This is a genomic window from Streptomyces sp. NPDC037288, from assembly GCF_055603265.1.
In genome coordinates, this window is sequence record NZ_JBVJVY010000027.1 from 1 (window position 1) to 47,114 (window position 47,114).

Sequence of the window (47,114 nt, forward strand, 5' to 3'; positions counted from 1 at the left end):
AAGGACCCAGCGCCACCTACAACATGCCCATGGCCATCCGGCTGACCGGAGACCTCGACCACACCGCCCTGCAAGCAGCCCTCCTCGACGTCATCGAACGCCACGAGACCCTGCGGACCAGGTTCTCCGACGGAGCGGAGGGCCCGCGCCAGCACGTACTCGACGTGTCCGAGGCCACGTCGGAGCTCTTCGTCGTCGACACGACCGAGGAAGAGCTCCCGACGCGGCTGGCCGAGGCCGCGCGGTACGGATTCGACCTCGCCACAGAGACTCCGCTGCGCGTGACACTGTTCGCTCTGTCGCCGACCGAGCACGTCCTCCTGCTGGTGTTGCACCACATCGCCGGCGACGGCTGGTCCATGGGCCCCCTGTCTCGGGACGTCGGTGAGGCGTACGCGGCACGGGTGGAAGGCCGGACGCCCGGCTGGACCGAGCTTCCGGTGCAGTACGTGGACTACACGCTGTGGCAGCACGGCCTGCTCGGCGACGAGAAGGACCCCGACAGCCTCGCGGGCCGGCAGGTGCAGTTCTGGACGAACGCGTTGGAGGGCGTTCCGGAGCAGTTGGAGCTTCCGGTGGACCGTCCGCGTCCGGCGGTGGCCAGTTACGCGGGAGACGCGGTCCCCCTGACCATCAGCCCGGAGCTGCACGACCGGGTCGTGGCACTGGCCCGGGAGTGCGGGGCGAGTGTGTTCATGGTCCTGCAGGCCGGTCTCGCGGTCCTGCTCAAGCGCCTGGGCGCCGGCTCCGACATCCCCCTCGGCTCCCCCATCGCCGGCCGAATGGACGAGGCACTCGACGACCTGGTCGGATTCTTCGTCAACACACTCGTCCTGCGCACCGACGTCTCCGGCGACCCGACGTTCCGCGAGCTGCTGGCCCGGGTCCGTGAAACGGACCTGGCCGCCTACGCCCACCAGGACGTCCCCTTCGAACACCTGGTGGAGGTCCTCAACCCCACCCGCTCGCTCTCCCACCACCCCCTCTTCCAGGTCATGCTGGCCTTCCAGAGCGCCAAGACGGGCGAGCTGTCCCTGCCCGGCGTCACAGCACACAGCACACCGGTCGGCACGGGCACCTCTCGCTTCGACCTGCTGTTCAACATCGACGAACGGCTCTCCGGCACCGGCACCCCCTCCGGGCTCGAAGGCTTCGTGGAATACAGCACCGACCTCTTCGACCGCAGCACCGTGGAATCCCTGGTCGAACGCCTGGTACAGACCCTCGAACAGGTCGTGACCGAACCCGACAAGCGCGTCGCAGCGGTGGATCTGCTGTCGGCGGACGAGCGTGACCGGCTCGTGAACCAGTGGAACGACACCGACCAGGACGTGGCGGTGCCCGGTGTGCTGTCGGAGGCGTTCGAGGCGCAGGTGCGCGCCAGGCCCGACGCACCGGCACTGGTCTTCGACGCCACCGAGCTGTCGTACGCCGAGCTGAACGAGCGGGCCAACCGTCTGGCACGCCTGCTGATCGCCCGGGGCGCGGGGCCAGAGCAGCTGGTGGCGCTGGCCGTGCCCCGCTCGGCCGAACTGATCGTCGCCGTGCTGGCGGTCCTCAAGACCGGCGCCGCCTACCTGCCCCTCGATCTCGACTACCCCGCCGAACGCCTGGCGTTCATGATGCGGGACGCGAGCCCGGTGCTGATGGTGAGCACCGGGGAGGTCGCTTCCGGGCTCCCGGACGGCGTGACACGGGTGCTGCTCGACGATCCGGCGGTGACCGGCGAGCTCACGGCACTGCCGACGGGTGACGTGACCGCGAGTGAGCGTCACGGCGTCGTCCTGCCGCAGTCCCCGGCCTATGTCATCTACACCTCCGGCTCCACCGGCACCCCCAAGGGCGTCGTGATGACCGTGGGCGCGCTGGCGAACCTGATCGCCTGGCACATCACAACCATCGGCGGCGAACCGGGCGCGTCCGTGGCGCAGTTCACCGCGATCAGCTTCGACGTCTCGGCACAGGAGATCCTGGAGTCACTGGGGTCCGGGAAGCGGCTGGTGGTCCCCGACGCCGAGGTGCGACGCGACGCGGCCCGCTTCGTACACTGGCTCGAAGAACACCGGATCCAGGAACTGTACGCGCCCACCGTGATGGTCGAAGCGGTGTGCCAGGCGGCACTGGAACAGGGCCGCACACTCCCCGACCTCCGTCACATCGGCCAGGGAGGCGAAGCCCTGCGTCTGACTCCGGCCGTGCGGGACTTCGTCACGGCTCAGCCCGGCCGACGGCTGCACAACCACTACGGCCCCTCGGAAACCCACCTGGTCACCGCCCACACCGTCCCTGAGGACGTGACACAGTGGGGGGCGACGGCGCCGATCGGCGGGCCCGTCTGGAACACGCAGACGTACGTCCTGGACGCCGGACTGACCCCGGTGCCCACCGGAGTGACCGGCGAACTGTACCTGGCCGGCGCGGCCCTGGCCCGCGGCTACCGGGACCGCCCCGGACTGACCGCGGAACGCTTCGTCGCCAACCCCTTCGGCACCCCCGGCGAACGGATGTACCGCACCGGCGACCTCGTCCGCTGGAACGCCGCGGGCCAACTGGAGTACGTCGGCCGAGCCGACTCCCAGGTCAAGGTCCGGGGTATGCGCGTGGAACTGGGCGAGATCGAGACGGTCCTGGCCGGGCACCCGGACGTCTCCCAGGCGGCGGTGGCGCTGCGGACCGACGGCCCGGGCGAGGGGCGCCTCGTCGGCTATGTCGTGCCCGTCCCCGGACGCGAGGTGGACGTCCCGGCGCTCCGCACCTACCTGGCGGGCATCACCTACCTCGCCGGTGCGCTGCCGGAGCACATGGTGCCGTCCGCGGTCGTCGTGCTGGAGGCGCTGCCGCTGACGCCCAGCGGCAAGGTGGACCGGCGGGCCCTGCCCGCGCCGGTGCTGGACATCGCATCCTCCGGGCGGGGCCCGCGCACCCCCCAGGAAGAGATCCTGTGCGGCGTCTTCGCCGAGGTCCTGGGCCTGCCCCGGGTCGACATCGACAGCAACTTCTTCGACCTGGGCGGCCACTCCCTGCTGGCGACGCGGCTGATCAACCGGGTGCACGACCTGCTGGGCGTGGAGCTGTCGATCCGCAGCGTGTTCGAGGCGCCGACCGTGGCCGGCCTGGCCGCACGGCTGGGCGTGGACACCAGCGAGGGCGCCCTGGACGTCCTGCTGCCGCTGCGGGTCAACGGCACCCGGCCCCCGCTCTTCTGCATCCACCCGGGAGGCGGCCTGAGCTGGTGCTACGCCGGGCTGCTCCAGCACCTCGAGCCGGACCGCCCGATCTACGGCCTGCAGGCCCGGGGGCTCGCCGAGGCGACGCGGTTGCCGGCGACCGTCGAGGAGATGGCCGACGACTACCTGGAGCAGATCAGGTCGGTGCAGCCGGAGGGCCCGTACCACCTGCTGGGCTGGTCCTTCGGCGGCATGGTGGCGCACGTGATCGCGACCCGGCTGCAGGAGAAGGGCGAGACGGTCGGCTTGCTGGCGATGCTCGACGCCTACCCGATCGTTCCGGAACAGGACCACGGCGGGGAAGGGGGCCTGGAGCGGGAACTCCTCGCCGACCTCCTGCACTTCGTCGGGATCGATCCCGGTGCGGACGCGGAGAACGGACTGGACCGGGCGGCCACGCTGGACATCCTCCGGCGGGAAGGCAGCGCCCTCGCCAGTCTCGACGAGCGGAGCACCGCCGCGCTCATGGACATCTTCATCAACAACAACAAGCTGCTCAGGGGATTCGACCCCGTCCGCTTCCGGGGGGACCTCCTCCACTTCACCGCCATGTCGGGCCGGGACGACAAGGCACCGACGGCGCGGAGTTGGCGACCGCACATCGAGGGCCGCATCGAGGACCACCCGATCGCCTGCGAGCACCGGAACATGGTGCAGCCGGGGCCGCTTGCCGAGATCGCGAAGGTGGTCGCGGACAAGCTCGGCACGGCGGACTGACTCCCCCGGACGCATCACCCTTCCCGCCGCCGTGCGGAGGTATCCGACGCATGCGGCGCGACATGCCCTGCCCGGGCGCAGACAAGGAAACGACAGAGAGGTACACGACCGTGTCCAACCCCTTCGAGAACAACGACGGCGAATACCTGGCGCTGGTGAACGACGAGGGTCAGTACTCGCTCTGGCCCGCGTACATCGACGTGCCCGCCGGCTGGCACATCGCGCACGAGAAGGCCGGCCGCCAGGAGTGCCTGGACCACATCGAGGCGCAGTGGACCGACATGCGGCCCCGCAGCGTCGTCAGCGCGATCCAGCAGGCCACGGCGGAGGCCTCCACGGCATGACCTCGCGACCGCAGTCCGCTCCCGCGCGTCCGTCGCGGGAGCACCCCCACTACGTGGGCAGCCTCCTCGACGCCCTGCGCGAGGAGCCGGAGCGCATCGTCGTACGGTGGTCCGACGGCGTCCGCACCGCACGCGAACTCCACGGGGCGGTCGTCACCGCGGCGGCCGGCCTCGCGGCCCACGGGGTGGGGCCGGACACGATCCTGGGCGTCCTCACCGCGCCCAACAGCCCGGACATGCTGGTGGTCCGGTACGCGGCGCACCTGCTCGGTGCGGGCGTGGTGCACGTCGGTTCCACCAACGCGGCGTCCTCGGGTGCCGTCCTGCCCGCGGCCGTTCAGGCCGCCGCCCTGGCGGAGACCGGGGCCGCGCTGCTGGTCACCGACGCGGCCCGGGTGGACCAGGCGCGGGCGGTCCGGGCCCACGTGCCCGGACCCCTCACCCTCGCGTGCCTCCAGGGCCCGGCCGCCGGCTTCCTCGACCTCACCGCGGAGGCCGGGGACGAGGAGGCCCTCACCGACCCCGTCGCGCTGGCGTCGCTCGTCCCCCGGGTGCCCGCCGTCACCACGTACACGAGTGGTTCCACCGGGCGGCCCAAGGGTGTGCGCCGCTCGCTGGCCGCCTGGAACCACATGGTGGCCACCACCGTGGACTCCGGCAGCCGGCCGCGGATGCTGGTCACCACCCCGCTCAGCCACACGATCGGGCCCATGGTGGACGCCGCGCTCACCTCGGGCGGTACGGTCGTGCTGCACGAGGAGTTCGAGGCGGGAGCGGTCCTGGAGGCGGTGTCCGCGCACCGTGTGACCCGTACCTTCCTGGCCGTCCCGCACATCTACGCACTCCTCGACCACCCCGGGTTCGGCTCGGCCGATCTGAGCAGCCTCCAGCAGCTGATCTACGGCGGCTGCCCGGCGTCCCCGGCCCGCCTGGAGCAGGCCGTTCGGGCCTTCGGACCCGTCCTCATCCAGACCTACGGGACGACGGAGAGCTGGGGCATCAGCGTGCTGACGCCCCCCGACCACTTCCGGGCGGACCTCCTCGCCGGTGCCGGACGCCCGATTCCGGGTGTCGAGGTGGTCGTCCGGGACCCGGAGACCGGACGGGACCTGCCGCCGGGGAATACCGGCGAGGTGTGCGTCCGCTCGCCGGTCATGATGGACGGGTACGGCGACGACGACCGGTCCCGGAGCGTCCTGCGCGACGGCTGGCTCCACACCGGAGACCTCGGCCGTCTGGACCACGAGGGCCATCTGTTTCTCATCGGCCGGCTCGGCGACGTCATCAAGAGCAAGGGCGAGAAGGTCCATCCCAGCGCCGTCGAGAGCGCGTTGCTGTCCCATCCGCAGGTCGCCCAGGCGGCGGTCTACGGCGTCCGGGACGGTGACGAGGTCGAGCACGTGCACGCCGCGGTGGTCCTGCGCCACGGGCAGGACGGGCGCGGCGGCCCCGGCCGGGAGCCGGAGGCCTGGGTGGCGGAGCTGCGCGCCCACGTCTCGACCGCCCTGTCGCCGTTCCACGCACCCGCCGTCATCACCCTGCGGGAACGTCTGCCTCTCACTGCTTCGGGCAAGCCCGACAAACAGCTCCTGCGCGCCGGGGCAGCGGCTCCGTCGTCCGGTTCTCCCGGTTCTTCGGATTCTTCCTGATACGTCACATACCTTTACTTTCGGACTGGTACCACATGGAGAGCGAGTCAGCGCAATGAACCAGCACCTGGAGTTCTTCTCCCGCGAGATGGCGGAATTCGGCGCTCAGTGGCGGGAATTCCTGGAGGTCGGCCGGCGTGCGGGGAAGTTCCCCAGCGCCGTCGCGCGTCGGTCGTTCGAGGACACCGACCGGGACATCGATGTGTGGTGCAGCAACGACTATCTCGGTATGGGGCAGCATCCCGCCGTTCTCGAAGCCGTGAAGGACGCCGTCGACGCGTTCGGCGCCGGCGCGGGCGGTTCCCGGAACATCAGCGGGACCAACCATCTCCACGTGCTGCTGGAAAAGGAGGTCGCGGCGCTGCACGGCAAGGAGGCCGCCGTCATCTTCCCCTCCGGGTACACGGCCAACGACGGATCGCTGTCCGTCATCGCCGGACGCGCCCCGAACACGCTGGTCTTCTCCGACGAGTTGAACCACGCGTCCATCATCGACGGCCTGCGGCACAGCGGCGCGGAGAAGCGCATCTTCCGCCACAACGACGTGGCCCACCTCGAGGAGCTGCTGGCCGCCGCCGACCCGGATCGCCCCAAGCTCATCGTCCTGGAGTCGGTGTACTCCATGTCCGGTGACATCGCGCCGCTCAGCGAGATAGCCGCACTGGCCAAGCGGTTCGGCGCCACCACGTACCTCGACGAGGTGCACGCGGTCGGGATGTACGGGCCCGAGGGCGCGGGCATCGCGGCCCGCGAGGGAATCGCCGACGAGTTCACGGTCGTCATGGGCACTCTGGCCAAGGGCTTCGGTACGGCCGGTGGTTACATCGCCGGTCCGGCGGCGCTGGTCGAGTCCGTCCGCGGCTTCTCCCGGTCCTTCATCTTCACCACCTCGCTGCCGCCGGCCACCGTCGCCGGCGCGCTCGCCGCGATCCGGCACCTGCGGTCGTCCGAGCAGGAGCGCCAACGGCTCGCGGAGAACGCCCGGTTGCTCCACCGGCTGCTCACCGAGCGCGGTATCCCCTTCCTGTCCTCCGAGACGCACATCGTCTCCGTCTTCGTCGGCGACGACGAACGGTGCCGCAAGGCGTGCGCCCTGCTCCTGGAGCGGTACGGGGTCTACGTGCAGTCCATCAACGCGCCGAGCGTCCGGGTCGGGGAGGAGATCCTGCGGGCCACCCCCTCCGCCGCCCACACACCCGCCGACGTCAAGAAGTTCGCCGAAGCCCTCGAGGACGTCTGGCAGGAACTGCAGCTGCCCCGCGGCGGCGAAGCCCGTAACGCCTGACCTGCCGGGGCGCGGGTCCCCGACGGGGCGCACCGCGTGCGGGGCACGGGGCGCCGGCGGCCGGAGGGTTCGCCCGCCGTCCGTCGGCGCCCGGTGGCCGCCGCCGGCCCCTGGCCTGGAAACCGATCGATGTGTGGAGCCTCTATGTCCCTGTCCCTGGCAGCCGTACTCGCCGAGTCCGCGGCCGGCCGCCCGGACCACCCGGCCGTCATCTGCGAGTCGCAGGAGATCACCTATCGCAGTCTGTGGGAGCAGGCACGGCAGTACGCGTCGGTGCTGAAGAACCACGGGATCGGCCCGGGCGACAGGGTCGCGATGCTGCTGACGAACACGCCGCACTTCCCCAAGGTGTACTTCGGCGCCCTGGCGCTCGGCGCGACCGTGGTGCCGTTGCACGCGCTACTCAAGGCCGAGGAGATCGGCTACGCGCTGCGGGACTGCGGCGCCGCCACGCTGGTCTGTGCCGCGCCGTTGCTCGGTGAGGGCCACCCGGGCGCTGAGCAGGCCGGCGTACCGGTGCTCACGGTGCTGGCGGACGACGACGCGGCGGGCCCCCGGCTGGATGTGCTCGCCGAACAGGCCGTCCCCGTCGACACCTACCGCCCGTGCGAGCCGGACGACATCGCGTTGGTCCTCTACACCTCCGGCACCACCGGCCGGCCCAAGGGGGCGATGCTCACCCACCTCAACGTCACCATGAACATCACCGTCTCGATGCTGTCCCCCTTCGGCTTCCAGGCCGATGACGTGCTGCTCGGGGTGCTGCCGCTCTTCCACACGTTCGGGCAGATCTGCGGCATGGGCGTCTGCTTCCGGGCCGGCGGGACCATGGTGCTGATGCCCGCCTTCGACGCGCCGCGCGCCCTCGAGCTGATGGTGACCCACCGGTGCACGGTCTTCATGGGCGTGCCGACGATGTACATCGCGCTGCTCGACGCCGTCGACCGGGCCGGCCACCGGCCGCGCCTCGACCGGGCGTTCTCCGGAGGATCGGCGCTGCCGGTCACGGTCCTGGAGGACTTCGAGGCGGTGTTCGGCTGCCCGATCTACGAGGGGTACGGCCTGACGGAGACCTCCCCGGTGGTTGCCTACAACCAGCGGGCGTGGCCGCGCCGCCCGGGAACGGTCGGCCGGCCGGTGTGGGGGATCGACGTCGCGATCGCCCGGCCCGACGTGGAGGACCGTATCGAGCTGCTCCCGCCGAACGAGATCGGCGAGGTCGTCATCCGCGGCCACAACGTGATGGCCGGCTATCTCGGCCGGCCCGAGGCCACGGCCGAGGTGATGGTGGACGGCTGGTTCCGCTCCGGCGACCTCGGTGTGAAGGACGAGGAGGGCTACCTCTCCCTCGTGGACCGCAAGAAGGACATGGTGCTGCGCAACGGCTACAACGTGTACCCGCGCGAGGTCGAGGAGGTCCTCATGCGGCACCCGGCCGTGGCACAGGTCGCCGTCGTCGGCGTTCCGGACACCACCCACGGCGAGGAGGTGTGCGCGGTGGTGATCGCGGCGTCCGGGGCGACACCCGGCCCCGAACTCGGAGCGCGGCTCGTGGCCTGGAGCAGGCAGCGGATGGCGGCGTACAAGTATCCGCGGCGTGTGGAGTTCGTCGACGCGCTCCCGGTCGGCGCGAGCGGGAAGGTCCTCAAGCGGGACCTGGTGGCCTGGCTGGGCGCCTGAGCACCGCCCCACGGCATCCGGCCGCGGGGCGGTGCCGCCGTGTTCCGGTCAGGCACTGCCCGGGGGTGGCACACCCGCTGCCGGTCACTCGTGGACGCCGGCCGAGGACGGTGCTTTCGGGCGCTGGGAACCGCCCTGCGCCGGCTGCCCCTGGATGGTGCGCTCGGCACGGCGGAGGGCCCGCCCCACGACGAGACCACCGATGAAGAGAAGGACGGCACCGGTGATCTGGCTGGTGGACAAGCCCGCGACGAAAGCGTCCTTCGCGTCCTTGGCGAGCGCCGCGGAACCGGGCAGGGCCGCCGCCTTGGCCAGCGCGGCCGGCAGGGACTGGTTTCCCTCGTTGTGCAGAACGTTCGGCAGCGAGGACGCGAATCGCGCGGAGAGTACGGCACCCAGCACCGCCACGCCCAGACTCGCGCCGAGCTCCTGAAGGGTGCCGTTGACCCCGGCGCCGGTGCCCGCGCGTTTCCGCGAGATCGCCGTCATGATCGCGTTCGCCACCGCGGGCATGGCGAGCCCGACTCCGGAACCGACCAGGACCAGCCCCACGACGATTCCCGGGTAGCCGTCCCGGACGAAGATCCCGGACGTCGCCAGTCCCGCGGCGATCAGCGGGATCCCGACCATGACGGCACGGCCGGAGCCGATCCGCCGCAGCACCCGGGCACCGGTCCCCGTCAGGTTGAACACGACCACGGTCGCCGCCATCGGGGCGGTGGCGAAGCCGGCCTTGATCGGGCTGAAGCCCTCCAGGAACTGCAAGTACTGGGTGAGCACGAACAGGGCACCGCTCATGCCGAACGCGACAAGAATGCCGCCGGTCGCGGCGAAACTGAACATGCGGTCCTGGAAAAGCGACATACTGAGCATGGGATGAGGAATGCGGCGCTCCCAGAGAATGAAGAGCCCCATGGCCAGTAGCCCGGCCACACCCGGGACCAGGGTCTCGCCCGACCCCCACCCTTTCGACGGGCTGACGATGACGGCATAAACGATGCCGACCATTCCTGCGACGGAGAGTGCAGCCCCCACGAGGTCCGGTCGGCCTCCCGTTGGATTCTTCGACTCCGGCACCATGAAGATGACCGCGACAAGGCTGACGGCCGCCACGGGAAGGTTGATCAGGAAGATCGAACCCCACCACGCATGGTCGAGCATGAATCCGCCGACCACGGGCCCCGCGGTGAATCCGAGAGCACTGACCCCGGCCCATACGCCGATGGCCTTGGGGCGCTCGGAGTCGGGGAAGATCTGCATGACCAACGCCAGCGTGGTGGTCATGAGGAAGGAGCCGCCGATCCCCATGAAGGCGCGGGTGAGAATCAGCTGGACCGGCGTGGCGGAGAAGGCCGCGCCAAGAGATCCAAGACCGAAGACGCCGAGACCCAGGAGCAGCGCGCGCTTGCGACCGTATCGGTCCGCCACATTCCCGGCGGTCAACAACAGACCTGCCTGGGCGAGCGAATAGGAATTGACGATCCACTGGGTTTCGGCGGTGCTCGCGCCTAAGTCCTTCACCAGTGACGGCAGGGCGACATTGAGAACCGTGTTGTCAAGCACGACGGTCAACAGGGAAAGACTTAAGACGCCCAGGATCCACCAGCGCCGGCGATGAGGGGCCGGGTCACTCACACTAACCTCCTCTACAATGTATAGGAACGCACTCTAGCATCGGCTTCATGCGCTCCGCAATCAATAGAGGAAGGGGCTGCCTGAAATCGCTGTGAACGGCCGCCACCTTCGCGATCACAGCCGGGCCGGCCGACGCATCCGACGCTGTCGGCGATTGCCCGCATCGGGTACCCACGCCCCGGGGCCGGCGCCACCGAAGGTGTGACGTTCACCGCTCCCCCGTCCAGGGGTGTGCAGCTACGTTACTCATAAGTAGCATGGGGACTGAGCGCGCGCTCAGCGCAGCGCGGCAGTGCCATCCCGCATCTGGAGGAGAGCCATCGTGCCTCGTACCGTCAGGGACGTCGTCTTCGTCGACGGCGTCCGCACCCCGTTCGGCAAGGCGGGCCCGAAGGGCATCTACCACGAGACCCGCGCCGACGACCTCGTCGTGAAGGCGATCCGGGAGCTGCTGCGCCGCAACCCCGGTCTGGACCCGAAGAAGATCGACGAGGTCGCCATCGCCGCGACCACGCAGATCGGCGACCAGGGGCTCACGCTCGGCCGCACCGCCGGGATCCTCGCCGGCCTGCCGCAGTCCGTGCCCGGCTACTCGATCGACCGCATGTGCGCCGGCGCCCTGACCGCCGTGACGACGACCGCCGGTTCGATCGCCTTCGGCGCCTACGACGCCGTCATCGCCGGTGGCGTCGAGCACATGGGCCGCCACCCGATGGGCGAGGGCGTGGACCCGAACCCGCGGTTCGTCTCCGAGAAGCTGGTCGACGAGTCCGCCCTCTTCATGGGCATGACCGCGGAGAACCTGCACGACCGGTACCCGCAGATCACCAAGCTGCGCGCCGACGAGTACGCGGTGCGCTCGCAGGAGAAGGCCGCCAAGGCCTACGCCAACGGCAAGATCCAGCAGGACCTGGTGCCGATCTCGGTGCGCCGCACCAACCCGGAGGCCGGCGAGACCGGCTGGGGCCTGGTCACCGCCGACGAGCCGATGCGCCCGGGCACCACCCTGGAGAACCTCTCCGGCCTGAAGACGCCGTTCCGTGTGCACGGCCGGGTCACCGCCGGTAACGCGGCCGGTCTCAACGACGGCGCCACCGCGTCGATCATCGCGAGCGAGGACTTCGCCCGCGAGAACGGCCTGCCGGTGAAGATGCGGCTCGTGTCGTACGCCTTCGCGGGCGTCGAGCCGGAGGTCATGGGCTACGGCCCGATCCCGGCCACGGAGAAGGCCCTCGCCAAGGCGGGCCTGTCGATCTCCGACATCGGCCTGTTCGAGATCAACGAGGCCTTCGCCGTCCAGGTCCTGGCCCTCCTCGACCACTACGGCATCGCGGACGACGACGAGCGCGTCAACCAGTACGGCGGCGCCATCGCCTTCGGTCACCCGCTCGCCTCCTCCGGCGTCCGGCTGATGACGCAGCTGGCCCGCCAGTTCGAGGAGCAGCCCGAGGTCCGCTACGGCCTGACCACCATGTGCGTCGGCTTCGGCATGGGCGCGACGGTCATCTGGGAGAACCCGTACTTCGAGGGGGACAAGTGAGCACCACCGCCGAGCTTCTGAAGCAGGCTTCCGAACTCTTCCCCGACGAGGTCGTCACCAGTGCGCACGTACGCCACCTGGACCTGCCGTCCGGGGCCGGCCGCTTCGCGCTGATCACGCTTGACAACGGCTTCGACCACACCAAGCCGACCACCTTCGGCCCGGGATCGCTGGCGAACCTGAACGCCGCGATCGACCAGGTCGAGAAGGAGGCGGCGGACGGCGGGATCGTCGGCGTCGGTATCACCGGCAAGCCGTTCATCTTCGCGGTCGGCGCCGACCTCAAGGGCGTGGAGATCCTCAAGGAGCACGAGCACGCGCTGGCCATCGGCAAGGGCGGCCACGACGTCTTCAAGCGCCTGTCGAAGCTGGCCGTGCCGACCTTCGCCTACTACAACGGCGCGGCGATGGGCGGCGGCGTCGAGGTCGGTCTGCACTGCAGCTACCGGACCGTCTCCAAGGCGATCCCGGCGTTCTCGCTGCCCGAGGTCTTCCTCGGCCTGGTCCCCGGCTGGGGCGGCTGCACCCTGCTGCCGAACCTGATCGGCGCCGACAAGGCCGTCTCGGTCATCATCGAGAACTCCCTGAACCAGAACAAGCAGCTCAAGGGCAAGCAGGTCTTCGAGCTCGGCATCGCCGACGCGATCTTCGAGGGCGCCGACTTCCTGGAGCAGTCGCTGATCTGGACCGCGCAGGTCCTCAAGGGCGACATCGAGGTCGAGCGCCCGGTGATCGACCGCGGTGAGGCGTGGGACCAGGCCGTCGCCAAGGGCCGCTTCATCGCGGACTCCAAGGTGCACGGCGCCGCTCCGGCCGCCTACCGCGCCCTCGACATCATCGCCGCCGCCAGGAACGGTGACCTGCAGCAGGGCTACGACGCCGAGGACAAGGCCCTCGCCGACCTGATCATGGGCGGCGAACTGCGCGCCGGGATCTACGCGTTCAACCTCGTCCAGAAGCGCGGCAAGCGTCCCGCCGGCGCCCCGGACAAGAACCTGGCCCGCCCGGTCACCAAGGTCGGCGTGGTCGGCGCCGGTCTGATGGCCTCGCAGCTGGCCCTGCTGTTCCTGCGCCGCCTGGAGGTGCCGGTCGTGCTGACCGACATCGACCAGGAGCGCGTCGACAAGGGTGTGGGCTACGTCCACGCCGAGATCGACAAGCTGCTCGGCAAGGGCCGGATCAACCAGGACAAGGCCAACCGTCTCAAGGCCCTGGTCACCGGTGTCCTGGACAAGGCCGAGGGCTTCTCCGACGCGGACTTCGTCATCGAGGCCGTCTTCGAGGAGATCGGTGTCAAGCAGCAGGTCTTCGCGGAGGTCGAGGCGGTCGCCCCGGCGCACGCGATCCTCGCGACCAACACCTCCTCGCTGTCGGTCACGGAGATGGCGTCGAAGCTCAAGCACCCCGAGCGGGTCGTGGGCTTCCACTTCTTCAACCCCGTCGCGATCCTCCCCCTGCTGGAGATCGTCCGCGGCGAGAAGACCGACGACGCCTCGCTGGCCACGGCCTTCGCCGTCGCCAAGAAGCTGAAGAAGACGGCGGTTCTGGTGAAGGACGCCCCGGCGTTCGTCGTCAACCGCATCCTGACCCGCTTCATGGGCGAGATCCAGAACGTCATCGACGAGGGCACCCCGGTCGAGGTCGCCGAGAAGGCCGTCGAGCCGCTCGGCCTGCCGATGTCCCCGCTGGTGCTCCTGGAGCTGGTCGGTCCCGCGATCGGCCTGCACGTCTCGGAGACCCTCAACCGGGCCTTCCCGGACCGCTTCACGGTCTCCCCGAACCTCGCGGCCGTCGTCAAGGCGGGCAAGCGCGGCTTCTACGTCTACGACAGCGGCAAGCCGGAGCTGGACCCGGAGGTCGCCGCGCTGCTCAAGCAGGGTGACACCGTCCTGACCGAGGAGCAGGTCCGGGCGCGGGTGCTCGACGCGGTGGCGCAGGAGATCGGGCTCATGCTCGACGAGGGCGTCGTCGCCGAGGCCCAGGACATCGACCTCTGCCTGATCACGGGCGCCGGCTGGCCCTTCCACCTGGGCGGCATCACGCCGTACCTGGACCGCGAGGGCGTCTCGGAGCGCGTGAACGGCAAGAAGTTCCTGGCCCCGGGCGTGGCGAGCGTCCCGGCGTAACGCTCCGCCGGTGAACGCCGGGTGCGCGTACCCCTGCGGGGTGCGGGCACCCGGCGTTTTGCGTGTGCCGGTTCAGACCTGCCGCCACGCCTCCAGCGCCATGCCCGGTTCGTCCTTGCGGCGGGTCAGCAGGAGTTGGCCCGTGGACGGGGACAGGGTTGCCGCCGTCACCCGGCCGTCGGCATCCGTGGTCAGGGACACCGTCGCGTCCACGGGCAGTCGCGGGCCCGACTCGGTCCACCAGGCGCCCGCCGACTCCAGTTCGGTCGGGTAGGCGGCGAAGGCGACACGGCCGCTCGCCGAGCGCTGGGCGAGCAGGGTGCAGCCGTGGCCGTCGAGTTCGCAGCGGACCGCCGCGACCGGGCCGGGGCCCGCCGCGGGCAGGAGGACCGCCGGCTTGCCGCCGGGGCGCCAGGCGCACAGGTCCCCCGAGGTGTCCGTGAAGAACACCGTCGTGCTCTCGGGTGAGGTCGCCAGGGCGCGCAGGGTGCCGGGGCGGACCGGGGCCTTCAGCGGCTCCTGCATGACCGGCCGGGCGCCCGGCTCCTCCTGGCGCCAGTGCAGGATGCCGTCGGGAACGGCCGCGTACACCTCGACCCTGCCGGACTCCCCGGTCACCGCCGCCAGGCCGTCCTGGACCTTGCTGCCCCGCAGGTCCCGCCAAGGCTCCCAGCCGCCCTTCTCCATCTGGACGACGTGGTGCACCCCCGCACCGTTGTTGCGGACGAAGACATGGGCGCGGCCCTGGGCGTCGACGGTGACGGCGGGTGTGCCCGTGCGGTCGCCCTTCTTCTTCGGGTGGCCGATCGAGTTCCAGTCCAGGGGCGCGAGCAGCGGGCGGAAGTGCGTGGAGTGCACCAGGCCCGACTCGCCCTCGACCGTGGGCCGCCAGGCCACCAGGTGGGCATAGCCGTCCGCGCCCTGTCCGACACCGACCGAGGGGTGCAGCCGCTGATCGCCGCCCACGCGCCGCGGGTCGGTCCAGGGGCCGCCGGGCTCGCGCTCCGCCCGCACCAGGACGGTGTCGCCCGACAGCTGGTAGACACTGAGCCGGCCGTCGCGGCCGCGCAGGAGCCAGTCGCCGTTCACCGGTTCACTCTAAGCCGTGGGCCCGGCAGTACCCCCGCCCGCCCGCTCACAGCCGCTTCGCGGTGCGGAACAGCTTGGCGTAGAAGCCGTTGCCGTCGAGGCGCGAGACACCGCCCTGGTCGCCGATGGTCGGTCCGTTCTGCTCCTTGCGGCTGGAGATGAAGACCTTGTGGCCCTCGGTGTCCGGCCCGAGGTAGATCGCGGAGTGGTCCATGTGGTTGGCGGTGCGGTGGTCCATCTTGAAGAACAGCAGGTCGCCGGGCTGCAGGACGTCGATGTTCTGGGGCCGCACGTACCAGGGGCTCGGCCCCTGGAGCTTGATGATGTCGACGCCCTCCTTGCCGCGGGCCATGCCGTCGGCGGTGCGCGGCAGCCCGTCGCCGTGCGTGTTGTCCGACATCAGCGGGTAGCGGGCCCGGTAGCCGTAGACCAGCCGCAGATAGCCGGAGCAGTCCACGGCGCGCAGGCGGTCCTTCTGCGGGTACACGGTGACGCCGTCCCGGAAGGTGTACGGGATGCCCAGGTAGTCGTAGAAGTCGGTCTGTTCGGCACGGTCGACGCCGTCGGCCTTGAGGGGGCCGTAGGTGGCGTGGCCCGCGTACTGGACGCCCTGGTCGTCCTTCTTGACCGGCGCGCCCACGATGTACTGGAAGGCGAACGCGAAGACGTCGTCCTCCTCGCTGCCGTAGTACTGCTTGAACCAGTCCTTGAACCACTGCTGCTTCTCGGCGCCCTTGGCCCAGCTCTCCGGCATGAGGCGCACCCAGTCGTCGGTGACCACCTTGGTGGTGGTGTTGGCCGGTTCGGTGAAGGTCCGCGTCGGGCCCTTGAGGGTGGCCGTACGGGCACCGTCCGTGAAGGTGGCGATGACGGCGCCCTTGCCGTCGCGCAGCACCGAGCGCGCCGGGTTGTTCAGCCGTTCCCAGGTCTGCTCGCCGGTCGCCTTGCCGTTGCCCGAGCTGTTCAGGTTCTCGGTGATCGTCTGGGCGGCCGGGAGCTTCGCCTGCTCGTCCTTGCGCAGCTCGTAGGTGAAGTACGCGCTGCCCGCGAGCAGCGCCAGGACCGTCGCCGCGTGGAGGACGGGCCGGCCTTTGCGCTTCGGCATGGTGGAGGCTCCAGGGGTACGTGAGGTACGGAAGGGTTCAGGCGGTCGGCATGGCGCCCAGGAGGATGCCGGCGGTCAGGACCACGTAGGTGGCCAGCGAGACCGACGCGACGGACAGCAGGGTCGCGCCCTTGGGCTGACGGACCAGCTGGTAGCCGATCAGGCCGGGGACGATGAAGCCGAGTGTCTGGTTCGCGTACAGCAGCGGGAACTCCATCTGCAGCACGATGATCACGGTGGCCTGGATCAGCACGCCGCTGAGCACGACGGCCGCGAAGAGCCGCTTGCCGTACAGGATCACGAACTTCTGCATGAGCAGCGTGGCGAGGTACGTCAGCACGGTCACCCCGATGACCAGGGCGGCGCGCTGGAGGTCCTCGATGAGGGTGAGCGCGAGCCAGCCCGGGGTGATCATGCCGCCCGGCGACAGATTGGTCGTCAGGTAGCACATGAGCGAGAACATCAGGCCCAGGCCGATGCCGATCGCGGCGATCTCGGGGGTGAGGACGGAGGGGATCAACGCTGTTCTCCTGGGCTGTGCCACTGCTGGCTGTCGTCGGCGGAAGGCTGGGGCGGGACACGGGGTTCGAACAGCCCGCGGGGCGGGGCCTGCTCGGCCGTCCGGCCGCTGTCCGCGGGTTCCCGCGGGGCGGCGGGGGCGGGCCCGCCGCCGTCGTACGACTGCGGCTGCGTCCACGTGTCGTGGGCGTACGCATGGTCGTGCGTCGCCTGGCTCGTCCGCTCCCCCTGGGGGTACGGGTGTGCGGCCTCCCGCTGGGCGGGGAGCGGCTGGATGTACGGCTGCTGGGCGTAGCGGGACTCGTACGCCTCCGGGTAGCCCTGGTACGGGTCGAGGCGGGGTGCGTACAGCTGCATGGTCTCGACGTGCTCGACCACGGCGGGTGCCGCCTCGGACCGGCCGGCCGGGGCCGTGGCGGCCACCGGTTCGTCGGCGCTCTCGTCCGGCGGCAGTTCGGCGAGGTGCTCCAGCAGGATCTCGCCCTGACCGTGGATGTTGCCGATCGCGACCATCGACGAGTCCGGGCCGAGCATGTCCAGCATCTTGCCCATGAACTCCTCGGGGTCGCGCTTGTCGCCGCCGAGGTCGACGGCGCGCGAGCGGAAGTCGGCGGGGATGGCGTCGATGGCGGACTTGGCCGGGTGGCCGATGACGAAGACCCGGTCGGGGTCGAGGTCGGGGATGATCTCGCCCATCTGGCCGTTGCGTTCGACGCGGTCGGGACGGCAGTTGATGACCACGTTGAGCGGGCGGTGGATGGCGCCGAGGTCGAGGAGCTGGTTGATGTTCATCAGCGTCGACTCGGGGTCGTTGGCCGCGAAGACGTTGGCGAAGCGCAGCTTCTTGCCCTCGTGTGTCTGATAGCGCTCGACGGAGAGGACACCGGGGTCCGGCGGGGCGTCGTACATGCCCTGCAGGGCCGTCTCGCGGTCGACGCCGAGGAGTTCGGCGACGGTGAGGGCGATGGCCACGTTCTCCTTGAAGGTGAACCAGCTGAAGCCGCGCAGCTCCTCGTCGGTGACGGTCTCCGGGTCGGCGTAGACCAGCTTGCAGTTACGGGCGTCCGCCTCCTCCTGGAGGATGTGGAAGCGGTCCTTCTCGGCGGTGACGCAGATGCCGTCCTCGGGCATCGAGCGGCACAGCGAGCGCGCCACGTCGTCCAGGGTGGGGCCCATCTCGGCGAGGTGGTCCTCGCGGACGTTGCAGAGCACGCCGATGGTGGAGCGGATCAGCTTGGACTGGTTGATCTCCTGCAGGGCCGGCATGACGGCCATGCACTCGATGACCAGCGCGTCCGGCTTGTACGCGGCGGCGCGCCGCACGATGCCGATCTGCTCGACCACGTTGGCGATGCCGAACTTGCGGTAGACCGGCTCCTCGGTGGCGTCCGGGTGGATGAAGCGGGCCGCGGTGCCGGTGGTCTTGGCGACGGTGACCAGGTCGCCGCCGCGCAGCGCGCCCGCGCACAGCCGGGTGATGGAGGACTTGCCGCGGATGCCGTTGACCAGGACCCGGGTGGGGATGTTCTCCAGGTTGGCGAAGTGCCGTCGCTGCTCCACGACGCCCGCGGCGAGCAGAATCGCGCAGCAGACCAACAGCACGGTGTAGAGGAAGAGCACGGGTGATCAGTTCCTTGTGTACTGCTGGGGCGGGTACTGCTGCGGCGGGTACGGCTCGGGCGCGGGGTGCTGGGGCGGGTCCTGGCGCGTGCCGTACCGCTCGAGCAGGTTCTGCCGGGGCGTGGGCTGCTGGGGCGGGTCCTGCCGCGGGCCCTGCTGCTCGGCCGGGTCCGGGTGCGGCGCGGACTGCTGCCGGGCGGACGGCGGGGGCGGGGTGCGGCGGGGCTGCTGCCGGCGCTGGTCCTGCAGTTGCTGCCGGATGAGTTCCAGCGAGCGGGTGACGGCGCCGACCTCGTCGTGGTGCTGCGGGAAGAGCACGGTCTTGCGGTCGCCCGCGGCCAGGGCCTCGGCCCGGTCGGCCAGGCTGCGCAGCGGCCGGGCCACCACGATGTGCAGCCAGCCCAGGCAGGCGACGGCCGCGGCGGCACCGAGGAGACCGGCGAGGACGGTGCGGTTCTGGGCGTCGTACTCCGGGATGGCGAGCCGGTCGACGGGCTGCCAGCTGACCACGCTCCAGTGCAGCGACTCGGCCGTGCCGCTGCCGGAGAACGGCGCGGCGGCGGCGATCCGCACCCCGTTCTCGCGGTAGAGCACGCCGCTCGGCTGCGGCTTCTTGCCCAGCCGCTGGGCGCTGGCCGCGACGAGGTCCTTCAGGTGGTCGTCGGGCAGCGACTGGAAGGCGAGGAAGCCGGTGTTGCCGGCGATGATCTTGTGCTGGTCGTCCACGAGCCGGACCACGCCGAGGCCCGGCCGGGTCAGCAGGGCGTTGAAGAACTCCACACGGAACTCGCCGACCAGCTGGGCGCCGTTGCGGCCGGGTATCTCGGCGGCGGCGACGACCACGGGCTCCTTGTCACCGCGGCCCAGCAGCCGGACGGACTTGCTGGAAACCCGGTCGGACTCGGCCACCTTGGGCGTCTTTCCCTCCCGGGCCTGGATCGCTCCGTGGGAGTCGACGACGTAGAGGGAGCGGTAGCGCCTGTTCTCGTTGTACGTGCGCTCCAGCACCGTCTCCATGGCCTCGGGCGAGGTCTTGTCGCCGATCAGTGAGGCGACCGACTGCAGGTCGGCGTCGCCCTCGTTGACCGCGCGGCGCACCCGGTCGCTGAGCGTGTCGGTGCGCTCGCGCTGGTCGTTGACGAGCTGCCGGGGGACGTCGGCCGTGTTGTCCGCGCGGTTGAACAGCAGCATCAGGGGCGCGGACCAGGCCAGCAGCAGCACCGCGCAGACCGCGAGGAGGGCGCGGGTGTCCACCCGGCGCAGCCCTCGCGGGCTCTCGGCGGAACCGGTGGCCTCGGCGCTCTCGCCGAGCAGCTGGCGGCGCAGCCGTTCCAGGGCGCCTCCGATGCGGTGCGCCTCGCCGTAGCCGGGGACGGTGACCGGCCGGGTCAGATCTCCGCGGGTGAGCCGGCGGGACTCCAGGAACAGCCGGATGAGCGGGCGCTGCACGGTGCCCAGCAGCACCGCCACGGCCAGGGCGCCGACGACCAGCAGCGCACCGGCCGCCAGCAGTCCGAACACCGGGGAGCCGGCCGAGGCGGACTCCTCGGTCACCTTGACCATGGAGACCACCGACAGGCCGAGCCCGGAGGCGGTGGTGCGCTCGCCGGGCTCGGCCGCGGCGAGGGTGGCGTATCCGGCGACGGACCGGTCGCCGAGCAGCTTGCCGCCGAGCAGGCTGCCGCTGACGCCCTGGTAGCCGCCGCTGCCGGGTTCCTTGCTGCTGCGCGGGTCCTGCTGCGCCCGGCGGGCCGCCCCCTGGGCGAAGTCCTTCAGCTGCTTGCGGGAGTCCGTGAGGTCCTTGCGGTCGATGCTGTTGCGGGCCGAGGCGGGGTCGGCGATGCCGTCGCTGCTGAGGATCGCGCCGCCGGAGTCGACCACGGCGATGGAGCGGAACTGGCCGAGGCTGATACCGGGGAACTTCAGGTTCCTGGAGGCCACCAGCAGCAGCTGCGGCCTGTCCGGCCAGGTCAGCAGGCCGAAGGAGAGCAGGCGCACCTCGCCGTTCTTCAGCCGGACCATGCGCGGGGCCAGTCCGTCGTCGCCGCTGAGGCTGGAGAGGTCCACGTCGGTCAGCGGCACCGTCTCACCGCGGGCCGCGACCAGCTTGCCGGTGCGTATCTCGACGACGGCGGTGCCCATCCACTTCTGGTAGGTGCTGCCGAGCTTGTCGAGGACGGCGTCACCGGAGACCGGCTGCCCGGCGCTGAACAGCGCGGCGGAGCGGGTGACGTCGGTGACGGACTCGTCGATGGAGGCGCGCAGCGCGATGGCGCCGTCCTCGGCGAAGTGCTGCTGGGACGTCAGCACCGCCTTCGGCACCCCGGCGTCGTCGACGCGGCCCAGCACGAGTGCCGTGATGGCGGCGAGCGTCAGCAGGAGTGCCGAAAGGACCGCGATCGGCGGGCGGATGCCTCCGATCAGCGACATGTCGGCTCGGCGGCGGGCTCGGTGCTGCCGCGCCGGGGGCGATGACGCCACAGAACGTCCTCTCAGGAAATGCGGTCCGGGCGCGTGGATGGTAAGACCGCGCCCGGAAAGCTCAGACATGTAAGCGGTGGGTTAAGTTGCAGTAAGTCAGACGTGATCTAGGCAACATCGCGCAACCTTCGGACAAGAGCGGACAAATACGCCTCCCATGCGGTGGCGGTTCAGACCGTGCGCGCATCCCGTTCCGGACCCCGCTACGGCAGCGGCGTCAGGGGCTTCAGCCCGTCCGTGGCGGCGCCGCGGTTGAGCAGGGTGCCCTCGGTGCGCTCGAAGGCCAGCCGCAGCCGCGCCTTCTGGGCATCCGTCAGGCCGTGGTCGTCGCGGAGCGCGGCCGGCACGTCCAGCAGGCGGTAGTCCCGCACGTCGTCGCCGGAGTAGTCGGCGGTGCCGCCGTCCCGGACGTTCTCGGCGTCCGGCGGGATCGTCAGCAGCGTCGGCTCGAAGCGCGGCTGGACGTCCCAGTGGCCCTTGTCCCGCTCGGTGAACGTGAACCAGACGATCACGCCCTCCTCGGTCAGCCCCGTCGGCACCTCGTGCCGGGCGATCTGGTTGCCGAGGCCGTAGGTGATCCAGGTGCCGTCGACCTTCTCCATCGGCTCCACCACGTGCGCGTGGTGGCCGATGACCAGGTTGATGCCGGTGTGGCGGGCGATCTGCCGGGCGAAGGAGATCTGCCCGGCGGACGGCTCCGGATGGTGCTCGCGGCCCCAGTGCAGGGACAGGATCACCACCTCGGCACCGGCCTTGCGGGCCCGCCGCTCGGCGGCCCTGATCCGGCCCAGGTCCTGCTCGTTGGCCAGCCACGGCTTGCCCTTCGGCAGCGTGTGCGGCTCGTTGAAGCCGTAGGCGAAGGAGATCTGCGCGACCTTGACGCCCTTGACGTCCATGACCAGCGGGGTGAGCGCCTCCTTCTGGGTCCGGGCGGAACCGGTGTGCTTCACCCCGGCGGCGTCCAGCGCGTCCAGGGTGCGCTTCACCCCCTCGTAGCCGTGGTCGAGGGTGTGGTTGGAGGCGGTGGAGCAGGTGTCGTAGCCGATGTCCTTGATCGTCTTCGCCTGCTGCGGCGGCACCTGGAAGTCCGGGAAGCCCTCGAACGGGCCCTTCGCCGGGCCCATCACGGGCTCGAAGTGACAGATCGCCAGGTCCGCCTTGCTGATCAGCGGCTTGATGCCGGCCATCATCGGCCCGAAGTCCAGCCCGTCCACCCCCTTGCCGGTGCGCTTGGCGTCCTTGCGCGCCTGCTCGACCAGCTCCGGGTGCATCAGGATGTCCCCGGCCGCGGCGACGGTGAAGGAGCGCCCGCCCCCCTGGGCGCCGGCGTCGTCCGACAGGAGACCGCAGCCGGAGGCGGCCGCGAGGAGGGAGAGCGGGGTCAGCAGGGACAGCAGGGTCCGACTACGGCGTCTGTTCACCAAGATATCTTGATACAACCATGAGAGCCCATCGCTCACGCGTCATAACGATCGCAACAATTCTGCTCGTCATCGCCGGTCTCGCCGGCGGTCTCACCGTCCTGCTCCGCACCACGGGCGGCGGCGCCGGCCAGGCCGACCGGCCCGCTCCGACGGGCGCCGGGCAGATCGACCTGGCGCGCGAGGTGGCGGACTACACGGGCCGCTTCGGCCCCGGCCGGGGCTATCTGCATCCGGGCCGGGCCGACCGCGAGGACATCGCCGCGGCGGTCGGCCTGTTGCTCGACGGCCATCGCAAGGAAGCGGAACAGCGCCTTTCGCAAAGAGACTTCACGGTGCGCACGGTCTTCGACCGGCCCTCCGGGCACCGCTACACCGAGGTGGCCGACCGCACCGACTCCGCCGTGACGCCGCGCGGCTGGGGCCGGGTCTACCTCGATCTGGACCACCGCCCGAGCTGGTCGGTCCAGGTCCCGCACCCCGGCTTCGATCTGGGAACCGAACAGCTGGGCGTCCGGGTGCTGCGCGGCTCACCGGGCGGGGTCATGGTGATCGCAGGTGCACATCGCAAAGCGGGAGTCGGCAACTCCGCGGACGTGGCGCACCGCGAGGACACCGTGTTCCACGCCATCTGCGCCGAGCTGGCCCGCCGCGGGATGCCCGGGATCCAGCTGCACGGCTTCGCCGCCTCCGCCGCACCCGGCTACGACGTGATCGCCTCCACCGGCGCCGGGTCGGCGGGCCGGCAGGAGGGCCGCGACCTGGCCGACGCCCTGCGCGGGCACGGCTTCAAGGTGTGCCGGGCCTGGGTGCGGTCCTGTCCGCTGGAGGGCCACACGAACGTGCAGGGCCGGGCGGCCGACGACGACCACGTGCCGTTCCTGCACGTCGAGTTCTCCCCCGACGTGCGCGCGGGCGGACGGCCCGCCGAGCGGGCGGCTGCCGCGGTCGCCGAGATCACACGCCGGTGGGCCGGTAGACCCGTGACACACTGAACCTGCCACGAACGCGACAGAGCAAGGCTGTTGGTGACATGACGGACACCTCGGGCGCGACGCACGAGACGGACGGGACCGGCGAGCGTCTGCCCCTGCTCATCGTCGACGGTGCGAACGTCGTCGGGTCGGTGCCCGACGGCTGGTGGCGCGACCGCCGCGGGGCCGCCGAGCGCCTGCGCGACCGTCTGGTGCCCTTCGCGCGGTCCGGCGTGGCCGGCCTGCCCGGCCCGCTGGAGCTGGTCCTGGTGGTGGAGGGCGCGGCCCGGGGCGTGGCCCCGGTGCCCGGGGTGCGCGTCGAGGACGCGTCCGGCAGCGGGGACGACCGCATCGTGGACCTCGCGGCGGCGGCCGGCGACCGCCCGTGCCTGGTCGTCACGGCCGACCGCGAGCTGCGCCGCCGCGTCCGGGAACACGGCGCCGAGGTCACCGGCCCCCGCACGGTCCTGAACTGAACCGGCGGCCGCGTCCGGTACGCCGCCCGGGTGACGCTCCTCGCACCTGCGGTCCGCAGGGGGTGAGTGGGGCGGCGAGCACGGGCGGCACGCTGTCCGGCCCCGCGTCCCCGCCGGGGCGGGACATACGGGGCCGGCGGGGCGGGGAAAGCGGTTACGGAGCGTTGCCCGCGGTCTGCTGGGCGGCCTTGTCCCGCAGCGCCAGCCGGCTGTGGGTGCGGCCGTAGAGGAAGTAGACGACGAAGCCGATCAGCATCCAGACCGCGAACCGGATCCAGGTCTCGGCGGGCAGGTTGAGCATCAGCCACAGCGTGGCGCACACGGACACGATCGGGACGAACGGGACCCAGGGGGTGCGGAAGGCGCGCGGCAGGTCGGGGCGGGTCCGGCGCAGGATGATCACGCTGATCGCGACGACGACGAACGCGAAGAGCGTGCCGATGTTCACGAGTTCGGCCAGTTCGCTCAGGCTGGTGAAGCCGGCGACGACCGCGATGACCACGCCGAGCAGGATGGTCGGCCGGTGCGGGGTCTTGAAACGCGGGTGGACCCGCGAGAAGAAGCGCGGCAGCAGTCCGTCCCGGCTCATCGCGAAGAACACCCGGGTCTGGCCGAGCAGCAGGATCATGCACACCGTGGTCAGGCCGACGGCGGCGCCGAAGCTGATGACACCGGCGTACCAGGGGTGCCCGACGGCCTTGAAGGCGTCGGCGAGCGGCGCCTCCACGGACAGCTTGGAGTACTTCTCCATGCCGGTGACGACGACGGACACGGCGACGTACAGCACGGTGCAGATGAACAGCGAGCCGAGGATGCCGCGGGGCATGTCCCGCTGCGGGTTGCGGGTCTCCTCGGCGGCCGTGGCCACGATGTCGAAGCCGATGAACGCGAAGAACACCACCGAGGCGGCCGTGAAGATGCCCATCACACCGAAGTTCGCGGGCGCCCAGCCGAACATCAGCTGGATGAGCGGCGCCTTGAGGTTGCCGCCGGCCGGCACCGGATGGGCGGGCGGGATGAACGGCGTGTAGTTGCCGCCCCTGATGAAGAAGGCACCGGCGATGATCACGATGAGGACCACGGCCACCTTGATGGCGACGACGAGCGAGGTGATCCGGGCCGACAGCTTCATGCCGAGGACGAGGATGCCGGTGAGCACCAGCACCAGGGCGGCGGCGAGGATGTCGAAGCCGAAACCCGAGGCGTTGTCCCGGCCGGCCAGGTAGCCGGGGAGATGCCAGCCGGCGTTGTCCAGCAGCGAGCGGACGTAGCCGGACCAGCCGACCGCCACCACCGCCGTGCCGAGCGCGAACTCCAGGACCAGGTCCCAGCCGATGATCCAGGCGGGCAGCTCGCCCAGGGAGGAGTAGCTGAACGTGTACGCGGAGCCCGCCACGGGGACCGTGGACGCGAACTCGGCGTAGCAGAGGGCGGCGAGCGCGCAGACCACGCCGGCCGCCACGAAGGCCAGGGACACCGCCGGACCGGCGTTGTTCCTGGCGACCTGTCCGGTGAGGACGAAGATGCCGGTGCCGATGATGACACCGACGCCGAAGACGGTCAGATCGAGCGCGGAAAGGGACTTCTTGAGTGAATGCTCGGGTTCCTCGGTGTCCCGGATGGACTGCTCGACGTTCTTCGTCCTGAACAGCGCGCTGCTCACGTAGTGCCTCCCACGCTTGGGGACCTCGCCCTGGCCCGACATGATCGAGAGGGTCGGGGTGCGTATGCCCCGGCACAGGCAGGTTCACGCAAACGGGCCGGTTCCGCCACCGCAAGGAGTGGCGTCACCGGCCCGTGGGAGCGCGTTTCGCGTCAGTCGCGCGCGGGCTCCACCGAGTCCACCCCGGCGGCCGTACGGTCGAACCGGCCGTCCAGCTTGGCGACCAGCCCGGTGACCTGGCGGGCGATGTCCGGGGCGGTCAGGCCGATCTCGGCGAGGACCTCGCCGCGGGAGGCGTGGTCGAGGAAGCGCGGCGGGATGCCGAAGTCGCGCAGCGGCACGTCCACGCCCGCGTCGCGCAGGGCCTGGGCGACGGCGGCGCCGACACCGCCCACGCGGCTGTTGTCCTCGACGGTGACGACGACCCGGTGCCGCTCGGCCAGCGGGGCCATGGCCTCGTCGACGGGCTTGACCCAGCGCGGGTCGACGACGGTGGTGGAGATGCCCTGCCTGTCGAGCAGGGCGGCGATCTCCAGGCACATCGGCGCGAGCGCGCCCACGGAGACCAGCAGCACGTCCGGCCGGTCGGTGCCGGGCTCGCGCAGGACGTCCATCCCGCCGACGCGGCCCACGGCGGGTACGGCGGGTCCGACGGCACCCTTGGAGAAGCGGACCACGGTCGGCGCGTCCGTCACCTCGACGGCCTCCCGCAGCTGCGCCCGCACCTGCTCGGCGTCACGCGGCGCGGCGAGCCTGAGGCCCGGCACGACCTGCAGGATCGACATGTCCCACATGCCGTTGTGCGAGGCGCCGTCCGTGCCGGTGACACCGGCCCGGTCCAGCACGAAGGTGACCCCGCACTTGTGCAGGGCGACGTCCATGAGGACCTGGTCGAAGGCGCGGTTGAGGAAGGTGGCGTACACGGCGAAGACGGGGTGCACCCCGCCGTGCGCGAGCCCCGCGGCCGACACGGCGGCGTGCTGCTCGGCGATCCCGACGTCGTACACGCGTTCGGGGAACCGCTTGGCGAACCTGTCCAGGCCGACGGGCTGGAGCATGGCCGCGGTGATGGCGACGATGTCCTCGCGCTCTTCCCCGAGCTTGACCATCTCGTCGCCGAACACGGAGGTCCAGTCGGCGCCCGAGCTGGCGATCGGCAGACCGGTGTCCGGGTGGATCTTGCCGACGGCGTGGAAGCGGTCGGCCTCGTCCTGCAGGGCCGGCTGGTAGCCGCGCCCCTTCTCGGTGAGGCAGTGCACGATGACCGGCCCGCCGAAGCGCTTCGCCCGCGCCAGCGCCGACTCCAGCGCCTCGATGTCGTGCCCGTCGATCGGGCCGACGTACTTCAGGCCCAGGTCCTCGAACATGCCCTGCGGGGCGATGAAGTCCTTCAGGCCCTTCTTGGCGCCGTGCAGCGTCTCGTACAGCGGTTTCCCGACGACCGGGGTCCTCTCCAGCACCTCCTTGGTGCGGGCGAGGAAGCGCTCGTACCCGTCGGTCGTGCGCAGCGTGGCCAGGTGGTTGGCGAGGCCGCCGATGGTCGGGGCGTACGACCGCTCGTTGTCGTTGACGACGATGACCAGCGGCCGGTCCTTGGCGTCGGCGATGTTGTTGAGGGCCTCCCAGGCCATACCGCCCGTGAGGGCACCGTCACCGATCACGGCGACGACATGGCTGTCCCGCTTCTTGAGCTGGTTGGCCTTGGCGATGCCGTCGGCCCAGCCGAGCACCGTGGAGGCGTGGCTGTTCTCGATGACGTCGTGCTCGGACTCGGCCTGCGAGGGGTAGCCCGACAGGCCGCCCTTCATCTTCAGTTTCGAGAAGTCCTGCCGGCCGGTCAGCAGCTTGTGCACGTAGGACTGGTGGCCGGTGTCCCAGAGCACCTTGTCCCTGGGCGACTCGAAGACCCGGTGCAGGGCGATGGTCAGCTCCACCACACCGAGGTTGGGGCCCAGGTGCCCGCCCGTCTTGGAGACCTCCTGGACGAGGAAGGTCCGGATCTCCTCTGCCAGCTGGGCCAGCTCCTCCAGGCTGAGCCGGTCCAGATCGCGCGGTCCCGTGATGCGGGTCAGCAGCGGCACCCGTGCCTCCTTGCAGTAGAGCTGATCGAGCTTTCGCCGGGCTCGCCCGAGTCTAATGTTCATGCTTTGCACGACACGACAGCGCCCGGCACCTTTCGGGCACCGGGCGCGGTCGTCCGTCCGTGGGCGCTACGCGCGACCAGCGGTCTTCTGCGTCTTGCGGGTCACGGCGTCGATGACCACTGTGGCGAGCAGAACACCACCGGTGATCATGTACTGCACCGGAGAGGCGATGCCCTGCAGGGCGAGGCCGTACTGGATCGAGACGATGACCAGCACGCCGAGGAGCGCGTTCCACGTGCGGCCGCGGCCGCCGAAGAGGGACGTACCGCCGATCACGGCCGCCGCGATCGCGTTCATCAGCAGGTCACCGCCGCCGGCGCCCTGGTTGGCGGACGCGATCTTGGAGGCGATGAACAGGCCGCCGATCGCCGCGAAGGTACCGGAGATGGCGAACACCGAGATACGGACCATGTCCACGTTGATACCGGCACGGCGGGAGGCCTCGACGCTGCCGCCGAGTGCGAAGATCTTGCGGCCGTACCCGGTGCGGCGCAGCACGAAGTCCGTGAGGAACAGCACGGCGACGAAGATCACCACGGCCAGCGGCAGGCCCTTGTACTGGTTGAAGACGATCGCGGCGGCGAAGGCGACGATCCCCAGCAGCACGGTGCGCAGGATGGTTTCGCTCAGCGGGCGGGACGGCACACCGGCGGCCTCGCGGCGCCTGTTGCCGAAGTAGGAGCTGACGAAGAACAGCACCGTCACCGCGAGGGCCAGACCGTAGGCGGCGGCCACGTCGGAGAAGTAGTAGCTGGTCAGCTTGGCGACCAGGCCGTTGTCGTTCAGGTTGATCGTGCCGTTGTCGCCCAGGATCTTGAGCATGAGGCCGTTCCAGAACAGCAGACCGGCCAGGGTGACGGCGAAGGCGGGTACGCCGATCTTCGCGAAGAAGAAGCCCTGCACCGCACCAGCGACCGTTCCGGTGAGGATGGACAGCACGAGGGCCAGGACCTCGTTCATGCCGTGGGTGACGTTCAGCACCGCGAAGGTGGCGCCCGCGACACCGGAGAGCGAACCGACCGACAGGTCGATCTCACCGAGCAGCAGGACGAACACGATGCCGACGGCGATCATGCCCGTGCCGACCATGGCGACGGAGATGTCGGAGAGGTTGCCCGCGGTGAGGAAGTTGGAGTTCAGGCTCTGGAAGATGATCCAGATGACCGCCAGACCGATGACGACCGGGAGGGAGCCGAGGTCACCGGCCTTCATCTTCCGCTTGAACTCGGTGACGTAGCCCGCGAAGCCCTGTTCGCGCACCAGCAGGCGGGGGTCGACCGCGACGTCGGAGCCGCGTGCCGCCTCGGGGTTCTCCACCACGTGGTCCTCGGGGGGCGTGGAGGTCTTGTCGATGCTCACTTCTTGATCTCCCCATTGGAGCGCGCCGCACGACGGGTCACGGCGTTGTCCGTGGCGCCGGTGATGGCGGAGATGATCTCTTCCTGCGAGGTCGACTTGACCTCGAAGACGCCGTTGTTGCGACCCAGACGCAGGACGGCCACCTTGTCGGCGACGGCCTTCACATCGGCCATGTTGTGGCTGATGAGGATCACGGCGTGACCACGCTCCCGCAGCCGTTCCACCAGGTCGAGGACCTGCGCGGTCTGCTCGACGCCGAGGGCGGCGGTGGGCTCGTCGAGGATGACCAGCTTGGGCTCGCCGAGCATGGAGCGGGCGATGGCCACGGTCTGGCGCTGACCGCCGGACAGCGAGGCGATCGGGATGCGGACGCTCGGGATGCGGATCGACAGCGTGGTCAGCAGCTCGCGGGAGCGGCGCTCCATCTCCACTTCGTCCAGGACACCGCGGCGGCGGATCTCCCGGCCCAGATAGAGGTTGCCGACCACGTCGATGTTGTCGCACAGGGCGAGGTCCTGGTAGACCGTCGCGATGCCGAGGCCCTGGGCGTCGTGCGGCTTGCTGATCTGGACGGCCTTGCCTTCCCACTCGATGACGCCCTCATCGATGGGGTGAACGCCGGCGATCGTCTTGACCAGCGTGGACTTTCCGGCGCCGTTGTCGCCCACCAGGGCGACCACCTCACCGGCGTGGACCTCAAGCTCTACCTCGGTGAGCGCCTGAACGGCACCGAATCGCTTGGAGACCCCGCGCAACGCCAGCACGGGCGTAGCGGACACGTGAACCATCTCCTTCGCCGCCTGACCCGGCGGGAGGTTGTGCAGAAGTTTAGGGGGGTGTTCCGTCCGGCGCCCCGGCCGAGCTTGCGGGGCTGTCTGATGCGCGGGGCGCCGGCGGAGCTGTGGAGGCCTTTTCCCGCTGAGGGAATTCAAGAGGGAATTCCCTCAGGTGGGAAGGCGCGTGCGGCTGCTTACTTCAGGCCGATCTTGTCGCAGGCCGCCTTGTACTGCGGGGTGCAGATGTCGGTGACCGTGTAGACGCCGTCCTTGACGACGGTGTCCTTGATGTTGTCCTTGGTCAGCGCGGTGACCGGCACCAGGACCGAGGGGACCTGCTTGGTGGTCGGGCTGTCGACCTTGTCCTTGGCGACCGAGTCGAGGGTCTTGCCCTGGGCGAGGTACACGGCCATCTCGGCGGCCGCGGTGGCCTCGGGAGCGTACGGCTTGTAGACGCTCATGTACTGCTCACCGGCGACGATGCGCTGCACACCGGCCAGCTCCGCGTCCTGGCCGGTGACCGGGATGTTGGAGATGCCGGCCGCCTTGAGGGCGGTGATGATGCCGCCGGCCATGCCGTCGTTGGCGGAGTAGACGCCGATGATGTTCTTCTTGCCCAGAGCGGAGATGGCGCCCTCCATGTTGGAGTTGGCGTTCTCCGGCTTCCACTCCTTGGTGTCGTACTCCTTGCCGACGTTCACCTTGCCGTCGAGGACCTTGTGGGCACCCGCCTTGAACTGCGCGGCGTTCGGGTCGGTGGAGGAACCGTTCATCATGACGATCTTGCCGGACTTGGCCTTGGAGCCCAGGGCCTTCAGCAGGGCCTCGCCCTGGGTCTTGCCGACCGTCTCGTTGTCGAACGAGGTGTATGCGTCGATCGGGCCCTGCGCCAGGCGGTCGTAGGCGACGACCGGGATGCCGGCGCCCTTGGCCTTCTGCACCGAGTTCTTGATGGCCGCAGCGTCCACCGCGTCGACGATCAGCACGTCCACCTTGTTGGTGATCATGCTGTCGACCTGCTGGTTCTGCGTCGTCGCGTCCTGCTTGGCGTTGGCGTAGACGACCTCGCCCTTGCCGTTGGTGAGCTCCTTGACCTTCTTCTCGATCAAGGGGCGGTCGAACTTCTCGTAACGGGCGGTCTGGTTCTCCGGCAGGAGCAGACCGACCTTGATGGCGTCGCCCTTCTTGGGGCCGGACGACTTGGCGGAGCCACCACCGGACTCCTTGGCGCTGCCACAGGCGGCGAGAGAGACGGCCATGGCACCAGCAGCAACGGCGAAGGCCGCACGACGCATACGCGTGTTCACTTCAGAAACCTCCCTGACGAGGCCGCGTCGTTGCGGCCGAGGTGGCTGGAAGTCAACTCGGCCACACGTGCGACGTCAAGAAGTAAATCCTTAACGAGATGGCAACGGTGCCATCCGTTCTCTAAGTGAAGGCGGGGGCCGCAGTGGGCAGCCCACCAGCGACAGAGCCGTCCAAAAGCGTCGAATCACCCATCTCGCTGAGGGCGAGGGCGAGCGCTCCGAGCACCTCGGCGCGACCGCCAAGTGCCCCCGGGAGAACGGACAGTTGGCGCGCCGCGCTGGGGATGGCGTAGCGGCCGACGGACTCCCTGATCGGCCCGAGCACCAGCTCACCGGCCTCGGCGAGATCACCGCCCAGGACCACCCGGCTCGGGTTCAGAAGGTTGCAGAGATTGGCCACTCCACTGCCGATGTGGCGGCCGACGTCGGCGATCACCCGACGGCAGCCCGGGTCACCGTCCCTGGCCAGCCGTACGACGCCTTCCATCGTCAGGTCGGGGCCGTGGCTGGGCTGGAGCAGCGGGAGCACATAGCGTGCGGCCGCGAAGGTCTCCAGGCAGCCACGGTTCCCGCAACGGCAGACCGGGCCGGATTCATCGAGTGTAATATGCCCGATTTCTCCGGCCGTGCCGCCCGGGCCGCGATAGATCTTCCCGTCGATCACCAGACCGGCGCCGACACCGCTCGCGACCTTGATGTACGCGAGGTCCCGGACGCCCTTTCCACTGCCCCAGACCAGCTCCCCGAGGGCGCCGAGGTTGGCGTCGTTGTCCACGTGCACGGGCACGCCGAGCCGCTCGCGCAGCTCCTCGGCCGGCTTGGTGCCGCCCCAGCCCGGCAGGATCGCGGTGGATCCCAGCGTGCCCGACTCCACGTCGATCGGACCCGGCACGCCGAGCCCCACGCCGGCCACCTTGGACCGGTTCACGCCGGTGGCCGCGATCAGCCGGCTGACCAGCTCTTCCGCCCGGTCGAAGCCCTGCGCGGCGGAGGCGTCGACGTCCAGCGGCTCGGCCTCCTCGGCCAGCACCTGATGGGCGAGGTTGCCGATCGCCACGCGCAGGTGGGTGTGCCCGAAGTCGACACCGATCACGATCCCGGCGTCCCCGCTGAGACTGACGCTGCGGGCCCTGCGCCCGCCCGCCGAGGTGGGCGTGACCTCGACGGTTCCGCCGTCCTTCAGCTCCCGCACGATGTTGGAGACGGTCGCGGCGGACAGACCGGTCGTCCGCGCGATCTCCGCCTGGGTGAGGGACCCGGCCAGGCGCACGGCCCGTACGACCCGCTCCAGGTTGGCTCGGTGCAGCGACGACTGCGACCCTGGAGTCTCCACGACGACCTCCTGAGCGCGGGGCCGCTTCGGCGAGGCCCCGCGTATGTCCAACTAGTGAACTCTAAGCTGAGCCGTTCGGGGTTGCTTACGTCAAGAGGTTGAACCGTTTCCGGGTACCCCGAAATCATCACGTACCCCATCGAAAACGGCACGCACGCCGCCCCCGGCGAGGGGAACGGCGTGCGTACGGACGGACGCGGGGCGTCACCCCGCCGGGTCCCGGCGCTACTTCAGCGCCCCCGCGGTCAGGCCCTGGACGACCTGGCGCTGGAAGACGACGTACGCCCCGAGCACCGGCAGCATGGCCATCACCAGGCCGGCGAAGAGGCCGGACCAGTCACCCTTGTAGCCCTGGCTGACGGCCAGCTGGACCAGGCCCTGGGTGAGGACGCGCTTGTCGGGGTCGGTGTTGAGGACCGTGGGCAGCATGTACTGGTTCCACTGGCCCAGGAAGTTGAAGATGCCCACGCTGATCAGGCCCGGCTTGGCCATGGGCAGCATGATCTGGAAGAACGTACGCGTGTGCGAAGCGCCGTCCATGAAGGCCGCCTCCGCCACCGAGGTGGGCAGGGTCCGGAAGAAGGCGGTGAGGAAGAAGACCGTGAACGGCAGCGAGTACGCGATATAGACCAGGATCAGGCCGTGGATCGTGTTCAGCAGGCCCATGTTGTTCACGACGTAGAACAACGGGACCAGGGCGAGCATGATCGGGAAGCTCATGCCGCCGATGAACAGGTAGTAGATGAAGCGGTTGCCCGGGAAGTCGAAGCGGGCGAGGACATAGGCCGCCATGGAGCCGAGCACCAGGGTGCCGATGAGCGAGCCGCCGACCACCAGGACGGTGTTGAGGAAGTAGTCGCTCATGTTGGCCTGGGTCCAGGCCCGCGACCAGTTGTCGAAGTGCAGCTTGTCCGGCAGCGACCAGGGCGAGCCGAAGATGGAGCCGTCGTCCTTGAAGGACGTCATCACCGCCCACAGCAGCGGCGTGACCACCATGATCGCCCAGATGACCAGCACACCGTGCGAGAAGACGTTGAGGACACCGCCTTCCCTCTTCTGCCGGGTGGGCCGCGGGGCCGGTACATCGGCCTTGGAGACGGTGGCGCCGGACTCGGCCGGCAGCGGGGCGGGGGTCTCGGTCGTCTTCATCGCTTCAGAACTCCAGCCGCTCGCGACGGCCCAGCCGCATCACGATCGCCGCGAAGGCGAGCGTGACCACGAGCAGGGCGACGCCGATGGTGGTGGCGTAGGCGGCCTGACCGTCCCGGAACGCCTTCTGGTACACGTACAGGACCATCACCGTGGTCGAGTAGTCGGGCCCGCCCGGTCCGGTCGTCATGATCTGTACGACCGCGAACGACTCGGCGCCGAGCGCGAGGATGCCCATGTAGACCCAGCCGGACTGCACGGTGTCCCACAGCAGCGGCAGGGTGACGCGGAAGAAGGTGGTGGCCCGGCTCGCGCCGTCCAGCAGGGCCGCCTCGTACAGCTCGGCCGGGATGGAGGCCATGCCCGCCGAGAACAGGACCACGAAGAAACCGACCGTGGACCACACCAGCACCGCCATCACGCACCACAGCGCGAGGCCCGGGTCGCCCAGCCACAGGGGCTGGACGTGGTCGAGGCCGATACCGCGCAGGAGTGAGTTGATCGCGCCGCTGTCCGGGTTGTACGCGAACTGGAACAGCAGCGCGACGATCGCGATGGACAGGACCTGCGGGAAGAAATAGACGATCTTGTAGAAGGAGGAGCCCCGGACACCCGAGATCACGGGGCCGCCCCTTCTGCGGCGTCCGCCCACATTGATCATGAAGGCGAAGAACAGCGCCAGACTGATCGTCACCAGCGGCAGCACCAGGGCGAACAGCAGACTGTGCTGCAACGACTTCCAGAAGATGTCGTCGTCGAGCATCCTCTTGTAGTTGTCGAAGCCGACCATCTTGAATTCGGGGCTCAGGCCGGTCCAGTCCGTGAACGAGTAATAGATGGACTGGATGAACGGCCACACCACGAAGAGCGCGTACAGTCCCAGGGGCAGAACCAGAAACCCCACGATGAACCGGTACTTGCCGTGCTGCATCGCCACTCCGGTGCGTTGTAAGGGTGCTGGTTACTGGTGCTTGTAGTGCTTGATGGAGGTGTCCTTGGCCGCCTCGTCGGCGAATGACTGGATCTTCTTGACGGCCTCGGCCGGGGTGAGCCGGCCGGCCATCATCTCGCCGAGCCCGGCGACTCCGATCTTCTCCTTCTGCAGCTGCACGTACCAGTCCTGCAGCCGCGGATTCACCACGTTGGATCCGGCCAGCTTCAGCGCCGCCACACCCGACTTCAGGCCCGGGGTGAGGGTGATGCCGGTGGTGCCGCCGTTGTACGCGGTCAGCGACTTCACCTTGGCCGTGAAGTTCTTCGAGGACGCCTCGGAGAGCATGATGCGCAGCTGCTCCATGCCGCCCTCGGCGTTCGCGGCCTTGGCCGGCACGATGAAGGGCTCACCGCCGGAGGCCCAGATGGTGCCGAACGGCATCTTGTCGGAGCCGTCGATGCCGGAGGGCGCGGAGACGGCGAGGTCGAAGTCGGCCGGGATGACGTTGGCCGACTCGTTCTCCACCCAGGAGCCGTTCGGGATGAACAGCGCCTTGCCCTTGGCCCAGGCGGTCTGCGACTGGATGTGGTCCAGGCCCGGGGTGCCCTGGAGGACGTACCCCTTCTTGTACAGCTCGTAGTACGCCTCGAAGCAGGCCTTGACGGCCGGGTGCTTCCAGGCGTTCGGCTCCAGGTTGTCGATGGCGTCCAGCACCTCGCGCCCGCCGACCTTGCCGATCATCGGGTAGAGCGAGAAGGGGAGGTAGTAGGGGTACTTGCCCGCGTACGTCCAGCCCGCCATGCCCTTCTTCTTGGCCTTCTCGCAGACCTTGAGCATCTCGTCCCAGGTCTCGGGGTACTTCTCGTCGAGCGAGTCCAGGGCCTTCTGCGAGTACCAGACGCCGTACACCGTGTAGGCGTAGTAGAGGATCCAGACCGGCTTGCCGTCGAACTGGCCCATCTCCACGATGCCGGGGCGCAGCGTGTCGCGGACCTTCTTGTCCGGGTCGTCGTACGACGGCGCGTCCAGCAGCGGGGTGAGGTCGGCGAGCTGGTTCTTGCCGACGAGCACGCCCATGTCCATCTGCTCGGCGCCGGAGTTGTCGATGAGGTCCGGCGGGTCGCCCTGGTTGAAGCGGGGCTGCAGGGTGGACTGGATCTTCTGGGTGGCGGAGAACTTCACATGGACCTGGGGGAAGTCCTTCTCGTAGATCTTCACCGCGTCCTGGGCGTACTCCTTGCCGAAGCCGCCGTCGAAGAGGACGAATTCCATCTTGGCGGTCTCGTTGACCCCGAGCGGGTTCTTGGCGGTCTTCTTCCCCGCCTTGTCCTTCTTCTGGCCGCCCCCGCCGCTGCTCGCGCAGGCGGACAGCAGGCCCATGCCGGGTGCCGCGACCAGGCCGAGCGCGGCGGACCGCTTGATCAGATCACGACGGCCGACGTCTTCGGCACCGTGGTTCGAGGTGGATCCCATGCTCAAGTCCTCGCCTTCTCCAGGACTCAGGCGGTGAACCGGATCCTCCCCGGCACCGCGGTCGGGTAGTGCTGGGTCGTGCAGGGTCACGCTTGGAAACGCCGACAGGTATAGTCCACTTCCGGTCAGCTGAGCAAGATCGAATGCAGGGTTGGCGATGGGTCTTTTCCGAGTTGAGACCTCTCGGAAATATGAGCGGCCTGTGCGCGGCCCGGCGAAAAAGTCGCGGCATAAGTCCCTGAATGCCACACCCAACACCCTTGACACCACGGGCCACTTGACGCCCTACTGGTTCCTGCGCCCCGAAGTTGACAACGTTGTCTGGAGGGGGCGCAGGAGGGGAATCCGTAGATGCAGCGGAGAACTCGGCACAGATGGGGTCCGGCGGTCGTCCTCACGGCCGCCTTTGTCATGGCCGTCGGCGCACAGGGCGCGGCGGTCGCCCTGCCTGCGCAGGGGGCCGCGGCCGGCCAGGAGTTCGCATCCTCGTTCGAGACCGGCGATCCGGCACCGGACTGGCTGAACACCGTGGACACCGGGCCGGACGGCACCAGGCGCGCCTCGGGTGTCGACGGCGGCTACAGCACCGGCATTCCGGGCAATGTCACCGACCACGTCACCGATGTCCGGGCGAGCGGCGAGAACACGGGTGCCGGCGAGATGAAGGAGAACCTGGTCGACGGCGAGCCCGGCACCAAGTGGCTGACCTTCGAGCCCACCGGCTGGGTCGAGTTCGACCTGGACAAGCCCGTCAAACTGGTGACGTACGCCCTGACCTCGGCCAACGACTACGCCGAGCGCGACCCGAAGGACTGGACGCTGTTCGGCTCCACCGACGGCAAGGACTGGAAGACCCTCGACACCCGCTCGGGCGAGAGCTTCTCCGAGCGCTTCCGGACCCAGTCCTACGACCTGGCCGAACCGGCCGAGTACCAGCACTTCCGGCTGGAGGTCACGCAGAACAACGGCGCCTCGGACATCCTGCAGCTCGCCGACGTCCAGTTCTCCACCGGCGGCGGGGGCGACCCGGTGCCACAGGACATGCTGACCCTGGTCGACAAGGGCCCGACCGGCTCGCCGACGGCCAAGGCCCGGGCCGGGTTCACCGGAAAGAGGGCGCTGCGTTACGCCGGGCGGCACACCGCCGAACGCCGGGCCTACTCGTACAACAAGGTCTTCGACGTGAACGTGAAGGTCGCCGGCGACACCCAGCTGTCGTACCGGATCTTCCCGTCGATGGCCGACGGCGACCGGGACTACGACGCCACGAACGTCTCCCTCGACCTGGCCTTCACGGACGGCACCTATCTGAGTGACCTGGGCGCACTGGACCAGCACGGGTTCCGGCTGTCCCCGCGCGGGCAGGGCACGTCGAAGTCGCTCTACGCCAACCAGTGGAACGACGTGGTCTCCCGGATCGGCTCGGTGGCGGCCGGCAAGACGGTCGACCGGATCCTGCTCGGGTACGACTCCCCCGCCGGGCCGGCGAAGTTCCGCGGCTGGATCGACGACGTGGCGCTGAGGCCCGTACCGCCGGAGAGGCCGAAGGCGCATCTGTCGGACTACGCGCTGACCACGCGCGGCACCAACTCCAGCGGCAGCTTCTCGCGCGGCAACAACTTCCCCGCCACGGCCCTTCCGCACGGCTTCAACTTCTGGACGCCGGTGACCAACGCGTCCTCGCTGAGCTGGCTGTACGAGTACGCACGTGCGAACAACGACGACAACCTGCCGACGATCCAGGCGTTCAGCGCGAGCCATGAGCCGAGCCCGTGGATGGGCGACCGGCAGACCTTCCAGGTGATGCCGTCGGCCGCCGCCGGCACCCCGGACACCGGCCGGACGGCGCGCGAGCTGCCGTTCCGGCACGAGAACGAGACCGCGCGGCCGTACTACTACGGGGTGCGTTTCGAAAACGGTCTCAGGGCCGAGATGACCCCGACCGACCATGCGGCGGTGCTGCGCTTCACCTACCCCCGCGACGACGCGAGCGTGCTGTTCGACAACGTCACCGAGCAGGCGGGCCTGACCCTCGACAAGGAGCACGGGACCGTCACCGGTTACTCGGACGTGAAGTCGGGCCTGTCGACCGGTGCGACCCGGCTGTTCGTGTACGGCGAGTTCGACAAGCCGGTGACGGACGGCGGATCGAGCGGGGTGAAGGGTTACCTGCGTTTCGACGCGGGCGCGGACCACACCGTCACCCTGCGTCTGGCGACCTCGCTGATCAGCCTCGACCAGGCGAAGGACAACCTGCGCCAGGAGATCCCGGACGGCACCTCCTTCGACACCGTGAAGACGCAGGCGCAGCGCACCTGGGACAGTCTGCTCGGCAAGGTCGAGGTGGAGGGCGCGACCCCGGACCAGCTGACCACCCTGTACTCCGGCATGTACCGGCTGTACCTGTACCCGAACTCCGGCTTCGAGAGGGTCGGGGACGGCTACCGGTACGCCTCGCCCTTCTCCCCGATGCAGAGCCAGGACACCCCGACCCACACCGGCGCGAAGATCGTCGACGGGAAGGTGTACGTCAACAACGGCTTCTGGGACACCTACCGCACCACGTGGCCGGCGTACTCCCTCCTGACCCCCTCCCAGGCGGGCGAGATGGTCGACGGGTTCGTGCAGCAGTACAAGGACGGCGGCTGGACCTCGCGCTGGTCCTCCCCCGGCTATGCCGACCTGATGACCGGCACCTCCTCGGACGTGGCGTTCGCCGACGCGTATGTGAAGGGCGTGAGGTTCGACGCGAAGGCGGCCTACGACGCGGCCGTGAAGAACGCGACCGTCGTCCCGCCGATGTCGGGCGTGGGCCGCAAGGGCATGAGCACCTCGCCGTTCCTCGGCTACACCAGCACCGCGACCGGCGAGGGCCTGTCCTGGGCGATGGAGGGCTACGTCAACGACTACGGCATCGCGAAGATGGGCGAGGCCCTGTACCGCAAGACCGGCGAGAAGCACTACAAGGAGGAGTCCGCGTACTTCCTCAACCGCGCCCGGGACTACGTGAACCTGTTCGACTCCAGGGCGGGCTTCTTCCAGGGCCGCGACGCCGGGGGGAACTGGCGGCTGGACTCCTCGAAGTACGACCCGCGCGTGTGGGGCTACGACTACACGGAGACCAACGGCTGGGGCTACGCCTTCACCGCCCCGCAGGACAGCCGGGGCCTGGCCAACCTGTACGGCGGCCGGCAGGGCCTCGCGGAGAAGCTGGACGAGTACTTCGCGACACCGGAGACCGCCTCGCCGGACTACGTCGGGTCCTACGGCGGCGTCATCCACGAGATGACCGAGGCACGGGACGTGCGGATGGGCATGTACGGCCACTCCAACCAGGTCGCGCACCACGTCACCTACATGTACGACGCGGCCGGCGAGCCCTGGAAGGCGCAGGCGTACGTCCGTGAGGTGCTGTCCCGGCTGTACACCGGCAGCGAGATCGGGCAGGGCTACCACGGCGACGAGGACAACGGCGAGCAGTCGGGCTGGTATCTCTTCTCCGCGCTCGGCTTCTACCCGCTGGTCATGGGCAGCGGCGAGTACTCCATCGGCTCCCCGCTGTTCACGAAGGTCACCGTGCACCTGGAGAACGGCCGTGACCTGGTCGTCAAGGCACCACGGAACAGTGCGAGGAACGTCTACGTCCAGGGCGTGACGTTCAACGGCCGCCCCTGGACGTCCACCTCGCTCCCCCACTCGCTGCTGACCGGGGGCGGGGTGCTGGAGTTCTCCATGGGGGCCAGGCCGTCGACGTGGGGCACGGGCAAGAACGCCGCCCCGGTCTCCCTCACCCAGGACGACCAGGTACCGGTGCCGCGGGCGGACGTCCTCAAGGGGGACGGACCGCTCTTCGACAACACGTCGGCGACGGACGCGACGGTCACCTCGGTGGACCTGCCGGTCGACGGAGCCGTGAAGCCCGTCCAGTACACGCTGACCTCGTCGGCCGACCACACCAGGGCGCCGACCGGCTGGATCCTCCAGGGCTCCGCCGACGGCACCACCTGGCAGACCCTGGACCACCGCTCCGGCGAGAGCTTCACCTGGGACCGCCAGACCCGGGCGTTCACCATCGCCGCGCCGGGCACGTACCCGAAGTACCGGCTCGTCCTGGACGGCGCCTCCACGCTGGCGGAGGTGGAGCTGCTGGCCTGACGGACACGGCACGGCGGCCGTCCCTCTCGCGAGGGGCGGCCGCCGTGTCGTGCCGTGGTTCAGTTCGTGGCCAGGGTGAACACGTGCAGGTCACCGTTGTGCGGGAGCCGGACGCTCTGGACGGCCTTGCCGTCGGGGGCCGTGAACGGCTTGGTGGCGAAGACGTAGGTGGCCACCGGGTCCTTGTCGGCGCCCGCGACATTGCGGTACGCGGTCCTGGCGACGACCCGGTTGTCGTACCGGACCGTGCCGCCTCCGCCGCCGACGGTCCAGTCGGTGAAGGACAGGTCGACGGTGTCGGTGGTGCCGTCGGTGTAGGTGACGGTCGCCCTGGCCTGCTGGTCGCCGTCGACCGCGCTGCCGATGAAAGACAACCGGCTAGCGGGGGTGGGCAGTTGCATGGTCTGGCCGGCTCCGGTGGCGTTGTCCGGGCGGCCGTCGGGCGAGGCGGGCCAGGTGAAGGCGAGGCCGTCGACGGTGCCCTGCCCGCCCGGCGTCAGACCGGCCGCCGCGAGAGCCTGGCGGGAGTAGCTCCAGCCGCCGCCGTCGTAGTCGGCCTCGTCGTGGTCGCCCGGGTCGTCGGAGACGCCGGTGTTGTCGTAGGCGGCGAGCAGGGTGCCGGGGGCGGCCACGGTGAGCGAGACCGGCTGCACGTACGAGGTGTCGCCCGAGGTGACCGTGACCTTGACGTCGGCGAAGCCCTGGGCGGTGTCCCTGGCCGCGGTGAGGGTGATGTCCTGGACGCCACCGGTGACGGTGCCCTCGGCGGGCGCGGCCGTGACGCCGGCCGGGGTGTCCACCCGGAAGCGCACCTCCGGGCCGGTGCCGCCGGTCAGCGACAGCGCGCGAACGGTGGTCGTGGTGCTGTCACCGGGTGCGAGCGTGGCGGCGGTGGGGCCGACGCCGATCTGGTAGGGCTGCTCGCCCTCGCGGAAGGACGGCGGCGGACTGTCGGCGCCCCAGGTGCGGTCGGGGGTGGCGGACAGGGTGTAGTCGAGCCGGCCGCCGTCGCGGACGAAGGACGCCGGCAGCCAAGGGCGGTCGCTGGTACGGCCGTTGACCTTGAGGGAGTGGATGTACGGTGCACCGGCCGCCGCACCGGTGGCACGGAGGGAGATGTCGTTGCCCTGCGGCCGGCTGATCTCCACACGCTCGAACAGCGGTGAGGCGAGGACCAGTTCGGCGCGTGAGGGCACCTGCGGGTACATGCCGAGGGCCGAGAAGACGTACCAGGACGACATCGCGCCGAGGTCGTCGTTGCCGGGGATGCCGCCGGGCCCGGTCGACCACAGCTGCCGCATCGCGGCGCGTACGGTCTCCTGCGTCCTGTACGGGGCGCCCGCGTAGTCGTACAGGTAGGGAACGTTGATCGACGGCTCGTTGTCCAGCTCGGACTTGGTGCCGCCGTGGCCGGTGAAGGCCCAGCCGCCGCTCCCGTCGTGGAAGAAGTCGTCGAGCCGGGCGAGCGCCTTGTCCCGGCCGCCCAGCGCGGCGAACAGGCCCGCCGGATCGTGCGGGACCATCCAGGTGTACTGGGTCGCCGTGCCCTCCACGAAGCCGTTGCCGGTGTCCGGGGTGAAGCCGGTGACCCAGCTGCCGTCGGCCTTGCGGTTGGCGATGTAGCCGCCGCTCGGAGCGGCGGCGATGTCGAAGTTGTTCTGCCACCACTGGGCACGGCGGGCGAAGGCGGCGGCTGTGCCCTTCTCCCCTGCCGCTGCGGCGAGCTGGGAGAGCGAGAAGTCGGCCGTGGACATCTCCAGGGTCTCGGCGGCGCCGCCCCAGGCGTTCGAGACGCTCGGCATGTAGTGCAGTTTCAGGTACTTGTCCAGCGAGGGCCGCTGGCCGGCGGACAGCACCGGCTTGCCCGCCGGGGACAGGTCCTGTTCGGTCGGCACGGTGGCCGCCTCGACCAGCGAGTCCAGCGCGCCGTGCAGATCGAAGTCCGTGCCGCCGAAGGCGCGGATGCCGGCCAGCGCGGTCGGCGAGGGGTCGCCGTTCATGACATGGGTGCCGCTCGCGCCGTGCAGCCAGCGGTCCCAGGTGCCGCCGTTCTGCCGGGCCAGCTCGTACAGCGACTGGGCGATGTCGGAGCCGGTGCGCGGGTCGAGCAGGGTGAGCAGCTGCACCTGGTCGCGGTAGACGTCCCAGCCGGAGAAGGTGCCGTACTGGGCATGCTGCCGGCCGTCGGCTGTATACGGTCGCCCGTCTGCCGCATCTCGCCGCCCGTCGACCGTATGCAGTCGACCGTCGGCGCCATCCTGCCCACCGCCGACCGTATGCACGCGCCCGTCGGCCCCCCGGTACCTGCCGTCGGCGTCGCTGATGACGTTCGGGTGCAGCAGGGCGTGGTACAGCGCGGTGTAGAAGGTGGTGCGGTCGGCGTCCGTGCCGCCGCCGACGCGGACGGCGCCGAGCCGCTCGCGCCAGGCCCGGCCGGCCGCGCTCTCGACCGCGTCGAAGGAGCGGCCCGGCGGGTTCTCGGCGGCGAGGTTGGCCTCGGCCGCCGCCTTGCTGACGTAGGAGATGCCGACCTTGGCGTGCACCGGCCCGGCGCCGGGGGCGAACTCGACGTATCCGCCGGCGCCCTTGCCGGCGACGGGCCGCCCGCCGTGCGAGAAGCCGCCGGTGCCGCCGGACGCCTCCAGTGAGCCGGGGTTCAGCCTGTTGTCCTGCCAGGTGCCGGCGCCCTTGAAGGCGCGGTCGAAGTGGGCGGTGAAGTACAGGGTGTAGTACGCGCGTCGGCCCTCCGGGTCGAGGTAGCCGCAGAAGTCTCCGGAGGTGACGGACCCGGAGACGGTACGGCTCCGCGGATCGATCGTGACGGACGAATCCTGCGCACCCACCTCGGAGTTGGCGGTGCGCACCAGCAGCGAGGCGGGTCTGCCGGACGGGAAGGTGAAGCGGGCGGATCCGGTGTGTGCGGTAGCGGTGAGGTCGGCGGTGACGCCGGAGGCCAGGCCCACCTGGTAGTGACCGGGCTCGGCCCGCTCGTCGGCGTGGGTGAAGTCGGAGGCGTAGACGGCGTCCCCGGTGTCGCTCGCCGGGGAGGAGGCGACCTCGCCGGCGTACGGGAAGAAGGGGATGTCGCCGCTGCCGCCCGCGCAGCCGGTGCCGGACATGTGGGTGAGGCTGAAGCCCCGGATGCGGGTGGCGTCGTACTGGTAGCCACCGGGAGCTGCCGTTCTCGTGGCGTCGCCCCTGGTGTTCTCGGGGCTCCAGGAGAGCATGCCGAAGGGCACGACGGCGCCGGGGAAGACGTCGCCGCCGTTCCTGGTGCCGATCAGCGGATCGACGTATCGGGTGGGGTCCTTGACGAGATCGGGGGGTGCGGCGGACGCCGCGAGGGCGGGAGCGGCGCCGCCGGTCGCGAGCAGCGCGGCCAGCAGCAGGGACAGGGGTCTGAAACGCACGCGGCCCTTCCTCCTTCATGGACGGGTCGCGCACCACAGGTCGCACAAGCCGCAGGGACAGTAACGTGTGCCACCGCTACCACGGAAGACCGCGTGCGCACCGGACGGTGCGCGCCAGGATCACCCGTTCGGGCTATCTCAAGTGGGTTGACATCGTTGTCGGTTGAGGCGGTAGAGTCATGTACAGACCATCCGACAACGTTGTCGCGCACCCGGCCGACATCACAAGCCAGCACCACCCGGGCGGGACACCAACCCCCCTCACCCGCCCGGCTCGCGGACCCGGTGCGCACGGCCACCGGGTCCGCCCGAGCACCCCTGACCTGCACAGACCCGGGCGGTGCCGATGGGACGTCTGTGACTGGATGCGAGCCCTGTGACCCGCGAGGCGGGGAAATGTGACGTCCATCTCGTGGACCGGCGTAGTCAACGGATGCAACCGGTGCTAGAAATGCCACATGTCGGACCCTTTCGCCCGATTCGGGCGTATGTCATGGCGTTCCACGGTCCGCCGGAGCCCGCGCAGCGTTGCCGGACAGGTCTTCCTTCTCCAGATCACGCTGGTGGTGCTGCTCGTGCTCTGCGGCGTCCTTGCTCTCGTCATGCAGTCGGAACGCGACACCAGCACGGAGGCCAAGCGCCGTTCCATAGCCGTGGCGCAGACCTTCGCGCACTCTCCTGGCATCCTCCAGGCGCTGCGCGCCCCGGACCCGTCGAAGGTGCTCCAGCCGCTCACCGAGGCGGGGCGCAGGTCCGCGGGCGTCGACTTCATCGTGGTGATGAACACCAAGGGCATCCGCTACACCCACCCCATGCCCAGCAAGATCGGTCACCGGTTCGTGGGCCGGATCGGACCCTCGCTGGCCGGGAAGGTCTACACGGAAAGCGTCCATGGCCCGCTCGGCCACGAGGTGCAGGCCACCGTTCCCATCGACGACGCCCACGGCAGGGTCACCGCTCTGGTCTCCGCCGGGCTGAAGGTCAAGCGCGTGACCAGCGCGGTGGACCGGCAGCTGCCGATCATCCTGGCCGCCGGGGCCGGCGCGCTCGTGGTCACGACCTGCGGTACGGCGCTGGTGGGCAGGCGGCTGCGGCGGCAGACCCACAGCCTGGCGCCGGACGAGATGACCCGCATGTACGAGCACCACGACACGGTGCTGCACTCGGTGCGGGAGGGCGTGCTCATCGTCGATGCCGACCGGCGGATCCTGCTCGCCAACGACGAGGCCCGGCGGCTGCTGGAGCTGCCCGCCGACGCCGAGGGGCGCACCGTGCGGGAGCTGCCGGGGCTCGACCCCGCGATGACGGAGCTGCTGGTCTCCGGGCGCGAGGCCGGTGACGAGGTGCACTTCGCCGGAGGCCGGCTGCTGGCGGTCAACCAGCGGACCACCGACCGCGCGGGATGCCCCGAGGGCACGGTGGTGACCCTCCGGGACTCCACCGAGCTGCAGGCGGTGTCCGGCAGGGCGGAGGTCGCCCGGGAGCGGCTGGAGCTGCTGTACGACGCCGGGCTGGGCATCGGCACCAGCCTGGACGTGGTCCGCACGGCCGACGAGCTGGTGCGGGTCGCCGTCCCCCGCTTCGCCGACTTCGTCACCGTGGACGTGGCGGACGCCGTGCTGCACGGCGAGGAGCCGGGCCCCACGGCGACGGACATGCGGCGCGTGGCCGTGGGCGGCATCCGGGACGACCATCCGCTCTACGAGAAGGGCCGGCTGATCGACTTCCTGCCCTCCACCCCGCAGGCCCGCGGCTACGACGCCGGCCGCTCCGAGCTGGTGACCGACCTGTCGGCCGCGCAGGACTGGCAGGCGCAGGACCCGCAGCGCGCCCGGCAGATCGTGGACTTCGGCATCCACTCGCTCGTCACCGCCCCGATCCAGGCCCGCGGGGTCGTGCTCGGCATGGTCAACTTCTGGCGGTCCAAGCGGGAGCCCTTCGACCGGGAGGAGCTGTCGCTGGCGGAGGAGCTGGTGGCCCGGGCGGCGGTCAGCATCGACAACGCCCGCCGGTACACCCGTGAGCACGCCCTCGCCGTCACCCTGCAGCGCAGCCTGCTGCCGCGTACGCTGCCCGAGCAGAGCGCCCTGGAGGTGGGCTACCGCTATCTGCCCGCCCAGTCGGGCGTGAGCGGGGACTGGTTCGACGTGATCCCGCTGCCGGGCAGCCGGGTGGCGCTGGCCGTCGGCGACGTGGTCGGGCACGGCCTGCACGCCGCCGCCACGATGGGGCGGCTGCGGACCGCGGTGCACAACTTCTCCACGCTCGACCTGCCGCCCGACGAACTGCTCAGCCACCTGGACGACCTGGTCGGCCGCATCGACCAGAACGAGGCCTGCCCGGAGACGTCCGGGGAGATCGTGGGCGCCACCTGCCTGTACGCGATCTACGACCCCGTGACGCGCCGCTGTGTCATGGCCCGCGCCGGCCATCTGGCCCCGGCGCTGGTCCACCCCGACGGCAGTGTGACCTTCCCCGAGGTGCCGGCCGGGCCGCCGCTGGGCCTCGGCGGCATGCCGTTCCAGACGGCCGAGCTGGACCTTCCCGAGGGCAGCCAGCTGGTGCTGTACACCGACGGGCTCATCGAGGACCGTACGCGGGACCTGGACGTGGGCATGGAGCTGCTGCGCAGGGCGCTGGCGGGCCACCCCGACCGGACGCCGGAGGAGAGCTGCCGGGCGGTGCTGGACGCGCTGCTGCCCGAGCGGCCCGTGGACGACGTGGCCCTGCTGATCGCACGGACCCGGGCGCTGCCGGCCGGCCAGGTCGCCGACTGGGACGTGCCGCGCGACCCGGCGGCCGTGTCGGGCATGCGCGCCGCGGTCTCCGGCAAGCTCGAGGAGTGGGGCCTGTCCGAGCTGGGCTTCGGCATGGAGCTGGTGCTGAGCGAGCTGATCACCAATGCCATCCGGTACGGCTCCGATCCGATCCATGTGCGGCTGATCCATGACCGCAGGCTGATCTGCGAGGTGGCCGACGCCAGCAGCACGTCACCGCATCTGCGGTACGCGGCGACGACCGACGAGGGCGGCCGGGGTCTGTTCCTGGTCTCGCAGCTGGCCGAGCGCTGGGGCACCCGTTACACGGACCACGGCAAGGTGATCTGGGCCGAACTGGCCGTGCCGGATCCGGGGGCCCTGCCGGACCTGGGCGAGTTCCTCGTCGACGGCGTCGACTAGGAGACGCCGGCCAGGAGGCTGTCTCGCCCGGGGCTGCTTCCCGCTCGCGGGAGACGGCGGGGCGGGCGGGCTCGCCGGCCGCGGGGAGGCGGAGGGTGAACGCGGTGCGGGCCGGCTCCGTAGCGTTGGGCGGGGACGGTGGTGGGGGCGAGGCTGCCGCACACGCAGACGAGGACGGCCTCCACCTGAGCCGGGGCGATGACTGGCCGGGTACGGCAGAGGGGGGGGGGGGGGGGGGGGGGGGGGGGGGGGGGGGGGGGGGTTGTGGTGGGGGGGTGGGTTGCGGGGTGGGTGTTGTGGGCTTTGTGTGTTTTGGGTGGTTGTGTTGGGGGTTTGGGTTGTTG

Annotated in this window: 28 protein-coding genes; 11 read left to right on the plus strand and 17 right to left on the minus strand. The window is 70.2% G+C overall.

Annotated features, from left to right (window positions below; genetic code table 11):
- From ACZ7GZ_RS26950 to ACZ7GZ_RS26970, 5 genes are all read left to right on the plus strand, one after another.
- Nucleotides 1-3,944, plus strand: a 3,944-nt coding sequence (locus tag ACZ7GZ_RS26950; protein WP_471027984.1) for a non-ribosomal peptide synthetase, incomplete at its 5' end; no start/stop codon positions are given.
- Nucleotides 3,945-4,054: 110 nt separating this feature from the next.
- Nucleotides 4,055-4,288: an MbtH family protein gene (locus ACZ7GZ_RS26955; RefSeq protein WP_471027985.1), complete on the plus strand. Its 234-nt coding sequence runs from the start codon at nt 4,055-4,057 to the stop codon at nt 4,286-4,288.
- A complete protein-coding gene (locus tag ACZ7GZ_RS26960) occupies nt 4,285-5,937 on the plus strand; it encodes a class I adenylate-forming enzyme family protein (protein ID WP_471027986.1) in 1,653 nt (550 codons plus the stop codon). The genes ACZ7GZ_RS26955 and ACZ7GZ_RS26960 overlap by 4 nt, the downstream gene beginning before the upstream one ends.
- Nucleotides 5,938-5,992: 55 nt before the next feature.
- Complete coding sequence (gene hemA, locus ACZ7GZ_RS26965) at nt 5,993-7,222, plus strand: 5-aminolevulinate synthase (protein WP_471027987.1); 1,230 nt, start codon at nt 5,993-5,995, stop codon at nt 7,220-7,222.
- A gap of 144 nt (nt 7,223-7,366) precedes the next feature.
- Nucleotides 7,367-8,902 (plus strand): long-chain-fatty-acid--CoA ligase, encoded by a 1,536-nt coding sequence (locus ACZ7GZ_RS26970; protein ID WP_471027988.1) that lies wholly within the window; start codon nt 7,367-7,369, stop codon nt 8,900-8,902.
- A gap of 84 nt (nt 8,903-8,986) precedes the next feature.
- Here ACZ7GZ_RS26970 and ACZ7GZ_RS26975 read toward each other — a convergent pair whose 3' ends face one another.
- On the minus strand, nt 8,987-10,537 hold the full coding sequence (locus tag ACZ7GZ_RS26975; protein WP_471027989.1) for an MFS transporter: 1,551 nt from the start codon (nt 10,535-10,537) through the stop codon (nt 8,987-8,989).
- Nucleotides 10,538-10,859: 322 nt separating this feature from the next.
- Here ACZ7GZ_RS26975 and ACZ7GZ_RS26980 point away from each other — a divergent pair, with 322 nt between their 5' ends.
- Both ACZ7GZ_RS26980 and ACZ7GZ_RS26985 read left to right on the plus strand, forming a co-directional pair.
- The gene (locus ACZ7GZ_RS26980) at nt 10,860-12,077 is read left to right on the plus strand and encodes a thiolase family protein (protein WP_471027990.1); all 1,218 of its coding nucleotides are present in this window, start codon (nt 10,860-10,862) and stop codon (nt 12,075-12,077) included.
- Complete coding sequence (locus tag ACZ7GZ_RS26985; RefSeq protein ID WP_471027991.1) at nt 12,074-14,203, plus strand: 3-hydroxyacyl-CoA dehydrogenase NAD-binding domain-containing protein; 2,130 nt, start codon at nt 12,074-12,076, stop codon at nt 14,201-14,203. Before ACZ7GZ_RS26980 ends, ACZ7GZ_RS26985 begins: the two co-directional genes overlap by 4 nt.
- A 72-nt stretch (nt 14,204-14,275) precedes the next feature.
- Here the strand turns inward: ACZ7GZ_RS26985 and ACZ7GZ_RS26990 are convergent, their stop codons facing one another.
- From ACZ7GZ_RS26990 to ACZ7GZ_RS27015, 6 genes are all read right to left on the minus strand, one after another.
- Nucleotides 14,276-15,292 carry a DUF8189 domain-containing protein gene (locus ACZ7GZ_RS26990; RefSeq protein ID WP_471027992.1) on the minus strand — a complete coding sequence of 339 codons (1,017 nt, stop codon included), beginning with the start codon at nt 15,290-15,292 and terminating at the stop codon, nt 14,276-14,278.
- 46 nt (nt 15,293-15,338) lie between these two features.
- A complete protein-coding gene (locus ACZ7GZ_RS26995; protein ID WP_471027993.1) occupies nt 15,339-16,397 on the minus strand; it encodes an NlpC/P60 family protein in 1,059 nt (352 codons plus the stop codon).
- Between the two features lie 37 nt (nt 16,398-16,434).
- Entirely contained in the window at nt 16,435-16,917 is a 483-nt protein-coding gene (locus ACZ7GZ_RS27000; RefSeq protein WP_351251157.1) for a poly-gamma-glutamate biosynthesis protein PgsC/CapC, read from the minus strand.
- The gene (gene pgsB, locus ACZ7GZ_RS27005; RefSeq protein ID WP_471027994.1) at nt 16,914-18,536 is read right to left on the minus strand and encodes a poly-gamma-glutamate synthase PgsB; all 1,623 of its coding nucleotides are present in this window, start codon (nt 18,534-18,536) and stop codon (nt 16,914-16,916) included. Before pgsB ends, ACZ7GZ_RS27000 begins: the two co-directional genes overlap by 4 nt.
- A gap of 6 nt (nt 18,537-18,542) precedes the next feature.
- Complete coding sequence (locus tag ACZ7GZ_RS27010) at nt 18,543-20,966, minus strand: HAMP domain-containing protein (RefSeq protein WP_471027995.1); 2,424 nt, start codon at nt 20,964-20,966, stop codon at nt 18,543-18,545.
- Nucleotides 20,967-21,220: 254 nt separating this feature from the next.
- Nucleotides 21,221-22,438, minus strand: coding sequence for a CapA family protein (locus tag ACZ7GZ_RS27015; RefSeq protein WP_471027996.1), 1,218 nt, complete (start codon nt 22,436-22,438; stop codon nt 21,221-21,223).
- 20 nt (nt 22,439-22,458) lie between these two features.
- Here ACZ7GZ_RS27015 and ACZ7GZ_RS27020 point away from each other — a divergent pair, with 20 nt between their 5' ends.
- Entirely contained in the window at nt 22,459-23,433 is a 975-nt protein-coding gene (locus ACZ7GZ_RS27020; RefSeq protein ID WP_471027997.1) for a hypothetical protein, read from the plus strand.
- Nucleotides 23,434-23,471: 38 nt separating this feature from the next.
- Complete coding sequence (locus ACZ7GZ_RS27025; RefSeq protein ID WP_471027998.1) at nt 23,472-23,888, plus strand: PIN domain-containing protein; 417 nt, start codon at nt 23,472-23,474, stop codon at nt 23,886-23,888.
- Between the two features lie 154 nt (nt 23,889-24,042).
- On the opposite strand, the gene ACZ7GZ_RS27030 is transcribed toward ACZ7GZ_RS27025, so the two are convergent.
- From ACZ7GZ_RS27030 to ngcE, 9 genes are all read right to left on the minus strand, one after another.
- Nucleotides 24,043-25,551 carry an amino acid permease gene (locus ACZ7GZ_RS27030; RefSeq protein ID WP_471027999.1) on the minus strand — a complete coding sequence of 503 codons (1,509 nt, stop codon included), beginning with the start codon at nt 25,549-25,551 and terminating at the stop codon, nt 24,043-24,045.
- A gap of 152 nt (nt 25,552-25,703) precedes the next feature.
- Nucleotides 25,704-27,632, minus strand: coding sequence for a 1-deoxy-D-xylulose-5-phosphate synthase (gene dxs / locus ACZ7GZ_RS27035; protein ID WP_471028114.1), 1,929 nt, complete (start codon nt 27,630-27,632; stop codon nt 25,704-25,706).
- A gap of 129 nt (nt 27,633-27,761) precedes the next feature.
- Nucleotides 27,762-29,054, minus strand: coding sequence for a sugar ABC transporter permease (locus tag ACZ7GZ_RS27040; protein WP_471028000.1), 1,293 nt, complete (start codon nt 29,052-29,054; stop codon nt 27,762-27,764).
- Nucleotides 29,051-29,842 carry an ATP-binding cassette domain-containing protein gene (locus ACZ7GZ_RS27045; protein WP_471028001.1) on the minus strand — a complete coding sequence of 264 codons (792 nt, stop codon included), beginning with the start codon at nt 29,840-29,842 and terminating at the stop codon, nt 29,051-29,053. The genes ACZ7GZ_RS27040 and ACZ7GZ_RS27045 overlap by 4 nt, the downstream gene beginning before the upstream one ends.
- 182 nt (nt 29,843-30,024) lie before the next feature.
- Complete coding sequence (locus ACZ7GZ_RS27050) at nt 30,025-31,125, minus strand: sugar ABC transporter substrate-binding protein (RefSeq protein ID WP_471028115.1); 1,101 nt, start codon at nt 31,123-31,125, stop codon at nt 30,025-30,027.
- A 133-nt stretch (nt 31,126-31,258) separates the two neighbouring features.
- Entirely contained in the window at nt 31,259-32,470 is a 1,212-nt protein-coding gene (locus ACZ7GZ_RS27055) for an ROK family transcriptional regulator (RefSeq protein WP_363214677.1), read from the minus strand.
- Nucleotides 32,471-32,695: 225 nt separating this feature from the next.
- Nucleotides 32,696-33,619, minus strand: a complete 924-nt coding sequence (locus tag ACZ7GZ_RS27060) for a carbohydrate ABC transporter permease (RefSeq protein WP_471028002.1) — start codon at nt 33,617-33,619, stop codon at nt 32,696-32,698.
- Nucleotides 33,620-33,623: 4 nt separating this feature from the next.
- Nucleotides 33,624-34,550, minus strand: a complete 927-nt coding sequence (locus ACZ7GZ_RS27065) for a carbohydrate ABC transporter permease (RefSeq protein WP_471028003.1) — start codon at nt 34,548-34,550, stop codon at nt 33,624-33,626.
- A gap of 30 nt (nt 34,551-34,580) precedes the next feature.
- Entirely contained in the window at nt 34,581-36,026 is a 1,446-nt protein-coding gene (ngcE, locus tag ACZ7GZ_RS27070; RefSeq protein ID WP_471028005.1) for an N-acetylglucosamine/diacetylchitobiose ABC transporter substrate-binding protein, read from the minus strand.
- Nucleotides 36,027-36,377: 351 nt separating this feature from the next.
- Here ngcE and ACZ7GZ_RS27075 point away from each other — a divergent pair, with 351 nt between their 5' ends.
- The gene (locus ACZ7GZ_RS27075; protein ID WP_471028007.1) at nt 36,378-40,181 is read left to right on the plus strand and encodes a GH92 family glycosyl hydrolase; all 3,804 of its coding nucleotides are present in this window, start codon (nt 36,378-36,380) and stop codon (nt 40,179-40,181) included.
- A 59-nt stretch (nt 40,182-40,240) separates the two neighbouring features.
- Here ACZ7GZ_RS27075 and ACZ7GZ_RS27080 read toward each other — a convergent pair whose 3' ends face one another.
- Nucleotides 40,241-43,591, minus strand: a complete 3,351-nt coding sequence (locus ACZ7GZ_RS27080) for a GH92 family glycosyl hydrolase (RefSeq protein ID WP_471028009.1) — start codon at nt 43,589-43,591, stop codon at nt 40,241-40,243.
- Between the two features lie 458 nt (nt 43,592-44,049).
- Between ACZ7GZ_RS27080 and ACZ7GZ_RS27085 the strand changes: the two genes are divergently transcribed.
- The gene (locus ACZ7GZ_RS27085) at nt 44,050-46,770 is read left to right on the plus strand and encodes a SpoIIE family protein phosphatase (protein ID WP_471028010.1); all 2,721 of its coding nucleotides are present in this window, start codon (nt 44,050-44,052) and stop codon (nt 46,768-46,770) included.
- Nucleotides 46,771-47,114 lie beyond the last annotated feature (344 nt).

Excerpts from the sequence above, each read along its gene's own strand:
- ngcE (WP_471028005.1), bottom strand. The coding sequence starts at position 36,026 with ATGGGATCCACCTCGAACCACGGTGCCGAAGACGTCGGCCGTCGTGAT.
- ACZ7GZ_RS27075 (WP_471028007.1), top strand. The coding sequence starts at position 36,378 with ATGCAGCGGAGAACTCGGCACAGATGGGGTCCGGCGGTCGTCCTCACG.
- ACZ7GZ_RS27020 (WP_471027997.1), top strand. The coding sequence starts at position 22,459 with ATGAGAGCCCATCGCTCACGCGTCATAACGATCGCAACAATTCTGCTC.
- hemA (WP_471027987.1), top strand. The coding sequence starts at position 5,993 with ATGAACCAGCACCTGGAGTTCTTCTCCCGCGAGATGGCGGAATTCGGC.
- ACZ7GZ_RS27025 (WP_471027998.1), top strand. The coding sequence starts at position 23,472 with ATGACGGACACCTCGGGCGCGACGCACGAGACGGACGGGACCGGCGAG.
- ACZ7GZ_RS27050 (WP_471028115.1), bottom strand. The coding sequence starts at position 31,125 with ATGCGTCGTGCGGCCTTCGCCGTTGCTGCTGGTGCCATGGCCGTCTCT.
- ACZ7GZ_RS27085 (WP_471028010.1), top strand. The coding sequence starts at position 44,050 with ATGTCGGACCCTTTCGCCCGATTCGGGCGTATGTCATGGCGTTCCACG.
- ACZ7GZ_RS27045 (WP_471028001.1), bottom strand. The coding sequence starts at position 29,842 with ATGGTTCACGTGTCCGCTACGCCCGTGCTGGCGTTGCGCGGGGTCTCC.
- ACZ7GZ_RS27060 (WP_471028002.1), bottom strand. The coding sequence starts at position 33,619 with ATGAAGACGACCGAGACCCCCGCCCCGCTGCCGGCCGAGTCCGGCGCC.
- ACZ7GZ_RS26970 (WP_471027988.1), top strand. The coding sequence starts at position 7,367 with ATGTCCCTGTCCCTGGCAGCCGTACTCGCCGAGTCCGCGGCCGGCCGC.
- ACZ7GZ_RS26995 (WP_471027993.1), bottom strand. The coding sequence starts at position 16,397 with ATGCCGAAGCGCAAAGGCCGGCCCGTCCTCCACGCGGCGACGGTCCTG.
- ACZ7GZ_RS26960 (WP_471027986.1), top strand. The coding sequence starts at position 4,285 with ATGACCTCGCGACCGCAGTCCGCTCCCGCGCGTCCGTCGCGGGAGCAC.
- ACZ7GZ_RS27065 (WP_471028003.1), bottom strand. The coding sequence starts at position 34,550 with ATGCAGCACGGCAAGTACCGGTTCATCGTGGGGTTTCTGGTTCTGCCC.
- ACZ7GZ_RS27010 (WP_471027995.1), bottom strand. The coding sequence starts at position 20,966 with ATGTCGCTGATCGGAGGCATCCGCCCGCCGATCGCGGTCCTTTCGGCA.